Source organism: Spirillospora sp. NPDC000708, from assembly GCF_040299565.1.
In the GTDB taxonomy this organism is placed as follows: domain Bacteria; phylum Actinomycetota; class Actinomycetes; order Streptosporangiales; family Streptosporangiaceae; genus Spirillospora.
On sequence record NZ_JBEPCJ010000005.1, the window covers coordinates 1 to 57,671 of the forward strand.

A 57,671-nucleotide genomic window follows, 5' to 3' on the forward strand; every position below is an offset into this window, starting at 1 on the left:
CCGCGGGCGGCCCGCCCCCCCCCCCCCCCCGCGCCGCCCCCCCGCGCGCCCGCCCCGGGGCCCCCCCCGCCCCGGGCCGGGGCCCGCCGCCCCCCCCCCTCGCCGGGGGCCGGGGGGGGGCGCCCCGCCCGTCCTCACGCCGGGGACGGGCGGGCGCTCGGATCGGCACTCTCCGTGTCGGCCTCTGCTCGGTTTCATCGCCGCGTCCCAACCTCGCGCGCCGGCGTTGGCCGACAGAACAGGTCCGTTCGCGGTGCGTCTCGCGATGCTTGGGCGATGCGTCGACCAGAGGTGCCCGCCGTGACAGAACGCCGTGCCGCGGCGAACCGCGACCTGCGACGGGCCGGGGCTCGGCCCGCGGCCCGCGAACAGGCGCGCGAGGCCGCGTTGATCGCCGACATCGAACGGCTGGTGTACTGCGAATCCCCGTCCGACGATCTGGCCGCGGTCGCCCGCAGCGCGGAGGTGGTCGCCGAGATCGGCGCCCGGCACCTGGAGGCCGAGGCGGAGCGGGTCGTCATCAACGGGCGCACCCATCTCCGCTGGCGGTTCGGCGCCGAACCGCGCGTCCTGCTGATCGGGCACCACGACACGGTGTGGCCGATCGGCTCGCTGGAGACGCACCCGTTCCAGGTCCGCGACGGGGTGCTGCGCGGACCGGGATGCTTCGACATGAAGGCGGGGCTGGCGATGGCGTTCCACGCGTTGGCGGCGCTGGACGACCTGGACGGCGTGACCCTCCTCGTCACCGGTGACGAGGAGCCGGGGTCGCCGTCGTCACGGCGGCTCATCGAGAACGAGGCGCGGCGCTGCGCGGCCGCACTGGTGCTGGAAGCCGCCGGGCCCGGCGGGGCCCTGAAGACCGAGCGCAAGGGCGTGTCGCGCTACGAGGTGCTGGTGCGGGGAAGGGCCGCGCACGCCGGCCTGGAGCCGGAGCGCGGCGTGAACGCGACGGTCGAGGCGGCCCGCCAGATCACGGCCGTGGCGGCGCTGAGCGATCCCGCGCTGGGCACGACCGTCACGCCGACCCGTCTGGAGGCGGGCACCACGGCGAACACCGTTCCCGGATCGGCACGCTTCGACGTCGACGTCCGGGCAGGGGCGGCCGCCGAGCAGCACCGCGTCCACAGGGCGATGCAGGCCCTGCGGCCGGAGCTGCCGGGCGCCGCTGTGGAGGTCAGGGGCGGCCCGAACCGGCCGCCGCTCCCGGCGGCGGCTTCGAAGGACCTGTTCGAGCGGGCGCGCCGGCTCGCGGACGACCTCGGGGTCGGCCCGCTCGCCTCGGTCGCGGTCGGCGGCGCCTCCGACGGGAACCTCACCGCGGGTGTCGGCACGCCCACCCTCGACGGACTGGGGGCGGTCGGCGGCGGCGCGCACGCCGATGACGAGCACCTGGTCGTGGCGGAGTTGCCGAAGCGGACGCGGTTGCTCACCGCGCTGGTCGCCGAACTGCTGGCGGCGGAGAGTCGTCCGTCCGGACGAACCGGGCCCCGCCGTCCGGTGCTCGCGGACCATCCGCGGGACGGCGCCGGCTGCGAGCATGGCCGGCGTGACTGATCTCATCCGCGACCGTCGCGACTCCCCGCCCGTCGACGCGGCGTGCGCCGCGGCCGAGGCCGCCGCGCGAGCCGCGGGCGTCGGCATCCGCCCCCTGGACAGGGTCGGCGAGCTCGAGGCCGTCCGCCGCCTGTACGAGCACATCTGGCGCACGGGAGAGAACAATCCTCCGGTGACGGCCGACCTGCTGCGCGCGATGACGAAGGCGGGCGGCTACGTGAGCGGCGCCTTCGACGACGGGGAGCTGGTGGGAGCCTGCTTCGGCTTCTTCTCCCCGCCGGCGCGCGAGGCCCTGCACAGTCATATCGCCGGGGTGCTGGCGCACACGCAGGGACGCAACGTCGGTTTCGCGCTGAAGCTGCACCAGCGTTCCTGGGCGATGCTGCGCGGCGTCCGCGAGATCTGCTGGACCTACGATCCCCTGGTGCGCCGCAACGCGTACTTCAACATCGCCAAGCTGGCCGCCGATCCGGCCGAGTACCTGGCGAACTTCTACGGTCCGATGGACGACGACATCAACCGCAGCGACGCCACCGACCGGATCCTGGTCCGGTGGCGGCTGGAGGCGCCCGAGGTCGAGGCGGCCTGCGACGGCGGGCCCAGGATGACCGATGCGGGGGCCGCCCGCGCGGCGGGGGCGGCCCTGGCGCTGAGCGCCTCCGCCGCGGGCGGCCCGGTCGTCGGGCACACCGACGCGCGCACCGTGATCGTCGGCGTGCCCCGCGACGTCGAGGCCCTGCGGGTGAGCGACCCGGCCTGCGCCGCGGAGTGGCGCACGGCGGTACGGGAGGTTCTCGGCGGGCTGATCGCGGACGGCGCGCGGGTGCGCGGATTCGACCGGACGGGCTGGTACGTCCTGGACAGGCAGGAGACGGAGTGAAGCTCACCGGAGTCGAGATCCGCACCATCGAGGTACCGCTCGTCTCGCCCTTCCGGACGTCGTTCGGCACGGAGACCGTGCGGCGGGCGCTGCTGCTCCGCGTCGTCACCGACGAGGCCGAGGGATGGGGCGAATGCGGCGCCGGGACGGCGCCCCTGTACTCCTCGGAGTACACGCACGCCTCCGCCGACGTCCTGAGCCGTTTCCTGGTGCCGGCGTTGGCCGGGGTGCCGGACCTGGACGCGCACAAGGTCGCCCCGGCCCTGGCCCCTTACAAGGGCCACCGCATGGCCAAGGCCGCGTTGGAGATGGCGGTCCTGGACGCGGATCTCCGTTCCCGCGGCGTCGCTCTCGGCCACGCCCTCGGCGCCGTCCGCGACACCGTGCCGTGCGGGGTGTCCGTGGGGATCGCGGAGTCGATCCCCGCCCTGCTCGACACGGTCGCCGGATACCTGGACGCGGGCTACCTGCGGATCAAACTGAAGATCGAACCCGGCTGGGACGTCGAGCCGGTCCGCGCCGTGCGCGAACGGTTCGGCGACATCCTGCTGCAGGCCGACGCCAACACCGCCTACCAGCGCGGCGACGCCCGGCACCTGGCCCGGCTCGACCCGTTCGGCCTCCTCCTGCTGGAGCAGCCGCTGGCGGAGGACGACCTCCTCGGACACGCGGACCTCGCCACGCGGATCACCACACCGATCTGCCTCGACGAATCGATCGTCTCGGCCCGCGCCGCCGCCGACGCGATCGCGCTCGGAGCCTGCCGGGTGGTGAACATCAAGCCGGGCCGCGTGGGCGGTTACCTCGAAGCCCGGCGGATCCACGACGTCTGCGCGGCGCACGGCGTCCCGGTCTGGTGCGGCGGCATGCTCGAGACGGGCCTGGGGCGCGCCGCCAACGTCGCGCTCGCCGCGCTGCCCGGGTTCCTCCTGCCCGGCGACACCTCCGCGTCCGACCGCTACTACCGGACCGACATCACGCCGCCGTTCCGCCTCGAGGACGGGCATCTCGCCGTGCCGACCGGACCGGGACTCGGCGTCACCCCGATCCCGGACATCCTGGATGCCGTAACGGTCACGACGAAATGGGTGCCGATCGCCGCAAGGTGATTCCCTTTTGTTCTGTTCGACAGATCGGATAGCGTGATTTCGTCATGCAGAACGAACGGCGACCTCCACGTGCCGCGCTAGCTTCGGGCGCATGCCCGCACCCGTGACCGGCCTCCCGCGAGCCAGCCTCGCGCGCGTCCTGGAGGAGCTCGGAACCACGCTGCTCGACGTGGTCTGCGGCGACATCGACGCCGCCGGCGACATCGGCGGCGTCGTCATCTACGACCCGCTCGACGAGCCGGAGCCGCCGGACAACGCGCTGGTGCTGGGCGTCGGCCTGCATGACCCCGCCGACATCGCGCGGGTGGTGGCCCAGCTCGGGCGGCGCGACGCGGCCGGGCTGGTGGTCCGCGCGCCCGTGGCACCCGACGAACGGCTCGTCGCGGCGGCGCGCGAGTCGGGGGTGGCGGTCCTCGCGTTCGCCCGGGGCGCATCGTGGACGCACCTGGCGGGGATGCTCCGGAGCCTGACCGCCGACAGCGGCCTGCACGACACCGACGCCCGCGCGTTCGGCCGGATCCCGTCCGGCGATCTCTTCGCGGTCGCCAACGCCATCGCCGCGCTGCTCGGCGCGCCCGTCACCATCGAGGACCGCAACTCCCGCCTGCTGGCCTTCTCGAGTCGGCAGGAGGAGGCGGACCTGTCCCGGGTCCAGACGATCCTGGGCCGTCAGGTCCCGGAGCGGTACACCCGCATCCTGGAGGAGCGCGGGGTGTTCCAGGCGATCTACCGCAGCGACGGCCCCGTCTTCGTGGCGCCGCTGCCGAGGACGGGCGACTCGGAGCAACCGCCCGCGCTGCCCCGCGCGGCGATCGCGGTGCGCGCCGGGGACGAGATCCTCGGCACGATCTGGGTGATGGTCCCCGAGCCCCTCAGCGAGGAGCGCGGCCAAGCGCTCTACGAGGCGTCCAAGCTCGTCGCGATGCACATGGTGTGGCACCGCGCCGACGCGGACATGGAGCGGCGGCTGCGGGCGGAGTTGCTGAGCACCGCCCTCGAAGGCGGGCCGCAGTCGCTGGAGGCGGTCCGCCGCCTCGGCCTGAAGGACGAGCGAGCCGTCGTCCTCGCCCTCACCGTCGTCGGTTCGGCCACCGAACACCCCCTGCCCGCCCAGCTGGCCGCCGAGCGGAAGCGGCTCGCCGACGCCTTCGCCATGCACCTGTCCGCCATGCACCCCCGCGCCGCCGCCGCGCTGATCGGCGACGTCTCCTACGGCATCCTCCCCTTTCCGCAGAGCCGGCAGGAGGCCGAGGAGCGCGCGGTCCTGATCGCCACCGAGTTCCTCGCCCGCGTCGGGTCCCGCCTGCGCCCGCTGATCGGGGTGGGACGGCTCGCCCCGGACAGCTCGGCGCTCGCCCGATCGCGGTCGGGGGCCGATCGGGCGCTGCGCGTCCTGCGGTCCGGAGTCGCCGGGCGGCAGGTGGCCCGGCTGGACGACGTCCACGTCGAGGCGCTGCTGCTCGAACTCGCCGATCTCGTCCCACGCGGAGACCTCCCCAGCGGCTCCATCGCGCGCATCGCCGCCTACGACGAGGAGCACCAGACCAGTCTGGTCGACACGCTGCGCGCCTGGCTCGACGCCTTCGGCGACGTCGCAGCGGCTTCCGCCGCGATGTTCGTGCACCCCAACACGTTCCGCTACCGGCTCCGGCGCGCGGCCGAGGTCGGTGGCATCGACCTCAACGACTCGAACGCGCGCCTCTCAGCCATGCTGCAGCTGCGCCTGATGTCCATCAGGTCGGTCCCGGACGACTGAGACGGCCCGCAGGCCGAGCGTCTTGACCAGGAACGCCAACCATTCGGCGTCCTGCGCGACCGCGACGTCATGAGAGGTCGCCGCACCGTGGCCGGCATTGTCGAAGACGTGCAGCAGGATCGGCGCCTCCCCCTCCTGGGCGGCCTGCATCCGTGCGGCGAACTTGCGCGCGTGCCAGGGACGGCACCGCGGGTCGGTCGCCCCGGCCTGGATGTAGACCGCCGGAAAGACACCCGGGCCGACCAGCTCGTACGGCGACAGCCGGAGGAGCCGGCGCACCTCCGCCGGATCGTCCGGGTCCGCCCAGGCCTTGCGGATGACGAAGTCGAGATAGGGGTCGCGGGTGCCGCCGACGAGGTCCAGCAGGGGCTCCCGCGGCAGCACGGCACGCCACAGGTCGGGCCGCGTGGTGACGGCGACCCCGCACATGAGTCCGCCGTCGGATCCGCCGGTCAGCGCGAGCCGGCCGGCGGTCGTGACGCCCTCGGCGATGAGGTGCTCGGCGACCGCGACGAGGTCGGCGTCGCGGACGTGTCGCCGCTCCCGGTGCGCGGCCCGATGCCAGTCCCGGCCGAACTCGCCGCCCCCGCGCAGGTACGCCTGGACGAGGACGCCGCCGGCGGCGACGAAGGCGGCCATGTCGGGCTGGTACTGGGGCAGGAGGGGTACGTTCGCCGCGCCGTACGCGGAGATCAGTGTCGGCGCCGGGCGCGCCGGGTCGCTCCCGGCCGGGCGCACCACGTGGTACGGGACCGCGACGCCGTCGGGCGCGACGGCGCACCCCGCTTCCAGCTCGGCGTCGAGGGTGACCGCCGGGGCCGACAGCGTCTCGAGATCCGCCTCGCCCGGGCGGTGCCGGTAGACGCCCCAGGAGGTCGTCAGCGTGGAGAAGGCGAAGACGAAATCGTTCGCGGGAGCGCCGAGGGCCAGAGCGGTCAGCGGGAAGAAGGGGGCGGCGAGTGCCCCGCGGCCGGGGAGGGGGACCTCTCCGGTGGTGGCGCCCGAGCGATCGATGATCCGGACCTTGGCGAACGTCTGGTCGAACTCGCTGAGGTACAGGTGCTCGCCGACCGGGAAGAGGTACCGCAGCACCGTGTCGCCTTCCGGGACGAGCTCCGTCCACTCCGCCGGGTCGTCGGCGTCCGCCGCGTCGAGCGGGATGGCGACCACCCGCCCGCGAGGGGCGTCGACATCGGTCACGGCGATGTAGTGGTCGCCGACGATGTGGCCGGCGACCGTCCCGGGGCAGGCGGTGACGAAGGGACGCCACGCCGACCCGGGCTCGGACAGGTCGCGAACCGCGACGGGGATGGGGCTGCCCACTCGATGGGCGGCGACGGCCCACCGGCCGTCCGGCGAGATCTGGACGAGCGTGTACTCCCGGGAGCCTTCCCCGACCGGGATCGGCTCCACGGTGGTGTCCGGAGTGCCGAGCCGGTGGAAGAAGACCGCCTGCCGGAACTCCCGCGGTGGGCCGGTGAGGGCGAAGAAGTAGAAGCCGCTGCTGTCGGGCAGCCACGTGACACCGCCGGCCCACGCGCTGTGCAGGACCTGCTCCGGCGCGCCGTCGAGCACCCGCCCCGAGGCGACCTCGATGAGCCGGATGGTGTTGTGCTCGCTGCCGTCGGCGCAGACGCCCAGGGCCAGGACGCGGCCGTCCGGCGCCGGGGCCAGCCAGGACAGGACCGCCGGGTTCTCCTCGCCGCCGAACTCGGCCAGGTCCGTCACCGGCCGTCCGGCGCCGAACGGCCGGTCCGCGACGACGACCAGGGGCGCCGCGCCGTCCGGCGGGGTCACGGCGCGGAACCAGCGGCCGGCCGCGCATCTCGGCAGGGCCGGGCGGGACCCGCCGTGGTACGCATGGACCAGGTCACGGACGGCCTCAGGGTCCTGCCCGTCGTAGATGACGGCGGTGGCGAGTTCGGCCTGCCGCCGCTGCCATCGCCGCACCTCGTCGGTTTCCCGCTCCAGCCAGCGGTACGGGTCCGGCACGCGGACGCCCGCGACGTCCGCGACGACCCCGACCGTACGAGTGGGCGGATAGGAAAGGGTCACGGTGCCTCCGTCTCCTCATGGTGCGCGGACTGCTTTGCGTATGGCCCCGCGGCCGCGCCGAACTCCGCGGCCGCGTCGAACTCCGCGCGGAGCCGCTCGAACGCACCGGGGACCCGGGTGGCCCGGCGGACGTGGATGAACGCGTCGTAGGCGGCCGGGAAGTCGTCGACGGGATCGAGACCGCCGTTGGCGAGCGTGCCGTCGGCGCCGTCGAAGAGCCCGCTCGGCGCACGATGGAGATCCACGACGACCACGGGCGGGCCGATTCGGTCCAGCCGCGCCTCGATGCAGTTCGGCGGCAGGCTCCGCGCTCCAAGGGAGACGTCGCAGTCGAACGGGCGCGGGGAGCGCTGGGTGAACCGGACCTCCGGACCGGAGCCGTAGGTCATCCCGATGACGACGAGGTCGGCTCGCAGGGAGGCGGAGAGCAGGCCCCCCATCATCGGCCGGTCCAGCAACGCCGAACGTCGGACGTGCGCGTTGTGGGCGCTCACGACGATGCGCCGTTCTCGCCGGAGGATCCAGCTCACGGTCTCTGCCATGAACACGTCCCGCGGGTAGGGCCCCGCCGGGGGCGCGTCCAGCTCCTCGACGAACGCCCGGAGCGAATCCGCACACCGGCGCACGACCTCGTCGTCGAGCAGGAGCGCGCGCTCCCCCAGCTCGCGGAGGCCTTCGAGCAACCGGGCGCGGTCGGCGCCGGGCATGGCCTCGAAACGGACCGCCGCCTCCGTCCTGCCTCCCAGCTCGCTCAGGCGAAGGAGCTCCTCGTCACCCGGGAGTCCCGGCATCCGGTCGAGGCAGGCGCGGACCGCCGGCCCGGGTGACGTGGACGAGCCGGGAAGGTCCATCCCGTAGAAGGCGACCTTCGCCGGGCTCGCGGAATTCCAGCGGCGCATCCAGCGCAGCTGCCGCCGCATCGGCTCGCACTCGCCGAACCGGTAGGTGATGCCGTCGCGGGCGACCGCCTCGAGCCGCCCCGGTCCTCCATGGATCCACTCGTCGACGGCCAGCCCCTCGGCGAAACCGGACTCCATCACGAAGCCGGTGAACCCGAGTTCCCGGACGAGGATCCGGAACAGCCGGTGCTTGAGCTCGTAGAACTCGGCGATGCCGTGCGCGCCCTCGCCGATGGCCACCACCCGGGCATCGCCGACCAGGTCACGCACCGTCTCGACGTCATCGAGGTCGACGGCGTCCGGGTCGATCCGGTGGATCGGCCGGGCGAACGCGCCCACGTCGGGGATCACGGGTGCTCCTTGAAGCCGGTGGGGCCGGACTAGCCGTGGAAGTACCACTGCTCCGGCGTGTACAGGAAGCTGAGCAGGGCCTTGAACGACGCCGGCGGACCGGACAGGGTGTCCTTCCACACGACCAGGGTGTGGGGGGTCGGGAGGAAGAGCACGGGCAGGTCCTCGGCGAGGCGGGTCACCTCGGTCGACAGGACCTTCGCGTCCGCTCCGAACGTCGACGCCTCGATCAGCTTGTCCGCCTCGGCGTCCTGGAAGCCGCCCAGGTTGAAGCTGCCCCCCGTGTTGAACACCGTGTTGCTGCTCGGGTACCCGGCCGCGAGGTACAGCGATCCGTTGTCCTGCATCGCCCACTCGTTCTTCTTGGCGGGCGCGAAGGTGTTGCCGTAGTTGGCGTACATGTAGTTGAGCGCCTTGGTCACGATCTTGACCTCGATACCGAGCCTCTTGGCGGCCGACGCGAACGCGACGTCGCGGGCGCCGACATAGGCCGGGGTGTTCGCGGAGGCCAGGGTGAAGCTGATCCTCTGTCCCCGCGGAATGCCGGCGCCGCACTCCCCCGGCCCGGTGCCGGGGCGCACGCAGGTGGTGGATCCGTCCGGCACCACCTTCCAGCCGTTGTCGGTCAGCAGCTTCTCGGCGGCGGCGGGGTCGTGCGGATAGGGCGGGTCGTCACCGAAACGGGGCGGGTAGGGGGAGTCGCTGCCCGCCGTGCTGTAGTTCAGGGAGCCGGCACCGTTGTAGATGCCCCTGCTGGCGATGTAGCCCCGCTGGTCGATCAGGCGCTGCAGGGCCTGCCGGACGTACGCCTGCGAGATGACCTTGCCGAAGTTGTCGACGGTGTTCTTGAAGTTGATGGTCAGCGAGTCGAACCTGGCGGGCGCGGGGGCGCCGTAGACGTTGTACCCCTTCGCCTTCAGCGCGGGAATCTGGGCGATGAAGCCGGAGTCCAGCGTGCCGACGGTCAGGTTGCCGGCTTTGAACTGGTTGAGCACCGCGGCGGCCGAGGTGAACGCCTTGAAGTCGATCCGGTCGAGCCGCGACGTGCCCGGGCCGCTGTAGGACTTGTTGGGGACCAGAGAGAACGAACCGGTCGTCGAGTCGAAGCTCTTGAGACGGTACGGGCCGTTGACCACCTGCCAGAGCGGGTTGCTCGCGAACGTCGACTGGGACCCGGACTCCTTCGTGAGGTACTTGTAGATCGCCGCCGCGTTCTTCGGCTTCGTGTAGTCCAGGTGCGGCCCCCCGGCACGGGCGATGTTCCACTGGGTGGAGGGCATCACGTACAGCAGCGTCAGCATGGAGAGCAGGTACGACGGGTTGTACGCGGTCTTCAGTTCGAGAGTGAGCGTGTCCGGTGTGGCGGCTTTGGCGGTGACTCCGTCGGGGAACTGGCCCGGGGTGTAGAAGCTCCAGTTGGCCGGGCTCTCCGCGAGCGCGGCCTTGAGCAGGGCGAGGGAGAAGACGACGTCCCCGGCCGTGACCGGCGCGCCGTCGGACCACTTGTAGTCCTTCATCTTGATGGTCACGGTCTTGCGGTCGGGGCTGTAGGCGGGGTCCTCGGCCAGGCTCGACCCGGCGTCCACGATCTTGTCGCCCTGTCCGCTGGGCCGGTAGAGGGAACGCCACATCAGCCCGCGGCCGATGACGGTCCCGTTGGCGGACGCCGGCGGGTAGGGATAGATGAAATTGGGGCTGAGGCCAGGGGTCAACGCGACCGTGACCGTCCCGCCGTTCTTGGGGTTGCCCGCTTGTTTCGGCAGGGTGTCATAGCTGCGGGCGGCGTCCTTCGTCGCGCTGCCCGCACCGCTGCACGCCGTTACGAGCACGGCGACCAGGGTGAACGCTACGAAGATGCGTCCTCGCTGCTTGCCGGACACTTGCGTCATTGATGGCTCCCTGCATATGGGATGGAGATGCGCCGAGGAAGAGGCAAAGGGGGGGTGCGGGGCCGAGCCTCCGCGATGTGGGTCGACGATGCCTCACCGGCATCCGGCGCTGGTTCGGTGGACCCGACGATTTCCGGCGTCCGCATCCGTCACGCCGCACAGGTCGGGCGGCGTCCGTCCCTCAGTCGGCCCGTCTCCCGACCGCGTCCCGGAGCGCGTCCGCGAGCAGGTTGAGCGCCAGCACCGTGAGGATGATGCAGCCGCCGACGGGGTAGATCAGCCACCAGTAGCCGGCGGAGATGTAGGTGACGCCGCTGGCGAGCTGGCTGCCCCAGTCCGCGGTGGGGTACGTCAGGCCGAAGCCCAGGAATCCCAGGGCGGCGACGACGAGGATCGCGTCGGCGACCTGGAAGGTGATGTTGACGATGATCACGCCGAGCGCGTTCGGGACGAGATGCGTGAGGACGAGCCGCCGGCGGGACGACCCCATCACCCGCGCGGCCAGCACGAACTCCCGTACCCGCAGCGTCAGCACTTCACCACGGACCAGCCGGGCGGAGACGAGCCAGGAGAACCCGCCGATGACGAGGCTGAGCGACAGGGCGTTCGCATGGAACCGCGCCGACAGGATCAGGACGAAGAACAGGAAGGGCACCGAGAGCATGACGTCGACCAGGCGCATCAGGACCCCGTCGACCACTCCCCCCGCGAGTCCGGCGACGGCGCCGTAGACGGTGCCGATCGTGGTCGCGAAGAGCGCGGCGAGGAGCCCGATCTGCAGGGACACCTGGCCGCCCTCCATCAGCCGTCCCAGCACGTCGAACCCGTTCGTGTCCGTCCCGAGCGGGTGTCCCGGGCCAGGGGGCAGGGCCGCGTTGAGCGGGTCCACGGCGGTCTGGTCGGTGCGGTAGAGCAGCGGGCCGAGGACGCAGGTCCCGGCGAGGAGGACCAGGAGCAGGCCGCCGGTGAGACCGAGCGGGTTCCGCCGCAGGCGGCGCAGCACCGACCGCGCCGCGGGATGTCCCGCCTTCGTGACCTCGGGCTCGGCCTCTGCCGCGGCGTCCGTCGCGGTGGTCATGTCGTCCACACGTCGTGAGGTCATTTTCTCAGCTCGATTCGGCGGTCGGCGACCGCGACCACGAGGTCGGCGACGAAGTTGCCGGCCACGGTCAGGACGCCACCGATGAGGGTGTAGGCGAGGAGCACCGGGTAGTCCTCGCGTTGCAGGCTGTTGAGGAACAGCAATCCCAGGCCGGGATAGTTGAAGAGCGACTCGACGATCAGGTTCCCCGCCAGGAGCGTGGGGACGAGCGTGCCGACCAGAGTGATCAGCGGCAGGCAGGCGTTGCGCAGCAGGTGGCGTACCAGGATCAGTCGCTCCGGAAGTCCCTTGGCTCGCGCGACCCTGATGTAGTCCTGGCCGAGTTGGTCAAGGGCGGACGAGCGCTGGTACTGGGAGAAGATCGCGACGCTGGTGGCGGCGAGCGTGATGACGGGAAGCGCCATGGCCCGCGGATCGGTGAAGATCACCCATGGCGAGTGCGACTGGGACGCCTCGGCCGGGAAGACCGGCAGGGACTGGCTGAAGACGGCGATCAGTATCAATCCCAGCAGGAACGACGGCGTCGCGTAGAGCACGTACGACGCCGCCGTGGCGACCCGGTCGATGACGGTGTTGCGCTTCACCGCCTGCAGGATGCCGAGCGGGACGGCGATCAGGAGCGCCAGGACCAGGCCGGCCGATGACAGCATCGCGCTGCGGCCGGCGTTGCGTTGCAACAGCGTGCCCACATCCGCGTTCAGCTTGTAGGACCTCCCCAGGTCCGCGTGCGCGAGCTGGTCGAGGTACCTGACGTACTGCACGACGACCGGGCGGTCGAACCCGTGTGACCGGTTGAAGTCCGCCACCGCCTCGGGCGAGGCGCGCTGCCCCAGGACGACGCGCCCCGGGCTGTCGGAGACGAGGTGCAGGAGGAAGAACACCACCGCGGAGATCCCCAGCAGGACGAGAAGCGAGATCGCCACGCGCCGGACCACGTACCAAGTCATCTGTGCGAATCCCCTCTCCGCGAGATATGCGCGCGTGTCCCTGCCGGTGCGTACCTGGAACGTGTCATCGCGTCGTCGGCTCCGCTGACTGCTCGGGCTGCAACGGGTAGTGGCAGGCGACCTGGTGGGTGTCGGTGACCGGCGTCAAGGCGGGCTCCGTCTCGGCGCACAGATCGGTCGCCAGCGCGCACCGGGTGCGGAACCGGCAGCCGCTGGGCGGATCGATGGAACTCGGCAGCTCGCCTCGCACCCGCGCACCCGCCCGGGGACGCCGCTCCTCCGGGTGCGCCTCCGGGACCGCCGCGAGCAGCCCCGCGGTGTAGGGATGCGCGGCGGCGCCGTACACCTCCTCGGTGGTGCCCGTCTCGACCAGCTTGCCCAGGTACATGACACCGACCCGGTCCGCCAGGTACCGCACGACCGCGAGGTCGTGTGAGATCACCACGCTGCTGAGCCCCCGTTCGAGCTGGACGCGGCGCATCAGGTTGAGGACCTGGGAGCGGATGGAGACGTCCAGCGCGCTGACCGGTTCGTCGGCGACCAGCACCTTCGGGTCCAGGGCGAGCGCGCGGGCCAGGCCCACGCGCTGCCGTTGCCCTCCGGAGAGCTCGTGGGGGTAGCGTTCCATGACGCTCGCGGGCAGGCCCACGTCCCGCAGCAGCTCGCGGGCGCGAGCGGTCCTCTGGGCGCGCCTGCCGACGCCCTGGATCGCCAGGGGCTCGCGCAGGATCGTGCCGATGCGCATCCGGGGATCGAGAGAGGCGTTCGAGTCCTGGAACATCATCTGCAGCCGAGTGCGGCGCGGCCCGAGCGCGCGTGCGCTCAGCCCGGTGACCGGCTCGCCATCGAAGATCACCTCGCCGGATGTCGGCCGGTCCAGGGCCACGAGCATCCTGCCCAGGGAGGACTTGCCGCAGCCCGACTCCCCGACGAGCCCGAACGTCTCGCCGGCCGCCACTTCGAAGCTCACGCCGGAAACCGCCTTCACGGTACGGCGCCCGCCGAAGAGACCCGCACCGCCCGCCGGGTACTCGCGCTCGAGGTCGACGGCGCGCAGCCGCGGCACCGCTCCTCGGTCGGCGTGGATCGCCGGCACGGCGGCGAACCGCGCGCGGACCGCCGCCGTCGGGCCGGTGGGCGGATGCCAGCACGCATGGGCATGGCCGTCCTCATCCGCCGTCGGCGCCGGGTGCTCCTCACGGCACCGATCCGTCGCGGCGTCACAGCGCGGCGCGAAGGGGCAGCCGGCCTGCGCCACGGTCAGGTCCGGCGGCGCGCCCGGGATGCTGAAGAGCTCCTCGCGCCGGTCGTGGGTCAGCGACGGGATCGAGGACAGCAGCGCGTGCGTATAGCGGTGCCGCGTCCGGCCGAAGAGCACGGAAGTCGGCCCGGACTCGGCCAGGCGACCGGCGTACATCACCCCGACGCGGTCGGCATGCCGGGCGATCACCCCCATGTCGTGCGTGATGAGGATCATCGACATGCCCAGCCGGGACTTCAGGTCGTCGAGGAGGTCGAGGATCTCCGCCTGGATCGTGACGTCGAGCGCCGTGGTCGGCTCGTCGGCGATGACGACCCGCGGCTCGCACACCAGCGCCATCGCGATCATCACGCGTTGCCGCATGCCTCCCGAGAGCCGGTGCGGGTGGTCGTCCATCCGCTCGGCCGGCCGCGGCAGCCCGACCAGGGCGAGCATCTCCTCGGCGATCCGGCGCGCGGCCCGCCTCGACGCGCCGTGGTGCAGACGCACCGGTTCGGCGACCTGCTCACCGATCCGCCGAGTCGGGTTCAACGCCGTCATCGAGTCCTGGAACACCATCGCGATGTCGTTGCCGCGAACGGCCCGGTACCGCGCGGCGGGAAGCCCGACGAGCTCCTCGCCGCCGAGGTCGATCGATCCGCCGGTCACCCGGCCCCCGGCCGGCAGCATGCCCATGATCGCGAGACCGGTCATGGACTTGCCGGACCCGGTCTCACCGACGATCCCCAGGGTCTCACCGCGGTCCAGTACCAGGCCGACGTCCGAGACCGGGCGGACGACCCGTTCGCCTCGGCGGATCTCGACCGACAGATCGCGGATCGTCAGTACCCGGCCGCCGTTCCCGGGCCCGCGCGCGTTCTCGGAACCATCGGCCGTACGCGCGGCAGCGCTCTCCTTAGCCACCCGACGATAGTGGGCCGCGGGCCCCTGGTGGCGTTCGTCGTGCGCTTCGAACCTTCAGGACCGCGTTCGTCCGGCCGCACGAAGTGATCATCTGAGGTCAGGGCGGCGGGAAGCATACGAAACCGCCCGAGCCGCGCACACCGAAACGCGCACTCCGCGCGCGGGGCGCGGCTCAGGCGGTGGCGAGGGCGGCGGGCCGGCCGAGTTCGGTTCGGAGCAGTCGCCGCACGTTCTCGCCGAGGACCGCGACGATGTCGTCCTCCGGCCAGCCACGACGCCGCATCGCCTCGGTCACCAGCGGCAACCCCGCCGGCCCCTCCAAACCGGGCAGGTACGCGTCGGCGGGCACCCCCTCGACAAAGGCGCGTTCGCAGCACGCAGGAGTGGTGTCGGCGAGCACCTCCTTGATGAAGTCGGGGCCGAGGCCGACATGCTCGACACCGGCCACGCCGGCGACGTGCTCGAGGTGGTCGATCAACCGGTCGATCGAGTGGTCGTTTTCGTGGAGGTACGGAGCGAAGAAGTTGACGCACACGATGCCACCGCCTGCGGCGATGCCATCGATCTGTTCGTCCGTGAGGTTCCGGTGGTGGTCCCGGAGCGCCCGCGCGGAGGAGTGCGTCGCGATCACGGGCCGCGACGCCAGCTCCAGGACGTGCTCGACGCCGGCGGCACCGAGGTGGCTGACGTCGAAGAGCATGCCGATGCGTTCCATCTCGGCCAAGGCCGCGACCCCGGCGCGGGTGAGCCGGCCACCGGTCCGGTCCTCCCCGCTGCCGTCGGCCAGTGCGGTGCGGCCGAAGTGCGCCAGGGACGCGATCCTGACGCCCAGCCGGAACAGCGTCTCCAGCAACTCCACGTCCTCGCCCACGCCGGGAGCGCTCTCCAGCGCCAGGATCAGGGCGATCCGGTCCTCCGCGTGAACGCCGTCGACCTGCGCACCATCGCGGCACAGACCGACGGCGTCGGGATTGCCGGCCGCGAGCCGGTGCGCCGCCTCGATCATGCGCAGCGTCCGGCGCAGTGCGCCCTCGGGGCGGTACGGGTCCTCGACGAACACCGGAAGCGTCAGCAGGTTCACCCCGCCGGCCCGCAGCTGTGGCAGCCAGCGCTCTCGGAAGAACGCGGCCCAGCGGTCGACCGGCCGGGCGACCACCGCGCACAGCAGGTCGTTGTGCATGTCGGCGACGAAAGCGCGCCGGTGCAGGCCGTTCACGGGGACACGCGCCTGTCGGCGCGGCCGGTGTGCAGGTACAGCGCGCGTCCCTCTCCGTCGTCACCGAGGAACGCGAACGGCGCACGGACGCCGCGCTCGGGCTCGACCGGCAGCAACGCGTCGCCGCGCCAGGCGACCAGCTCGGTACGGTACGGCGCGTCGCCCAGCTCGGCGGTGATTCCGGTGGGAGTGCGCTCCAGCCAGAGCCGCCCGTTCGCGTCCCGGCTCACCGCGGTCTCGCACGTGCTCGACTTGTAGGTGCCGACGTACCTGGACGGGTTCGGCGAAGGCGCGGCCGGGTCGGGCATGGGCTGCGCCGGCGGTTCGACACCGCCGAGCTCGTGGAGCACACGGCCCGCGATCTCGGCCTGCACCGGCTTCGGCGAGCCGCCGTTGGTGACGATCGCCACCGCCACGTCGCGTCCCGGGACCGCGCGCAGGAACGCCGACTGGCCGATGGTGTTGCCGTCGTGGCCGAAGACCGTGCCGCCCGGGAGATCGAAGAGCTCCCATCCCAAGCCCCAGCCGGTGCCCTGGCCGATGTCGGGCAGTTCGACCTGCGGCTGCCGCATGGCCCTGACGCTCGCCGGGCTCAGCACGGAGCCGCCGTCGGGGCCGAGCCCGCCGGCGAGGTGCATGCGGGTGAAGGCCAGCAGGTCTCGAGGGCTCATCGCCAGCATCGACCCGGCCGGCGCGTTCGAGCGCGCCAGCGCCCACACGCTGGAGGGGCCGGGCCGGGCACCCGGTGTCCGCTCGATGTGCCCCACCGCCGTGCGGTGAACGATCGCCTCGTACGGATCGTTCGCGGCGTGAACCAGGCCCAGCGGCGTGAACAGGTGCGTCCTCATGCAGGCGTCGAAGGGCTTTCCCCGTACGACCTCGACGATCCGGCCCAGCACGCAGTAGGCGGCGTTGTTGTAGGAGAACATCTCGCCGGGCTCGAACAGCTGCGGCACCTGGTGCAGGACGCCCAGGTACTTCTCGAGGCAGTCGTCGCCCTTGCCCGTGTCGGTGAAGACGTCCCCCTCGAAACCCGCGACGTGGCACATCAGGTGCCGCACGGTGACCCGCTCCGCCGCCCGCTCGTCGCCGATCCGGAACCCGGGCAGGTACGTCCGCACCGGAGCGTCGAGGTCCAGCATCCCGTCGTCGACCAGCTGCATGGCCAGCGTCGCGGTCAGCACCTTCGTGATCGAACCGATCTGGAAGAGGGAGTCGACCGTGGCCTCGACGCCCGTGACCGTGTTCAGTACCCCGGCCGCGGCGTCGACCGTCTCGCCGTCGGCGCAGACCGCCACCGCCGCCCCGGGCACCCGGTTCTCGGCGAGCAGGTCCGGCAACCGATGTCGCAGCCACGCGCCGATCTCAGCCAGCTCCGGCACTGGTGTCCTCCTCGCTCGACTCCGGACGAGCGTAGGGCTGGAGGGAACCGCGCTTTTCGTCCGTTGCCACCGCGAACGGCCCGCCGGTTCGTGGGTCCGACCAAGCCCTTCCGAGCCGGGAACAGAACGATGGCCCGGCAAGCAGCTCGGTCTTGAGGGTGGCATTCGGTGGCAGACAGCCGTGCGCATTCGTGTGACACTCGCTTCGGGCTCGGGTCCTCGCGTGCGCCGGTCGCTTCGTGCTCCTAGAGGGAGGGTGTCGTGCCGCGGTGGGTGAAGGTCACGATCGCCACGGTTCTCCCCCTGGCCGCCGGGGCTCTGGCCTGGTGGATGTGCGCGATGGTCGGTGTCGACCCGAACGCCGCCGGAATCGTGGTGAGTCTGGTCGTGCTGGTGCCCGGGACGCCTCTGGTCATCTGGGCCGGTCAAACGGAGGCTTCTCCCGCTCAACGGCCTCGCCCGGTGCCCGCCGCCATCGGCGGCATCCCACGCGAGCCCAGGGCGTTCCAGCCGCGTCCTGATCTCCTGGCACGGATCGAGGAGGTGTTCCGCGAGGGAGGGGCCGCTGCGGTCTGCGCTCTGGTCGGGGCGAGGGGCGTTGGAAAGACCCAGGTCGCCGCAGCGTATGCCAGGGACCGCGCCGACCGAGGAGTCCCCGTCGCCTGGCTGCACGCCGAAACCGTGGGGCAGCTGACCGCATCGCTGCACCTGATGGGAGCCGAGCTCGGGCTCCGGAGCGCAGCCGACGACTCCTCGGCGGTTGTCCGCAAGCTCAGGGCCTGGCTGGAGGACCGGCAGGAGTCCTACCTGGTGGTGCTGGACAACGCCGACGACCCCGACGTGCTGGCCCCCTTTCTGCCCGCCCGGGGCGGCGCTCGGGTGCTGATCACGACGAATGACCTCGCCTTTGAGCGGATCGCGGCACCGCTGCCGGTCACCCGGTTCACCGCCGGTGAGGCCCGCCGGTACCTGCACGATCGGGTAGGTGCGATCGGCGACGAGGAGCTGATCGGTGAGCTCATCGACGAGCTGGACCGGCTCCCGCTGGCACTGTCGATCGCCGCGGCCGCGCTCGTCGGCCCGCCGCGCGTCGGCTACGCCGCCTACCTGACACAGGTCCGCTCCACCCCGGTGGAGGTCCTGCTGGATCGGCCGAGGGGCGAGCCGTATCCGCGCGGTGTCGGGCAGGCGATCACGCTGGCGCTGGACGGCGTCGGTCCACAGGCCCGCAGGCTCCTCGGCGAACTGGCGGTGTTCTCGACGTCGGGGGTGAGCCAGGAGATTCTGGGACCGGAGGCCACCGGTCCACTGGCCGAACTGGGCGCGGTGTCGCTGGTGGCCTTTTCCCAGGATGGATCGACCGTGCTGGTGCACCGCCTGGTACGCCGGGTGGTTCGGGACGAGGCCGCCCGTGACGGTGCCCTGGCGTCGCTGATCGAGGCCGCCGCGCTGCGGTTGGTGTTCGTCGAGCGGATCGCCGACGAGGACACCGGCCGGAGACTCCCCACGATCCTCGCGGTGGACGAGCACGCCACCGCCCTGTGGGAGGCCTTGAAACCGCTTCTGGACGAGGACGCCGCACGAGCCCGCGCCGCCGCCAGAACACTGTTCAAGATCCGCCATGCGACCGCGGAGCACCTCCTCTACCTCAATGACGGCACCCGAGCCATCCCGGTCGCTCAGGCCGTCGTGGAAGGACGAGAGCAGGTCCTCGGCCCTGACCACCCCGAGACCCTGGACGCCACCTACACGCTGTCGCACGCTTACGAGTTCGCAGGGCAGGCGGTCGCGGCCGTGGACCTGTTCGCGGATCTGGTCGCCCGGTGGTCCCGGGGGCGAGGACGCGGCCGAGACGTTGCGGGCCCGGGCCGGGCTGGCTTCGGCGCTCACCACGGCCGGCCACGCGGATGAGGCGGTCGGGCTTCTGGAGAACGTGGTCGCCGCCCAGTCGCGGATACTCGGCAGCGACGATCCCCATCTTCTCGGCTCGCGGTTCTTCCTCGCGTTCGCGCTGGTGGAGGCCGGTCAGCCGGACCGGGCGGCGGAGCTGTTCGAGGCGCTCGTCGCCGATAGGGCCGGACTGCTGGGACCCGACCATCCTGAGGCGCTCGTCGACGAGCAACGGCTGGCGTGGGCCTACCATCACGCGGGACGGTTCGAGGAGGCCATCGCTGTGTACGAGCATGTCCAACCGCGCCAGGAACGTGTCATCGGGGCCGACCACCCTGACGCCTTGATAACCGTGCACGGTCTGGCGTCCGCCTACGAAGCCGTCGGGCGGATCGCAGAGGCGCTTACCCGCTACGAGCACGCCGCACATCGGTTGGCGACCGTACTCGGGCCCGACCAGCCCCTGACCCTCAGCGCCGCCCGCGACTTGGAGCGGGCCCGCCGACTCGCCGCCCCCGGCTGACGGCCGTTCCCTCCGTCATCGGCAGTGCCATCGCCATCGCGACGTCTTGTTGTCGCACCGAGCGTTGCCCCCGTCCGGTGCGCGGGGACGCCGGACCGTAACGACCTCGGCCGCCGGGACCCGCAGGCGCGCGGGCCTTGGGGACCGTTCTTGTGTCCGGCTCCGGTCCGTCGCGGCGTGCTCGGCTCAGCCGCCGCGACGGTTCAGCGGCCGGTGATCGGGTGGGCTTGCGCGGTCGGCTTGCGCGCCAAGCGGCGCGCGATCCGGGAAACAGGACCTAGGTGTGTGCCGAAGTGGCGAGCTGGTCGGCGTAGATGCGGGCGTCGATCGCGTCCAGCATGGCGAGTTCGGCGTTGTTGAACGCCCATTCGGCGAAGTCTGCGGCGTTGGCGGCATCGGTCTCGGCCCAGTCCGCTTCGTGGGCGGCGAGCTTGGCGTCCCGCTGGCGGTTGCGCTCGTTGGTCTTGGCTCTGATGTCGTCCATCTTGGCGTCGGCGTCGGCCTTCAGCTGAGCCCATTTGCTCTGCGCGTCGGCGGTGGCCTGATCGGTCTTCCGACGCGTATCGCCGCTGGTCCGGGCGAGATCTGTCTGGATCTGGTCGATGCGCTCGGACAGCTGCTGACGGGACTCGCCTGTGGCGGCCTGCACCTCCGACTTCGCGGCCGCGATGCGCTGCTGCATCGTCTCCAGTCGTTCCTGGAAGTCCATGACTGCCCCTCCATCGTGTCGATGCTGCTCAAGGCTGCTTGAGGCTGCTTTGAGCTGTCGTCTTGCAGGTGGATCGCATGAACCGCTGGCACCTGGTGCCGGCGGCGGCCAGCCGGCCGCGCCCACTTACAGCATCGAGGCGGCAGGGGGAGCTCACTAGCCCCATCCGGCCCCGTATCGGGCAAAATCCCGCCCTTGGTCAGCTTTACCGGGTGAAGGGCGGGCGGCGTGCCTGGGCGGGATTCCCTGCCGGCGGAAAGCGCCCTGCCGGTGAGGCACCCGGATGGCGGGAGGAGATCCGCACGCGCAGCGCAGCCGGTCGGGTCGCGAACCTCAGCGGCGGGTTCAACTCCACCGCCTCGCCGTCGATGCCCGCATGGACCGGTGCAGGGGCACTGACGTCCACGTAGGGCGCACTCCAGGCGCGTCCTGCCGGGCGCGGGCCGCTCTCCGGAGCGTCCAGAACCACAATGCCCAGCCGGGCGCTGTCGAGCGCGGGCCGGGTGCCCGGCGCCGGCGGGTGATCCAGCGCATAGGGGTTGTTGGACACCAGCACCACAGCCGGCCGAGCATGCAGTTGCCCGGCGTCGTCGACCAGTTGCAGCCGGGGTGCCGGCCCGCCCGGGCCGAGCACTTGCTCGGCGGTCTCCACGAGGGTGCGCACCTTGGCATCACGATAGGCCGCTCGCCGGACCGCCTCACCGTAGATCCCGAGTGAGACGTTGTTAAGGAACGGGCGGTCGTTCACCTGCGCCATATCGATCCGGCGCTCCACGCCGTCGGTGAAGGCGTCCAGCGCACCGAGCACATCGCGCCGGTCCACGCCCAAGTCGAGGGCGAAATGGTTGCGGGTCCCGGCCGGGACGCACACGAACGGCAACCCATGCGCGGCGGCGGCCGCCGCCACGACCGAAAGAGACCCGTCGCCACCGGCCATCCCCAGCACGTCCGCACCGCTTGCCACCGCCTCCCGCACCAGCGCCGCCAAGCTCTGCCCGGGCGACAGGATGACAGCCTCGATGCCCCGCTCCCGGGCCCGCTCGGCGACCCCGGCACGGGCCGCCACGCCATCCCCCGATCGCGGGTTGACCAGCAACACCGGCCGCCGAGGCGGGTCTGAAGGCCACCACCCATAGCGCGCCGGCCTCTCCTTGGACGGGCTCATTCCGCCTCCCTGTCGGCCTGCTGTGGTCTGCCACCCAAGTCCTGCCCGCCGCCGCGGTGGTAACCGGCCATCGGTGGAGTGGAAAGAACGGAGCACCTGGGATGGACTCGACGCGGACCCTCTCGTCGAAACCTGTCAACCCGTGGTAAATGCACGTGCAACGCCGCTAGGCCGCAACCTCGGACGCCGCCCAGCGGGCCCTTTTGAAGCCGCTACCCCACCGGATCGGACCGCGCGCGTGGCCTGGCTCTACCTGACGGCCGAGAACGAGAGCCACACCAGGCCCTGCAGGGCATCAAGGGGATGGGTCCCCAGACGCCTCATCGCGTTCGGGCAACGACACACCCCTGACACGATCCGGCAACGTTCGGTCGAGATCTCGTCGCCGCCTGTAAGGACCATGGCAGCATCAGACCCAGGCAGCCGGTCCAGGCGTCGTCGCTCACTGCTTCACCTACTGCGAACCCTTCGCCGCGTACCTTCCCGACCGGAACAGCGTCTTCATGACAAGTACCCTCGGATCGGCGTGAGGGCGCGGCGTTGCGCGAGCCCGCGTAGGGCGGTTATCAGAGGGGCGCGCGGGTAATGCGCGGGGATGTTCTTTGACGGGTTCGAGCTGGATCGAATCGATGTCGGGGAAGTGACGCTGCGGGTGCGGCATGGCGGTTCCGGGCCGCCGGTGCTGCTGTTGCACGGGCATCCCCGTACGCATGCCACCTGGCACAAGGTCGCGCCCCGTCTCGCCGAGCGGTTCAGCGTCGTGTGCCCGGACCTGCGGGGCTACGGGGAGTCGTCCAAGCCGCCTACCGACGCCGAGCATGCGCCGTACTCCAAGCGCGCGATGGCCAGCGACGTGGTGGGCCTGATGCGTGAGCTCGGCCACACGGAGTTCGCGGTGGCCGGTCACGACCGGGGCGCGCTCGTGGCGTTCCGGACCGCGATGGACCATCCGACGGCCGTCACCGGCCTGGTGGCCATGGACGGGTTGCCGGTGGTCGAGCACCTGGAGCGCTGCGACGCCCGTTTCGCGGCGGCCTGGTGGCACTGGTGGTTCTTCGCCCAGACCGACAAGCCCGCCGAGCGGGTCATCAACGCCGACCCCGACGCCTGGTACACCGCGGCCGACGAGCACATGGCGCCCGAGGCGTGGGCCGACTACCAGAACGCGATCCACGACCCGGAGACGGTGCGCGGGATGCTGGAGGACTACCGGGCCGGGGTGGGCATCGACCGGCGGCTCGACGAGGAGGACCGGAGCGCCGGACGCCGCGTCCGGTGCCCCACGCTGGTGCTGTGGTCGGCGAAGGACGACCTGGAGGACCTCTACGGCGACCCGGTGCGGATCTGGCGGGGCTGGGCGGACGATGTGCGCGGCCACGCCATCGACTCCGGGCACCACATGGCCGAGGAGGCGCCCGCCGCAGTGGCCGACGCGATCGCCGGCTTCCTCGGAGGCGCCGCCGGCTCAGAAGGTGTCTTCGAACCTTTTCCGGATCCTTGAAGGGATCGAAGAGACCTTCTTATATGCAGGCTGCGTTGATGGCGTCGCTCACGCTGCTGATGTGGTCCGCGCCCTCGTGTCTGGGCGGCAGTAGGGCGGTCAGGTAGGCGAAGACGAGCCGCCGGGTCGGGTCGGCCCAGGCGATGCAGCAGTTGCTGCCGTTATGGCCGAACGTGCGTGGACTGCTCAGCCTGCCCATCGGTGGGCTGCGGCGGGCGCCTGACCTGGGTCCGCCGAGTTGGAAGCCCTGTGACCACCGAATCGGTAGGTTGAGCAGCCGATCCGTCTCGCCCTCGCTCGACGGCAGGGTGGCTTGCGCGATCGTCGACGGGTCGACGACGCGCACGCCGTCCAATTCGCCGCCCTGGAGCAGCGCCTGGTAGAACCGTGCGAGGTCCCGGGCCGTGGTGGATATCCCCGCCGCGGGGTCCACCGCCCGCCGTGCCGCGGGCCGATTGAGGCCGACCCGCACGATCCGATCCACCGGGGAGCTGGCACGTACCGGGACGTGCCGATACCACAGATGATCGGGCAGGCCGAGATAGGTGTCGTGCAGGCCGAGCGGCCGAAGCAACCCGGCGGTGAGGGCGTCTGACACCGGGATGCCGCCGACTCGACGGACGAGTTTCCCCGAGAATGACACCGTAACTGATGACGTGGTAAGCGGGGACCTGCCCGGGCGGCCACCGGGGCCGAGCCCGCTCGACATGGCGTACCGCCCGCTCCCAGCTCATCATCGCGAGCGCGTCACCGAGCATGCTGCTGGACAGGGGAACACCCGCGCGGTGCTGCAGCACCTGCCGGATGGTGATGCGATCCTTGCCATGCTGGCCGAACCGCGGCCAATACGCGGCCACGGCGTCGTCCAGGTTCAGCGCGCCCCGCTCGGCGAGCTGGTGCACCAGGAGCGCGACGAACGGCTTGCTGGCCGAAAAGATCCAGAACAGCGAGTCAGACCGACATGCAACCGAGCGATCGAGCACTACCCGGCCGTCGCGAAGGACGCAGATCTGGGCGGCCGCCCGCCGCGCCGCAACCAGCTCCAACGCGCGAGCAAGGCCGGCGCTGTCGACGCCGACCTGCTCCGGCGGACACTCCGTCCAGTCGACCACGCCCGCCTCGACCTGCCCGTCACCGACACACGCCCAGAGATCGCAAAGCTACCCCATCCGGACCGGACAACCGCACGCTCATCATCGTCACTCTGCGCAGCCACAAATCGCCCGGGGTGCGATTCTTTTTTGAAGAACCTGGATGATCTAGGTTTTCGAGAAGGCGCCTTCAATCCCTTCAACGATCACCGAAAAGGCGCGAAGACACCTTCTTACATCGACAAACGTTGCCGCCAGGCCTTGTTTAAGTGCCTTTAGGGACCAAAAGCCCCCTAAGAGCTCTCCAGTACCTGCAGGCCGATCACGCCAATGACGATCAGAGCGAGGAATGCCAGCCGGGCCGGCGACGTGCTCTCGCCGAACGCGACCATACCGGCGAGCGCGACGCCGAGGGCCCCGAGGCCGACGAACACCGCATACGCCGTCCCGACCGGCAGCGTCCGAAGCGACAGCGACAGCACGACGACGCTGAGCAGCGCCACCGAGAGTCCGATGACGGTCGGCCACAGGCGCGTCAGGCCGTCCGAGTACTTCAGCGCCGTCGCCCACACCAATTCCGTCGCCCCCGCGATCAGCAAGAAGACCCAGGCCATCAGGCCGCGTACCCCCCGTCCACGGCGATCGCCGCACCGCTGACATGGTCCTCGCCCGGGCCCGTCAGATCCGTCGCCATCCCAGCTCCTCGCCACTAATCGGAGAAAATTCCGCTTAGGGAGCTTAACCGGAGATTTCTCCGGATATCAACCCGTTACGCTGGTGAGCCGTGCCGAGAGGGGGCTGGATGCGGGAGCTGCCCGTGGTCGGGCGTCCGCCCGCCGAGCGCGCGGACGCCGCGCACAACCGCCGCCGCATCCTGCGCGCCGCCGCGGAGGTGATCGCCACCCGTGGTGCCGAGGCCGTCTCCATGGACGAGGTCGCGCGGGCCGCAGGGGTCGGCGTCGGCACGGTCTACCGCCGGTTCGGCGACCGGGCCCGCCTCGTCTACGCCGTGATCGACGACCGCGAGCGCGACTTCCAGGCCGCCTTCATCACGGGCCCTCCGCCGCTCGGCCCGGGCGCCGCGCCCTCCCAGCGCGTCCGCGCCTTCCTGCACGCCCTGGCCGACCGCACCGAGGCCCAGGCCGACCTGCTGCTGATGGCCGAGTCCGACCCGCCCGACGCCCGCTTCCGCGACGGCTCGTACGGCCTCTACCACCGGCACCTGGCGATGCTGCTCCGCGAGATCCGCCCGGACGCCGACGCCGCCTACCTGGCCGACGCCCTCCTCGCCCCCCTCGCCGCGAACCTGTTCCTTCACCAGCGCCGGATGCGCGGCATGCCGCTCGACCGGATCAAGGCGGGCCTGGACGCCCTCGCCGCAAGCCTCACCGCACGGCCCGACGCCGCGCCCGCCGACCGCCCCGGTTGATCATCCTTCGGTGCGCCCCCGACGTGAAGGCGCCGGGGAAAGCGCCGGATGTGCGGCGAGTCCGGCCTGCCGCCGATGGCACACAGCCCACGGTGAGCGCCACCGCGATCGCCACGAGGAGACGGAGCCGGGCCAAGGGCCTCGATGGGGGTCCGGCGGCAGGTTCTCGCCGATAGAGGAGGAGACCGGCGACTTCAGCATGCGGATGAACACGCTGCCGCACTACGTCGTGTTCGACACCCTGGGAAAGCCGGTCCGGGGCGACACCACGGTGATCGGCCGCACCGCCGCCGAGACCGAGCTGAAGGACCGGGACGGGCGGGTCCTCCGGTTCGGCTGCGGCCCGGTGGCGCGCACGCTCGTGGACCACGGCCTGCCCATAACGCGACTCGCCACAAGTCAGTGCGTTCGCCGGACGCGGCGGGCGAGCAGGGCCAGCAGGAGGGCGGGCGCGACGAACACGGCCGCGCGGAGCGTGGTGAGGTCGGCGAGCGCGCCGAGGACGAGCGGAGCCGTACCGATCGCGACCCCGGACGCAAGCGCACAGCGGGCGGAGGCGCGTGCGGGCTGGGACGGCCACGCCGCGAGCGCCTGTCCCAGGATGACCGGGTACAGCAGCGCCACGCCGAGGCCCACAACGAGCAGCCCGGCAACGGCGAAGGGCGCCGGCGCCGTCCACAGCACGGCGAATCCGGCGAGGCCGACGCCGGCCGCCGCCGCGACGAGCCGGTCCGGGCGGCCGCGCGCCAGCCGGACGAGCGGCGCGGCGGCCGCCCGCGCGAGCGCCATGCCGAGCACGAAGGCGGTGGAGAACATGGCGGCGGTGCCCGCGGACAGGCTCTTCACCGAGCCGAGGAAGTCGGCGGCCCAGAACATCATGCAGAACTCGGTGCCCACCGCGAGCACGAGGTCGAGCCACCGGCTGCGGAACGTGCGGGGCGCCCGGTCCGCCGCGGGCGGCACTGCCACGGCCGCCGGGGGCGCCACGGTCAGCCGGGTGATCAGGAGGACGGCGGCCACGGCGAGCGGCGGCACCACGAACGCCGGCCGCCAGCCCGGTCCGTGCGCGACGGCGGCGCCGATCGCCAGCGGCGCGAGGACGGAGGCGGTGCTCGCCACCGCGTTCGCTTCTCCGATCGGTACCGTTCCATCCCCGCCGTGTAGGGCGCGCAGCGCGGCCGGGATCAGCTGGACGAGCCCCGCGCCGCCGAGCCCGAGGACCAGCGCGCCGAGCCCGGCGCCGAGCCGCCCGCCGCCGGCGGCCATGATGGCGGCGCCGGCGACGAGCGCGGTCAGCGCGGCGGGCGGCGCGTACCGTCCGAGCCGTCCGGCGAGCCGGTGCCCGACCAGGCCGACGATGACGAGCCCGAGGGCGAAAGCGGACGGGTAGAGCGCCACCTCGCCGCGCGGCAGCCCGCGCTCCTCACGGAGCTGCGGCAGGATCGCGCCGAGCGCGGTGAGCATGTAGCCCAGGCACCCGAGCGCCCCGTAGAGGCCGAGCGTTCCGCGGGTCCGGCGAAGGGCGCCGGCGGGGCCGGTCAGGGTCCGGGTCTCGGAGGCCATGCTTCACCTCAGCTCCCGAGGATTATCCTCGTCACACGAGGATAATCCTGTCCGGCAAGGATGTCACCATGCGACCGAGCACCGCCGCCGCGCGGGCCGGCACCGCGCACTCGGCCCGCGCCCTGCGCAGCCAGGGAGCGCTCGCCGTCCTGCGCCACGTCCACGCGCACCCGTCGGCGACGCGCGCGGACACCGCCCGCGCACTGCACCTGAGCAGCGGCTCCGCCACCGAGATCACCGCCCGGCTCAAGGCCGCGCGCCTCATCGACGAGCGCGCCCCCGAGCGCACCGGCGGCCGGGGCCGGCCCTCTCCCGCGCTCACCGCCCACCCGGAAGGCCCGCTGGTGTGCGTGGCCGACATCGGCCATGAGCACTGGCGGGTGGCGTGTGCGGAACTCGGCGGCCGGATCGTGCACGAGGACGGCGGGCGGCATTCCGGCTCCCCGGACGTGCTGGACGTCCTCGCCGACCGGATCGAGACCGCCCGGGCCGCGTACGGGTCCCGGATCCGCGCGGTCTCGGCCTGCGTCGCCGGAACCGTCAGCGGCACGCGGGTGGTGCAGGCGTCCGGCATGGGATGGCGGGACGTCGACCTCGAACCGCTCAGGACGCCCGGGACCCTCCTGCTCGTGGGCAACGACGCCTCGCTGTCCGGGCTCGCCGAGGCCCGGCGCGGCGCGGGCGCCGGGACGCGGGTCGTGCTGCACCTGACCATCGAGGTGGGCGTCGGCGGCATCCTCGTCGTCGACGGCGGCCCGGTCGACGGCGCGACCGGCGCGGGCGGGGAGTTCGGTCATGTCCCGTTCGGCGACCCCGGCGTGGAGTGCCCGTGCGGCGCGCGCGGCTGCTGGGACATGGCGGTGGACGGGCGGGCGATGGCCCGCGCCCTGCACCGGCCACCGCCCCCGGACCCGCGCACCGCGGCCGGGGAGATCATCGCGTCCGCGGCGTCCGACCCCGCCGCGGCCGACGCGGTGGCCGGCGCCGCGCGCGCCTTCGGACGAGGCGTCGCCGCGCTCGTCAACGCGCTCGACCCCGGCCTGGTCACGCTGTCCGGCCTGGCGGTCGACCTCCGCGCGGCCGCGCCCGAGGCGCTCGCCGAGGCGTACACCTCAGGGCTGATGCGCTACCGCCGGGCCGCGCCCCCACCCGTCCTGCCCTCGGTGCTCGGCCCGAACGGGCCCCTCACCGGCGCCGCCGACGCCGCCTTCGACATGCTGCTCACGGAGGAGGGGTTGGACGCCTGGACGCGCCTGCCCGCCTGACGCCGCCCCGCGGCCGATGTCACCGGCGTGGCCGTACAGCCCGGCATCGATGAGGAGCCGCGCCGCTCGACGATCTGCGAGTTCGCCGGTACCCGCGCCCAGGTGGGTGATCGATCGCGGGCCGCCGCTGCTTACCGCGCACGCTCAGTGCGGTCGTCGTACTCCCCACGGGCGATGATGACTTCCTCGATGTGCCGCACCGACCATTCCGTGAGCGCCTTCAGCGGTTCCCGCAGCGTCTCACCGAGGGCGGTCAGTTCATACTCCACGTGCGGCGGCACCTCCGGGTAGACGGTCCGGCTGACCAGCCCGTCGCGTTCGAGGGTGCGCAGCGTCTGGGTGAGCATCTTCTCGCTCACGCCCGCGAGCGCCTGCCGGAGACGGCTGAACCGGCAGGCCCCGTTCCGGCCGAGCTCGCCCAGCACGAGGACCGCCCACTTGCTGCCGATCTGGTCGAGCAGGTCCCGCGACGGGCAGCCGCGCTCGTACGGATCGAATGACGGTATGGGCCCGGTCACGTTCTCGACAGCCGCCATACGGACTCACCTCAATGCTTTCGCTTGGGTAAGTACCCTACCCGAAAGTGGCTACTTCCCGAAAGAGAGTGTGCAGGTCACTCTGGGTTCCATCCCGCCGCGGACGATCCGCGACAGGCGCGAGGCACGCGCGGGAGGAAGGAAGGCTCATCATGTCGATCGTCGTCACCGGAGCCACCGGCCGGCTGGGCAGGCTCACCGTCGAGGCGCTGCTGCGGCGGGGGATCCCGGCCGCGGACGTCATCGCGACCGGCCGGGACATCTCCGGGATCAAGGACCTGGCCGACCGGGGCGTCACGGCACGCCGCGCCGACTTCGCGGACACCGACAGCCTGGCCGAGGCCTTCGCGGGGGCGGACAGACTGCTGCTGATCTCGGCCTCGGTCCCCGTGGACGAACGGGTCGCCAACCACCGCCGCGTGATAGACGCCGCAGTGGCCGCGGGCGTGTCGCTGATGGCGTACACGAGCACGACGCACGCGGACACGGCCGCCACCATCATCGGTGCCACGCACGGCGAGACCGAGAAGTACCTGCGGGACCGCGGAATCCCCAGCGTGCTGCTGCGCAACGGCTGGTACCTGGAGAACTACACCGCCCAACTGCCGCAGATCCTGCAGAACGGCGCCGTCATCGGCGCCGCGGGTGAGGGGCGGATCAGCGCCGCGTCCCGCGCCGACTACGCCGAGGCCGCGGCGGTCGTCCTCACCACCGAAGGCCACACCGGCGCCGTGTACGAGCTCGGCGGCGACGAATCCTTCACGCTGACCGAACTCGCCGCCGCGATCTCCTCTGCGGCCGGGAAGGAGATCGCCTACGCCCACCTCCCGGTGACCGAGTTCGCCCGGGCGCTGGCCGCCGCGGGCCTACCCGCCGAGCTCGCAGAGGTCCTCGCCGACGCCGACCTCGGCATGAGCCGCGGCGAGATGTACACCGATTCCGGCGACCTGCGCCGCCTGATCGGCCGACGGCCCGTGACCCTGGCCGAGGCACTCGTCCCCGCCGTCCAGGCCGCGATCGGCACAGCCGAGCAACGATCGACGGGCTGACGGGGTCAGCGTGCCCGAGGCCCGGTTCACCGCTTCTGGCCGGCTCGGGGGGGCGGCGGCGGGCGGACGGGTTTGCGACCAGCCCGCCCAGCAGCCGATTCATTCGCCGCATGGTGCGGTACCGGACGAGCCGTTGATCGCGATGCTTGAATCCGGACGCGGGGCGATGCGGTGGACCAGCGAGGGCGGGCGGTCCCAGCAGACCGAGCGGGCGCCGGAGTTCGCCCTCGTGGGCGAGATCGCCGGCCATGTCGACCACCGACGATCACGACATGGAGGACCGGGACGCTTCAACGTCTTCGCGCGTGCCGCCGGACCACGATGATCCGCGCGACCACGAGCACGACCAGCAGCACCACGACCCCAATCGCGATCAAGACCTTGTGAAGAGTCGTAATGTGAGCGGCCAGTTCACTGGCCAACGCTTCCATCATGAGCGGCATCATTCCCGCCGATAAGTGCTTCTACCTCGACACTCCTACTACTTGGACGTTGACGAGATTTGAAGAAACGCTTATTCGACTGCAATATTTCTCGGTGCAGATTGATGCAATCTTGTCGAACACAGGAGTTTCGTCGCTGTTCTGCCGCGCCGCGTCAGATCCTTCGCGTGCGCTCTCCAGGAACCGGGCCGATCTCGTCGGCCCGGCGGCCGCCCCTATGGGACGACACAGGCGGTCTTTACCGTCATTTGCGCTGGTCAAGTGGATGTCTCGGTAAGTGCCGGGTAGCTGTGCGCCCAAGAGCACGTCTTGCCTGGGTCGGGTGTCCTGTGAGCAGGACCAAGCATCGGCTGCGCTCCCTGCGCTTCCGCAGCGCCATGGCATCACCCGGCCCGCTGGGGGCGGAGACCCGGACAAGTCGGCGAGGAGCCCTATGCCACCGACGGAGCACGTCAAAGGGAAGCTGCGCAGCCAGGCCTGGTGGGACGATGCGGCCAACCCGGAGATGACGGCCCTGTACCTCGAGCGCTTTCTCAACTTCGGCCTCACCGCCACGGAGCTCCAGTCGGGGCGGCCGATCATCGGTATCGCTCAGACCGGCAACGACCTGGTCCCCTGCAACCGGCACCATCTCGACCTGGCCGACCGGGTCAGGGACGGCATCCGCGACGGCGGCGGCATCCCGTTCGAGTTCCCTGTCCATCCCCTTCAGGAGACGGGCAAGCGCCCCACCGCGGCGCTGGACCGCAATCTCGCCTATCTCGGGCTGGTCGAGGTGCTCTACGGATATCCGTTGGACGGAGTGGTCCTGACGACGGGCTGCGACAAGACGACACCCGCGTGCCTGATGGCGGCGGCGACGGTGAATCTCCCGGCGATCGTCCTGTCCGGGGGGCCGATGCTCAACGGCTACCACAACGGTATGCGGACGGGCTCGGGGCTGGTGATCTGGCGGTCGAAGCGGCTGCTGGCCAGCGGGGAGATCGATTATGCGGAGTACATGTCGCGCGTGTGCGCGTCCGCGCCCAGCATCGGGCACTGCAACACGATGGGCACCGCGCTGTCGATGAACAGCCTGGCCGAGGCGTTGGGAATGTCGCTGCCCGGTTGCGCCGCGATTCCGGCCCCCTATCGCGAACGGGCGCAGATGGCCTACGACACGGGCCGCCGAGCCGTGGCCCTGGTGCACGAGGATGTGACGCCGCGCCGGATCATGACGATGCGGGCCTTCGAGAACGCGATCGTGGTCGCCTCGGCCATCGCCGCCTCGACCAACGTGCCCATCCACATCAACGCGATCGCGCGGCATGCCGGGGTGGCCCTGTCCAATCAGGACTGGCAGCGGGCCGGAGCCGACGTCCCGGTCCTGGCGAACACCGCACCGGCCGGAGAGTACCTCGGCGAGGACTTCTACCACGCCGGCGGCGTCCCCGGCGTGATGCGATCGCTGCTGGCGGCGGGCCGTCTGCACGGTGAGGAGATGACGGTCTCCGGCCACACCGTCGCTGAGAACCTCGCCGACGTCCCACCCGCCGACCCTGCGGTCATCCGCCCCTTCGACGACCCCGTCTCACCGCGGGGCGGCCTTCTCGTCATGTCCGGGAACCTGTTCGACTCCGCGGTCATGAAGACCTCGGTCATCACCGACGACTTCCGGGCCCGCTACCTCCCCGGCCCCGGACGGCCCCAGACGGTCGACCTTCGCGCCATCGTCTTCGACGGACCGGAGGACTACCACGCCCGCATCGAAGATCCCGAGCTGAACATCGACGACCGCTGCATCCTCGTCATCCGCTACACGGGCCCCGTCGGCTACCCCGGCTCGGCCGAGGTCGTCAACATGGAGCTGCCGTCGGCGGTGGCCCGGCGAGGCGTCACCTCGCTCCCCGCGCTCGGCGACGGCCGGCAGAGCGGCACCTCGGACGCCCCGTCCATCCTCAACGCCAGCCCCGAGGCCGCGATCGGCGGCAACCTCGCCATCTTGCGCACCGGCGACCGGATCCGCATCGACCTGGACAACGCACGCGTCGACGTCCTGTTGCCGGAGGAGGATATCGAGGCGCGGAGGGCCGAACACGTACCGCCGGCCTTCGAGAACCAGACACCGTGGCAGGAGATGTACCGCTCCACGGTGGGGCAGTTGGACAGCGGGGGCTGTCTGGAACTCGCGGTGGCCTACCAGAACCTCACCGAGACCAAGGGGATTCCGCGTGACTCGCACTGACTCCAACGGCACCGTCCTGATCGCCGATTACGACTTCGGTGACGTGGACATCGAGCGCGCCATCATCGAGGACGCCGGATTCCGGCTCGTCGCCGCACAGTGCAAGAGCGAGGACGAGGTGATCGAGAGGGGCCGGGACGCCGACGGCGTCCTGACCCAGTACGCGCGGGTCGGCTCCCGCGCCATCGACGCCCTCACCCGTTGCCGGGTGATCGCTCGCTACGGAACGGGTGTCGACATCGTGGACGTCGACGCCGCGACCCGGCGGAGCGTCCAGGTCACCAACGCGCCGAACGAGTGGTGCGCCGAAGAGGTCGCCGATCACGCCGTCGCGCTCTGGCTCGCCGCCGCCCGAAAGATCTGCACGTACGACCGGGCGACACGGCAGGGCGAATGGCACTGGAAGACCGGCGAGCCGATCTGGCGGCTGCGGGGACGGGTGCTCGGGCTGCTGTCCTTCGGTGCCATCGCGCGCCTCATCGCCGAACGCGCGCAGGCGTTCGGCGTCGAGGTCTGGGCATGCGACCCGTTCATCGACGAGGCCGAGATCCGCTCCCGCCGCGTGCGGCCGGTGTCCTTCGACGAGCTCGTGGAGGGCGCCGACTACCTGGTGGTCCAATCGCCGCTCACCCCGCAGACGCACCACACCTTCGACCGTGCGACGCTCCGCAGGATGAAGCCGACCGCCGTCCTCGTCAACACCGCACGCGGGCCCATCGTGGAGGACGCTGCGCTCCACCAGGCCCTGACCGAGGGTTGGATCGCCGGCGCCGCGCTGGACGACCTCGAAGAGGAACCCGCGAAGCAACGCGACTGGCGCCCGCGCAACGCCCTCCTCGAACTGCCCAACGTGATCATCACCCCCCATGCCGCCTACTACTCCGAGGAGGCCGTCAGGACGGTGCGGCGCATCGCCGCCGAAGAGGCCGTACGGGTCCTGACCGGGCGGCCCGCGCGCTTCCCCGTCAACAACGTGATGGCCGGCTCCCACCCGTGAGGCCCTCGGACCGGACCGGGAGCGCCCCGGCCGGACGTGAAGACCTGGTGGGCCAGAACCTCGCAAAGTTCGTACAACTCGCGCGTGGGCACCACCGTCGCGGACATCGGAAGTGGTGATGAGAACCGTCGCGTTCGACGACGCGAACAGCGCCACGGCGGTGCGATCCCTTTGGCGGCGAGGCGGCACGTGTCCCCGAGGAGGAGTTCGCCATGCTCGATCCGGATCCGCCGTTCCGGCCGGTCCGCCGCCGGGACGGCTACCAGCGGCTGGAGGATCTGGGCCTGATCGGGGACGGCACGACGGCGGCGCTCGTCGGTTCGGACGGCTGGATCACATGGCTGTGCCTGCCCCGATTCGACAGCGATCCGCTGCTGTGCGGCCTGCTGGATCACGAACGCGGCGGCCATTTCGCTCTCACGGTGGACGGTCTCCGTGAGGCCCGCCAATATTACGAACCCGACACCGCGGTGCTGGTGACCGAGATGCGCGGCCCGACCGGCCTGGTCAGGATCACCGATGCGCTCGGCCTCCGCGCGGACGCCGACCTGTCGGACGACGCGGGCGGAAGCCGGGGCGAGCTCATCCGGTCCGCCGTCGTCCTGGACGGGACCGTCCGCCTGCGGGCGGAGCTGCGGCCCTGGGGCGGTGCACAGACCCGGGCGCTCGCCAGCGGCCTGGAGATACAGGCGCCCAGACGGCGGGACCTGCGGCTGCACCTGCGCGCCAACCGGCCGCTGACCGGCCTCGACACCGTGCACGACCTGGAACAGGGCGATCGTCTCGCCGTGACGCTGTCCTGGGGCCGCGTCCACCGCCACCACCGGTTCGAACCCGACGCGGTGCTGCGTGACACCACCGAGGCATGGCGCCGCTGGATGCGGAACTTCGGTTATGCCGGTCCGCAGGAGCCGCTGGTCCGGCGTGCCGCGATCACGTTGAAGCTGTGCGACGACTGGACCAACGGCTCGCTGGTGGCGGCGCCGACGTCCTCGCTGCCCGCGCCGATCGGCGGGGTCCGCAACTGGGACTACCGCTACGCCTGGATCCGGGACGCGGCCTTCACCGTGTTCGCGTTCCGCCGCGTCGGATTCGGCTACGAGGCCGACGCCTTCCTCGGCTGGGTCCTGGACGCCTTCGAGGGCACCTCGCGGCCCCGGATCATGTACACCCTCGGCGGGGAACCCGTCCCCGAGGAGGTCCAGGATCCGGGTCTGGAAGGCTACCGGCGGTCCGCTCCCGTGCGGTGGGGCAACGGCGCCGCAGACCAGCGCCAGCACGACATCTACGGCGAGGTCCTGGACTGCGCCGACCAGTGGCTCCGCGCCGGCGGCGATCTGCAACCCGCCCTGTGGTCCCGCCTGGCCGAGCTGGCCCGGACCGCGCAGACCGCGTGGCGCCAGCCGGACCAGGGCATCTGGGAGGTGCGGAGCGAGGGCCGGGTCTTCACCTACTCGGCCGCGATGTGCCAGGTGGCCCTGGACCGGGCCGCGTCCATCGGCGAGCGGCTCGGCCTGCCCGGACCGCTCGCCGCCTGGCGCGACGCGGCCGACGAGCTGCGCCGGCGGATCCTGGAACGGGCCTGGGACGAGGACGCGCGGAGCCTGAGCGAACACCTCGACGGTGGCGGAGGGCTGGACGCCAGCCTGCTCGCCCTCCCCCTGCGGAAGGTCGTCCCGGCCGATCACCCACGGATGACCGCCACGACCGCGGCGGTCGCCGAACGCCTGTCCGCCGGCGGCGGCCTGCTGTACCGCTACCTGCACGACCGGTCGCCCGACGGCCTCGCCGGCGACGAGGGCGCCTTCCTGCTGTGCAGCTTCTGGCTGGTCGAGAACCTCGCGCTGCAGGGCCGGACCGAGCAGGCCGAGGACCTGTACGCCTCGCTGTGCTCCCGCGCCAGTCCGCTCGGGTTGCTGCCCGAGCAGATCGACCCGTCGACGGGCACGTTCATGGGCAACTTCCCCCAGGCGTTCAGCCACATCGGGGTCATCGCCGCCGGCGTCACACTCGCCCGGGCGAGGGAAGGGCGGACAGGGTGATCGAACGACTCGTCGTCTTCGGCGCCACCGGCGACCTCAACGCCCGCTACCTCCTGCCCGGTCTGGCCGCCCTGCGCGCGGCCGGGCACCTCGGCGACGGATTCCAGCTCGTCTGCGCCGATAGGAAGGAATGGGACGACGAAGGCTTCCGCGGCTGGGCGGCCGAGCAGCTCGACCGGCACGCGGGGTCCTCCCCCGCCGACGCCAGGCGCTGGGTCGCCGGAGCCACCCGCTTCCGCCGAGCCGACGCCACCGACCCCGCCGACCTCGCCTCCCTCATCGCCGGTGACCGGCCCGTCGCGCTCTACTTCGCCCTTCCCCCGGCGGTGTTCCCCGGCGCCGTCACCGCCTTGCGCGGCGCGGGTCTCCCTGCGGGCAGCCGGATCGTCCTGGAGAAGCCCTTCGGCGAGAACCTGGCCGACGCGCAGGAGCTGAACCGGCTGCTGGCCGAGGTCGTCCCCGAGCAGGCGGTGTTCCGCGTCGACCACTTCCTGGCCATGACCACCGTCCAGAACCTGCTCGGCAGCCGCCTGGCCAACCGCGTGCTCGAACCCCTCTGGAACAGCGCGCACATCGCCGAAATAGAGATCGTGTGGGACGAGTCGCTCGCCCTCGAAGGCCGAGCGGGCTACTACGACGGAGTCGGGGCGCTCAAGGACATGGTGCAGAACCACCTCCTCCAGGTGCTGTGCCTGGTGGCCATGGAGCCCCCGCTCAGCCTGAGCGAGCGCGACCTGCGCGACCGGAAGATCGATGTACTGCGCTCCGTGCGGCCGCTCACCGACGAGGACGTCCTGCGCCGCACTCGCCGGGCCCGGTATCTCGCCGGTCGCATCGGTGACCGCAGGGTTCTCGCCTACGTCGACGAGGACGGCGTGGATCCGCAGGGGCACACCGAGACCTTCGCCGAGGTGGAACTGCAGCTGGAAAGCTGGCGCTGGTCCGGCACCACCTTCCGGCTCCGCACCGGCAAGGCGCTCAAGACCGACCGCAAGGAGGTCGCGGTCCGCTTCCGCCCCGTCCCCCACCTGCCCTTCGGCCATAGCGGGGAGGCCGTGCCCAACGTGCTCCGCTTCGGGCTCGACCCGGAGAGCGTGACCCTGGCGCTCACCGGAATCGGCCCCGGTCCGCAGACCCTCACTCCTCTCACCATGACCGCCCAGATGGAGCCAGCCGACCTGCCCGCCTACGGCCGGCTGCTCCTGGACGTCCTGCGAGGCGACGCCGCCCTGTCCATCCGGGGCGACGAAGCCGAAGAGTCATGGCGGGTCCTCGCCCCGGTCATGTCCGCCTGGTCCAACGATCTCGTGCCCCTCGAGGAGTATCCGGCCGGGTCCTGCGGACCCGCCCCCAGGGACCAGTAGGCGCGGAACGCATCCGGCCCGGATCGACGGTGGCGATCAACCCGCGAACTCGCGTACCGGCCTGCCCTTCACGCCCACCATCGCCCGGAACAACGCCCCGGCAGGCGAAGCGTCGCCCGGAGGAAGCCCCTCACGAGAAGTAGTGACGAACAGCTCGTCCAAGCCCGGACCACCGAAGGCGCACGCGGTGACTCCCCGCACCGGCACCTCGACCACCTCGTCCAAGATGCCGCCTGGCGTGTACCGGCGCACGGCCCCGCCCTGATTCAACGCGACCCACACCCCGCCCTCCGCGTCCACGGTCAGGCCGTCCGGAGCACCGTCCTCGGGAGGGATCGACGCGAACGTCCGTCCCCCGCTCAACCCCTCGGCCCCGTCGAAGTCGAATACCGCGACCTTTTGCGTGGCCGTGTCGACGTAATACGCCAAGCGTCCATCCGGGCTCCAGTCCAGCCCGTTCGAAATCGTCACGCCATCCAGCACCACCACCGCGGCACCACTTGGGTCGAGCCTGTAGAGGGCACCCGCACCCGGCGTCTTGCCGTAGGCCATGGACCCACAGTAGAAACGGCCCTCCGGATCGCAGCCCCCCTCGTTCATGCGAACGCCCTCATCGCCCCACAGTTCCGGCAGGGTCGTTAGCGTGCCGTCGACGTCCTCGAGCGCGAATCCCCGTTCCACCGCGATGACCGCACCGCCGTCACGCCGGGGACGCAGCGCGGCGGCGACGCCACCGACATGCCGCCGGCCGACCGTTCCATCGGCCCCCAGCGACATCACATCACCGGCCAGCATGTCCACCCACCGCAGCCCTCCCCAGCGGGATGACCAGACCGGCCCCTCCCCGTGAAAGGTCACCGGATCAGTGATCTGTTCAGCACACGGCAAACCCTTGCACCTCCAACCGCCCGGCGCACCAAAAAATCGACCCAATTCAACCGTACAACCGATCCCGTACCCCGAGCTGCACAGCAAGAAAGCCACCTAGAAACAAAGGCATGCCATGCGACACCAAAACAACAAACGGCCTCCTGACTTTGCGAGAGCTTCACTGCTGAGCGGTCACAGCCGGTGAACCGCATCCAGTTCGCGACCAGCCCTCCCAGGCTGGAAACGGCTCACTGAACGACTGAAGCGCACCGGTTCGAGGAAGTCCGCGATCCGTTGGGCCACTCACTCCCGTGCAGGGCATCTCCCCGGCGCCCCTCCCGACCGACTCGCGTGATCGGCGAAGACGGTTCACACAGAGTCACTAGGGTGAAGGAGATTTACTGAACACAGTCAGGGTGAGGCAAGACCCGTGCCCCAGATCCGCCCCCAGAAGCCGCACCACACTTGCACAGAGCACCTCGAAGGGACCGTAACCTGCGGCAACACCTCCGCAGGAACTTGTGACCTCCTCGGCCGGGGCGGGATACGCGAAGATGCATGCTCTCGGTGAGAGCATGCATCTGAGCTGGGATTATGTGGGCGATACTGGATTCGAACCAGTGACCTCTTCGGTGTGAACACGACCGATCATGCCTTGGCTATACGGCTGTCATCAAAACAATAGCCCCGCCTTTTGCTGCGACTCAGCGTGGTGGCGTGAGGCCCCCGACGATCGCGGTCAAGCGGTCCAGGGCGGTGTCGACCTGGTCGAGCGGGAATCCACCCATCGGCGTGGCCCGGGTCCATGTTATGGCCGACACTCTCGAGATCCGCCACGACCAAGCGGGCTGACTGAGTATAAGAGAAGTTATATCGCGCAATACTCCTGCCGCCCAGGATGGTTGATCGGAATGGACGTAAAAGCGCTCGTCCACATACGCGTCGCCGACCGCGATGGTCGGCAGCGTAGGTGACGCCGGCGTACGAGGCGTCACCTGTAGGCGCGGCAGTGGGGTCGGCAAGTCCAGCAACGCGGCGACCCAGTAGCGCGAGTTCTCCCGCCCACGACGGCCGAAACTGTCATCGAGGATCTCCTGCTCGCGTGTGTACACGAAGACGGTTGCGGACCGGCCACGGTAGGCGCCCCGCATCACATCCGAGAGCCGATGTCGAAGACGGCCGAGTACGGGGTAGGGAAACGCATCGCGGGACCGTTCAGCCATGTGAAACGGCTCGCCGCGTAGTTGCTCGACAAGCCCGTCCTCCCCCTTGCCTGAGACGTTGAAACTCCAGCCGCGCTTCGCTGCGAACGCCCGAGTCGTACGGTATCTGGCGCCGAAGCCCTCCATGAACACCTCATTCATTTCCACATGCGCCCAGCCGTCGGCGATCCGCTCGGCCAGTGGGCCTTCATTATCCCAGTTCAGGGTCTGACCTGCCGGTTTCCGAGTGGGATCATCCTGTGGTCGGGCAGGCTGGGCTGCCATGGTGTGGTCGCTGTTGTACGACCTGACGCGCAACTCGCTGGGCGTGATGCCGCTTCGGCTCCGTGGGGATACGGCCAAGGACAACGAGATCCCGGCGTTACGTCACCAGCTTGCGGTGTTCCAGACGCGGGCGTCTACCTCGTCTGGGCGGGCGCTGATGGACACCATGTCCCGGATGACGCCGCGGCCGGTGCGCTGTTTGGCGCATGTGGGCTGCCGCATGGGGCGGCCGGCCCGCAACTGCCTGGTCAACGTCCAACCGAAGCCGTGTCGGCGGCGCGGGTCGAACAGCGACAGACAGATCGCCTCGTGTGAGATCTGCAGGTCGAGGTCGTCAGGAAGGCTGCGACGCAGCCATCCGGAGATCTGTTCAGGAGACCAGCGCAGGGTGAGCTTGTCTTCCACGATCGCGCACGGCTTCGGGCTGCGAGTCGGTTTGGGCATTTTGGGCGGCGGGCGCGCTGGTAGGCGGCCTGATCGGCGGTGTCGGCGGCCAACGTCCACGACAGTCAGGCACTCAAGCCGCTGCTGATGGCGGTGCCGGCGATTCGATCGCGCCGTGGGTCGCGTCGGCGGTGGCCGGCGAAGATGCGCGCCGACAAGGTGTACCACTCCGCCGAGCACCGCACCTGGCTGCGGCGACGCGGAATCGTGCCGCGCATCGCGCGGCCCGGCATCGAGTCCGGTGAACGCCTGGGCCGACACCGCTGGGTGATCGAACGGACGCTGGCCTGGCTGTCCGGCTACCGGCGCCTGAGCGTCCGCAACGAACGCCACGGCCACCTGTTCAATGCCTTCCTCGTCCTGGCCGTCGCCATCACCTGCTACAAGAAGCTCGCCGAACAGCCCACATGAGACACGCTCCTATTTCAAGAAGCGGACTGGATGACGACAACGATAGGTCGTGACGCCGCCGGGTGTGGTCGCTGGGCTCTTTTCAAACCCCTAGAGGCTGAGCGCGATCCGATATCTGTTGTAGATCGCTCGGTGCCCCGTGTCGTTCGGGTGGAATCCGTCGGTGGTGTATCCGCCGAATGCCGGATCTCCCGTCGGGTTGCGGTTCGGGGCGTGGTCGAACAAATCGGTGAAGGGGACGTACATGCCATCGTGCTTGTGCGCCTGCTCCGCGATCAGCGCGTCGTAGTGCGCGACGCGCTCGCAGTCGGTCCATGTTCCTCCATCGCTCGGCATCCACGCCCCTCCGACCACCAGCACCGCGTCCGGCGCGGCGGCGCGAACGCGGTCCAGCGCAGAGGCGCAGTCGAAGTCGAAGGCGTCGTACTCCTGCACCTCCCGGACGTTGTTGGTGCCCAGCATCACGAACGTCAGGTCCTCGCCGCCGCTGACATTGGAGACCGAGGTGAAGACGGTATTGCCATTGGCATTGTGGGTGTGGTCGTAACTGCCGTAGACGACCGGGCCGACCGACTCGAGGTGGGCCCGCATGAGATACCGCCAGGAGTTCTCCAGCGTGCTGGCGAAGGATCCCCGGTAGCCGACGGAGTCGCCGAGGAAGTTGACTCGTAGCGTTCCACTATCGGGCCAGGTGATTTTTCCTACCTGGGTCATTTTTCGGTCCCCTCTGGGTTTCGGCTCCGCGTTAACGCCGGCCTGCGCTAGTGGAGTAGGCGCAAAGCGTTGCCGCTGTACACCTTTTCCAGCACGTCGTCGGGTAGGTCGAGTGCGGATATGGCCCAGCGTCCCTGGGGCGGAATCTCCTCGTCGGGGGCGTAGGGAAAGTGCTCGTCGGCGGTCTCCAGGAAGCGGTAGTGCGTGGGGTACGAGGACGCCGAGAGCGGGAAGGCGTCGGTGCCGAACAGGACGCGGTCGGGGTGGCGGGTGAACAGTGTCCGGGCCGCGCGGGGACGGCGGCCGAGTTCGGCGAGCCTGCCGGCGATGTCGATGTGGAAGTTCGGATGCTCGTCCAGCATGCGTGAGACCCATCGGAGGTCCTCGGCGTAGCAGCCGACGTGCGCGCCGATGAAGACGGTGCGCGGGTGGGCGGCGACGAGGCCTTCCAGGGCGACCATGAGTCGTTGGAAGGACGGGATTCCGGGGCGGTCGAAGTGCCAGTCCGGATGGGCCAGCAGTTCTTCGAGCCGCTCGTTGTGCCGGTCGGCGGGGTGGAAGAACGCCACCGGATCGGCGGTGTGGATCAGCACGGGCAGGCCGAGTTCGCCGGCTGCGGCGAAGACGGGGGCGAGGCGCGGATCGTCCGGCAGGACCAGGCGACCGTCGGGTCCGGTGTGGTGCAGGCCGAGCGTCTTCCAGACCTTGAGGCCGCGGGCGCCGCGCGCGTGCGAGTCTTCGAGGCTGCCCACCAGCCGGTCGACGCCGTCGCGCTCGCGGAGCAGGCCCCAGTCGAGCTGGCAGAACGTGAGGAACCGGCCCGGGTGGGCGCGGTCGTAGCGGTCGAGGTTGGCCGACAGATCCTCCCCCCACATGCCGTCGAGGTTCACGATGGCGGCCACGTCGTGCTCGTCCATGAGCGCGAGCAGCCGGCCCACGTCCGGCGCCATCCATCCGCCGTCTCCGGTGAGCCAGCGGCCGAGGTGGTTGTGGACGTCGACGCATCGGTACCGCGGCCGCGGGACATGGCTCCCGGGGATGGCGACGCTCGGGCGCGGCGCATAGTCGGACAGCCGCAGATCGTGGAGATCGGGCATGGCCGCCTCAACGGCCTTCGCGCAGGGGGCGGGTCCATTCGGAGACCTTCGCCTGCCAGGCGTCGTCCTCCTCGGGACGCCCGGCCACGCCGGGGCGGCGCTGCCAGGGCAGCGGTCCCCCTTCGGGACGGTACTCCACGCCGAGTGCGGCGAGGCGGTCCAGGTGGGCGTCGAGGCGCCGCCGGAACCCGGCCGGGTCCCGGTCCTCGGTGCTCCACACGGTCTCGGCGAAGGCGGCGAGCCGGGGGAAGGCCATGTAGTCCAGCTGCCGAGGGGAGTCGATCAGTTCGGTCCACAGGCAGCACTGGGCGCCGAGGATGTGGCGGGCCGCCCGGTCTCCCGCGAGCGCGGGCGGGATCGGTTCGAAGGCGTAGACGTCGTCGACGGTGAGGACGGTGCCGAACGGCACTGGTTCCTGGTCGCCGGGCGCCTGACGGTAGTCCAGGTAGACGGAGGTGTTGGGGCAGGGGACGACGTCGTGTCCGCTCTTGGCGGCGACCACGGTGCCGTGGTCGTCCCGCCACGAGGTGATGACGGTGTGCTCGGGCGCGCCCCTCCCCTCCAGGATCTCGTCCCAGCCGACCGTGCGTCGTCCGTGGGCGGCGAGGTGGCCCGCGATCCGGCCGATGATCCAGCTCTGCAGGTCGGCCTCGTCGCGCAGGCCGAGCTCGCGGATCCGGCGCTGCGCGGCCGGGCTCGCCCGCCACTGGTCCTTGCGGCATTCGTCGCCGCCGATGCTGATGTACGGGCTCGGGAACAGCTCCACGACCTCGTCCAGGACGTTCTGGAAGAACGCGATCGTGTGCTCCTCGGCGTTGAGGACGTTCGGGCCGACGCCCCAGGTCGTGGCAACGTCGAGGGGGGTGTCGAGGTTGCCGAGCTCGGGGTGGGCGGCGATCGCCGCCTGGGTGTGGCCGGGAAGGTCGATCTCCGGGACGACGGTGATGTGCCGCCGGGCGGCGTAGGCGACGATCTCGCGGACGTCGTCCTGGCTGTAGTAGCCGCCGTGGGGGCGCCCGTCGCCGGGACCGTTCCATCCGATCTGGCTCTCCCGGCGCCACGCACCGACTCCGGTCAGCCGCGGGTAGCGCCTGATCTCCAGCCGCCAGCCCTGGTCGTCGGTGAGGTGCAGGTGGAGGAAGTTCAGCTTGTGCAGGGCCATCAGGTCGATGAAGCGCAGCAGATCCGCTTTGGGGAGGAAGTTCCGGGCGACGTCGAGGAGGCAGCCGCGCCAGGAGAAGCGCGGCCGGTCCTCGATCCGGACGTGGGGCAGCGGGAGGCTCCGGCCGGCGGCGGCCTTCCGGTACGCCTCGGGCGGGAGGAGCTGCCGGAGGGTCTGCGCGCCGTAGAACGCGCCGGCGGCGTCGGCGGCCTCGATGAGCGCGCCGCCGTCCTCGACGCTCAGCCGGTACGCCTCGGGCGGCATCTCCCGGACCGCGAGCGTGATCCCGCCGGGCCGCGGCCCAGGCGGCAGCTCGCCGCCGGTGACCGGGCTCAGCTCGCCGCGCAGCCAGGCGGCGATCTCGGCGAGCGCGGGGGCGGCGGTCAGGGTGGTGTGCCGGTCGAGGACGAGCCGGCCTGGGCGGGTGTCGAGACGTACCGGTTTCGGGATGACCATCGAATGCCCCCGTCAGTCGCAGGTGATCTTCGCGTCGGCGAAGTCGGTGTGGTCGAAATAGGCGTTGTCGCCGCCGTTGGTGGCGACCAGGCGGATGTACCTGGCCCCCTTGACGGACGCGGTGACCTTCCGAGGCGGGCTGTCGCCGGTGAGGACGCCGGTACGGGCGGCCAGCTCCCCGTCGGCCCACACCTGGAAGTCCGCCGAGCCGCGGACGGTTCCGGGCGCGTCGACCTCGTCGTCGATCCCGGCGAAGAACTCGACGGTCGTGCAGCGTCCGGCCGTGTAGTAGCCGATCTCGGCGGGGGCCTGCGCGCCGAGCCCCTTGGCGTACCGGACGCCGCCGATCGTGAGGGGCCGCCCGTCGCCGGCGGCGGCGTCGCCGCCGCTCATGTCCTTCTCGACCGGGCCGAGGTGGTTCACCATCGTCGCCCACGGCACGTCGCTGAGGTGGCTCGTACCGGAGCCGGGCGCGGTCGCCACATGGACGACCGCGCTCCCGTCGAGTCCGTCCTTCCAACGGTCGGAGGTGACCTTCCCGGTCAGGGGATAGTCCCGCTGCGCGGCTCCGGACGGCGGGGTGACCGACCATCGGGTGGTGAACGTCGCGCCCGGGGCCAGCCTCCCGGCCGTGGACGGGGTGACCGCCGTCGCCTTCCAGCCGTCGGGCACGGTCAGCGAGACGGCGACGTTCCGTACCGGTGCGGTGCCCCCGGTGTTGGTCACCCGCGTCAGCAGGGAGCCGTCCTTGCCGGGCTCGACGGTGGTGGGCCGGGTCTCTCCGAGGACGGCGGCGGGGTCGATCTCGTAGGTCGGCAGCGGCGCGGCCGGATCCCGTCGCGTGCTGACGCGGTACATGACGGTGCCGTGCGCGGGCACCGCCGCGGAGATGTCCCCGCTGGTGCTCCACACGGCCCCGGTCCAGAGATCTTCCACGCGGTACCGGGACGCGGCGGGCAGTTTCAGCTCGCTCGCGGTGGTGGAGATCGTCTTCTCCCGGTCGCTCTCGTTGTAGAGGGCGACGGCGGTGTCACCGCCTGCCAGCGGCCGGGACAGGACGTGGTACCAGCCGTCGGTGCGGGCGAAGGCGGCGGCACGGCCGAGCGTGTCCTGATCGACCGCGACCACCCGGGGTTCGGCGACGATCGCGGCGGGCGCGTTGTCCGGAGCCGCCTGCAGGATCAGCGGGGCGGCGGCCATCGCCCACAGGCTGACCTGCGTGCGGTACTCGGTGCCGGTCATGCCGCCGAGTCCCGCCTGCAGCAGGTCCGGGTCGGCATGGCTGCGCGGGCCGGCGTACTGCAGGCGCAGCATCGCGGTCTCCCAGATGCCGAGCATGCCGGCGTAGGAGTCTGAAATCGGCTTGGTGACGAGGTTGGTCCGCCAGGTGGTGGCCAACTGCCCGCCCCACAGCCACGGGACGCTGTTGCCGTCCTCGTTGTTCATGGCGAACGCGATCCCATCGCCGAGCGCCTCCCGCATGCGCGGGTAGAGCTTCTGGGCGATGGCCTGGGAGTTCTGCCCGGGGAAGTCGGCGGTCGGGATCGAGCAGTAGTCGTACTTGACGTAGTCGACGCCCCATTGCTCGACGAGCGCGCCGTCGTCGGCCTCATGTCCGTAGGAGCCGGGACCGCCGCCGACGCACGTCTTGGTGCCCGCGGAGAGGTTGAGGCCGAACTTCAGGCCCGCGGCGTGGACGGCGTCGACCAGCGCCTTCATCCCGTCGGGGAAGCGGCCGGGGTCGGCGGCCAGCCGTCCGGAGGAGTCGCGCTTCCCGGCCTCCCAGCAGTCGTCGATGATCACGTACCGGTAGCCGGCGGCTTTGAGCGCCGCCAGGCCGGTGGCCGCCCGGCGCACCGAGGCGTCGGCGACCGAGCAGCCGAGGGCCCGGCTGCTCCAGCCCATCGGCGGAGTGTCGATGGCGGGCGGCGCCGCCGAGCGGGCCATCGCGCCGGACTGCGGCACGGTGGACATGGCGAGGAGCACCGCCGCGAGGGCGGCGGTCACGCGTCTGCGCATGATCGTCCTGTCAGGCCGGGTGGAGGCTCGGGTCGCCCGGCTCGATGGCGAACGAGCCGGAGGTGTAGGCGAGCGCGTAGGGCTGGGTCACGACGGGAAGCGACCGGAAGTCGACCTTCATCTCCCGTCCGGAGATGACGCTGCGGACATAGCCCCGCCGGCCGTTGAAGAACTTGACGTGCGGGTTCTCGGCGAGCAGCTGCCCGGTGTTCGGGTATTCGTCCAGGCCGTTGCCCGCGGACGTGACCGACGTGCTCACGAGTTCGACCGCCACGGACTCGGACTCGGGGTCCTGGTAGTCGCGCTTGACCTCGCCCGCCCAGTGCGAATGCACGTCACCGGTGAGGACGACCCCGTTGCGCTTGTTGTCGCCGATCGCCGCGGCCACGCGGTCGCGGCTGGCGGTGTAGCCGTCCCAGCCCTCGTTGGAGTAGCCCTTCGCCTCGCCGTTCGTCCAGTCCATCTCCATGAGGAAGACCTGCTGGACCAGCAGGTCCCAGGTGGCGCCGGACTCTTTCAGCTGACCGGCGAGCCAGGCCTCCTGCTCCTGGCCGAGGATGGTGCGGTTCGGAGCGAGGCGTTCGGTGCAGTCGGCGCCGATCGTCCCGGACTTGCCGTCGTTGCAGGCGTACAGGTCGCGGTACTGGCGAGTGTCGAGCATGTGAAGGTTGGCGACCGATCCCCACCGCACCGTCCGGTACAGATGGAGCGCCGCGCCGACGGGCTTCTGCGCGCGGCGCAGCGGCATGTTCTCGTAGAACGCCTGGAACGCGGCGGCCCGTCTGGGCAGGAACGGCGGGGCGGGCTGTTCGGGCACGTCGCCCGCCCAGGCGTTCTCTACGTCGTGGTCGTCGAAGACGGTGACCCACGGCGCGATCGCGTGCGCGAGCTGCAGCTCCGGGTCGGTCTTGTGCTGGGTGTGCCGCAGCCGGTAGCCGGCGAGGTCGAAGCACTCGCCGCCCGCCTGGTCCCGCACCGGGTATTTGTAGTCGCCGTACTCGTAGATGTAGTCGCCTAGGAAGGCGATGAGGTCCGGGTGGTCCTCCGCCATCCTCCGGTAGGCCGTGAACCAGCCGACCTGGTAGTCGGCGCAGGAGGTGAAGGAGAGGTTGAGGTCGCGGCCGCTCGTGCCGGGCGCCGGCGCGGTGAGCGTCCGCCCGACCGGGGACACCTGTCCCCCGGCCTTGAAGCGGTAGAAGTACTCGGCGCCGGGCCGCAGGCCGTCGAGTTCGACGTGCACGCTGTGCGCGGACTCGGGGCGCGCGACCTGCGTGCCCCGCCGGACGACCGTGCGGAAGCGCACGTCCTCGGCGACCTGCCATTCGACGGGGACGGGCCGGTGCGGCATGCCGCCGAGGCCGTCGGGGGCGAGCGGGTCGGTGGCGAGGCGGGTCCACAGGACGACGCCGTCTGGGGACGGTTCGCCGGAGGCGACACCGAGCCGGAACACCTCGCCCAGCGGGGCGCGCCGGGCCGCCGCGCGCACGGGTGGGACACCCAGTGCGGCGGCGATGCCCAGGCTCGCGCCCCCGGCGAGAAGGGAACGCCGGGTGATCATGGGGCTCCTCGACTACTTGACCAGCGCGTCGCCGTCGCGGACGGCCTGGTCGGCGGCCTGCTGCGGGGTGAGCTTGCCGAGGTACATGTCGTTGAAGGTCTGGTTGAGCTTGTTCTCGAACGCGGTGAAGCCGGTCGTGACGGGCAGGTTGAACGTGGCGCCCCGCGACTCCTCGAGGAAGGGCGAGACGTCCAGGCCCTTCTGCTTCCAGTAGTCGAGGTAGCCCTGGGAGAGGCCGTTCAGCGCGGGGAAGACGTAGCCGCCGTCCGCCATGATCTTCTGTGCCTCGGGCCCGGAGAGGAAGCGGGCCAGTTTCATCGCGGCCTCCATGTGGGCGCTTCTGGAGTAGACGGCCTCGGAGAGCCCGTTGATGTTCACGACGCGTCCGGCGGGGCCCGCCGGCATCGGCGCGATGCCGATCGTGAAGTTCGCGCCGGGGGCGACGAACGGCAGGAGCGCGTTGTTGGCGGGGAACATCGCCACCCGGCCCTGCTTGAACATCTCGTTGATCTTGTCGCTGGGCGGGTTGGTCTGCGCGGCCGGCGGCGCCACGTGGTACTTGTTCACCAGGTCGACGCCGAACTGCAGGGCCTGCACCGAGGCGGCGTCGTTGAAGGCGTACTTGCCGAACGGCTTGTCGACCAGCTTGCCGCCGTTGGAGCTGACCCAGTTCATCCACTGGGTCTGGTAGTGGTTCCAGGACGCGAAGCCGTACTGCTTCACCTTGCCGGCGTCGAATCCCGCCTGGTCGGGATGCCTGCCCTTGTCGTCGACCGTCAGCTTGCGGGCCGTCTCCAGCAGGGTCCCCGAGCCGTCGGGCGTCCAGGTGAGCTTGTCCGGCATCGTGACGCCGGCCTTCTTGAACAGGTCCTCGTTGTAGAGGAGGCCGACGATGCCGAAGTCCTTCGGCACGCCGTACAGCTTGCCCTTGTAGGTGTAGGACTGCACGACGTTCGCGTTGTACTTGGTGGTGTCGAGCTTGAGGGCGTCCAGGTCGGCCAGGATCCCCTTGGTGACGAACTCGGGGAACTGCGAGGTCTGCATCCAGAAGACGTCCGGTGCCGTGCCCGCGACCGCGTCGGCGGTCATCTTGGTCCAGTACTGGTCGTACGGAAGCAGCTCGATCTTCACGTGGACGCTGGGGTCGGCCTTCTCGAAGGCGGCCATCACCTTCTGGTAGCCGGCCTTCTGCTGGTCGTCCCAGAGGCGGTAGGTGAGCGTGACGGAGCCGCCGGAGCCGCCGGAGCCGCCGCAGGCCGTCGCGGTGGACAGGAGTGCGGCGCCGAGCACGGCCGCGATCGTGCGGATTCGGGGGGATGTCATTGCGGCTGACCTCTTCTACTTGAGGCCGGTGAGGACCACCGAGCGGACGATGTATCTCTGGAAGGCGACGAACACCGCGACCATGGGCACCAGGGCGATCAGGGCGGCGGCGGTCATCTGGTTGGGGTCGACCCCGATGGAGCCCTTCAGCCCGGCGATCCCCACGGTGACGACCCTGGTGTCGTCACCGCTGGTGATGATCAGCGGCCACATGAAGTTGTTCCAGGACGAGATGACGGTGATGATCGCGAGGGTGCCGAGGGCGGGGCGCGACAGCGGCAGGACGATGCGCAGCAGGATGGTGAGCGGCCCGGCGCCGTCGATGCGCGCCGCGTCCTCCAGCCCTGCGGGCAGGGCGCGGAAGAACTGCCGCATCAGGAAGATCCCGTACGGCGTGCCGAGCAGGTACGGCGCGAGCAGCCCCCACCAGGTGTTGACCAGGTGCAGCTCGCGCATGATCAGGAAGAGCGGGATCATGGTGACCGCGCTGGGCACCATCATCGTGGCCACGTACAGCCAGAACAGCACGTCACGGCCGCGGAAGCGCAGCCGCGCGAACGCGTAGGCGGCGAAGGTGGTGAACACCAGCTGCCCGGCGGTCAGCGCGGCCGTCATCAGCAGCGTGTTGCCGAGGTAGCCGGCGAAGCCCGAGTGCAGCACCCGGTCGAGGTTGGCGAAGGTGGGCGGCAGCCCGGGCTCCCACGGCTCGGTGCCGCTGAGCTGCCGCGGCGTCTTCAGCGCGGTCAGCGCGACCAGGAGGTAGGGGAAGACGGAGACGAAGGCGCCGACGACCAGCGCGGCGTAGAGCGCGGTGCGCTTGACCATGGTCCCTCCTCAGCTCAGGTCGTAGGTGGTGCGCTTGGCGAAGAACCGGACCTGGGCGAGCGTCACCGCGAGGATGAGCAGGAACAGCAGCGCGGCCAGCGTCGAGGCGTACCCGAAGTCGAACCGGCGGAAGGCCGTCTCGAAGATCCTGAAGTTGAGCACCTCCGTACTGCCGCTCGGCCCGCCGTCGGTCATCGCGTAGACCGTGTCGAAGATCTGGAACGCTCCGACCAGGTTCGTCACGGTGACGAAGAACGTCGTCGGGTTCAGCAGCGGCAGGGTGATCTGGAAGAACCGCTGGACCGGGCTCGCGCCGTCGGTGGCCGCCGCGTCGTACAGCTCCTGCGGGATCCCCTGCAGCCCGGCCAGGAAGAACAGCATGGTGTAGCCGCTGTACTGCCACACGTTGACGAGCGCGACCGACGGCAGCGCCCACGACGGGTCGGTCAGCCAGTCCGGCCCGCTCACCCCGGCGACGCCGAGCAGCTTGTTCAGCGCGCCGTCCCGCGGGTCGAAGATCCACGTCCACACCAGGCCCATCACGATCGGCGTGGCCATCCACGGCACGACGAACAGCGCGCGGTAGAACGCCACGCCCTTGACCCGCTGGTTGAGCAGCAGCGCCAGCAGCAGGCCCAGGACGGTCTGCGCCGGGATGCTCAACAGGACGAACAGGACGGTCACCCATACCGAGTGCCACGTCTCGCCGTCCCCGGCGAGCCGCCGGTAGTTCGCCAGGCCGGCGAAGGACGGGCTGGAGAGCAGCTCCCAGTGGAACAGGCTCAGCCCGAGCACGATCAGCAGGGGCAGCAGCAGGAAGGCGAACACGCCGAACAGGCTCGGAGCGACGAACAGGTAGGCGTACCAGTTCGTGCGCCACAGGCGGCGGCGCGGGCGGGCACCGGCTCCACGCGCGGCCGGCCGGCCACGGGCCGGCTCCTCGGGCGTGCCTGCGGCCGGGGCTGCCACGGCGGCTCGGCCGCGCTCGGCGCCGTCCGCCGAGTCGGCCCGTCCCGGCAGGTGGTCGGCGCTGCTCGTCACGACGGCTCCGTCCGGGTCGGCACCATGAGCCGCCGGGTCGTCTCCAGGCCCCACGCGTCCAGCGCGGCGATCGGGTCGCCGGATCCGCGCAGCCCGCCGCCGGCCTCGATGTGCTCGGCCCACTCCTCGCGCGCCTCGACCTCCGGCCGGGCCATGATGCAGTCGGGGTCGTTCACCCACCAGCGGGCGTGCAGGAACTCGCGCGCGGCTCCCGTGAGCCGGGCGCCGAGCTGCGACGGCTGGCTGAGGTCGCCCGCCTTCGGCAGCACCCGGGGCGCGGTGTCCGGGCTGACGCGCATGATGTCGGCCAGGCCGATGCTCGGCAGCAGGGGCGCACCGCAGGCGTGCAGCGCGGCGTCCGGGCCGATGGCCGTGCGGATCAGTTCGAGACCGCGCCGGTAGGCGGCGATCGGGCCGATGTCCTCGTGCCGGCGCCCGGGCAGCGCCCCCGCGTAGAGGTAGTCGAGCTTGAAGTGGCTCAGGCCCAGCGCCCGGAACCGCGTGAAGACCTCGGCCAGGTGCGCGGCGGCGTCGGGGTGCGTGACGTCCAGGACGGCGAGGTCCTGGTCCCACATCACGCCGGCGTGCGCGCCGCCGACGAGCCAGTCCGGATGGTCCCGGAAGGTTCGGCTGCGCCGGCCGACGAGGAAGGGCGCCACCCAGATGCCCGCACGCCGACCCGACTCCAGGACGGCGCCGACGGACCGTTCCAGCGACCCGAACCCGGGGCGGAGGTCCAGCCAGTCGCCGATCTCGGCCTCGTAGCCGTCGTCGATGAGGAACATGTCGGCCTCGATGCCATGCCGTTCGGCCAGGGCGAGATTGTCGAGGATGTCGGCGTCGGTGACCTTGTCCCAGTACCCGTACCAGGAGCACCACATGGGCGGCACGGCCGGGATTCGATCGGGGGCGTGGCTTGCGGCGACGCCGTCCGCCCACCACCGCAGCGCGGCGTCCAGGCCGCCGCCGACCTCATGGCGCGTGACGGGCCCGTCGGCGGACACGACCAGCCGGCCGTCCGCCCTACGAGCCCGGATCGAGGGCACCTCCCCCGGACCCGGGCCCGAGAAGACCGACACCGGGCCGTCGTCACCGGGATCGACCGCCAGCAGGCCCTCGCCCTGGAACGCCCCGGCCGGAACGGGCGTCTCCGGGCGGTAGCAGATGGTCTGCACGTTGTCGTCCGCGGGACGCGGCGGCGTCTCGCCGAGCCGGTAGGCGCCGGTCGGGCTCCATGACTGCCAGCCGAACTCGAAAACCCGCGTCCGGGGCGAGAGACCGGTGATCTCTCCGACATCGGTGAACGGCATCGGATGCTCTCACTTCCAGGAGAGTTACAGAGGAGACCATCATTAGTACACTGGCCGAAGGTGGATGGCAATGGGCGCTTTGCGCTGGACCTGGCCTCCACCTAGGCTGGCCGGGTAGGCCGGTGACCGCCCCACCCTCTGTTTTTGAAGGGGACCTTCTGATGTCGACGATGCCGCCGATGGGTGGCGACCTGTCCCGGTTGCGGCAGCTCAACGCGCTGACCGTGATCAAGACACTGCGCGGGGCCGAGGCGGCGACCTTGTCCGCGCTGGCCGAGCGCACCGGACTGTCGCGGCCCTCCACCAAGGAGGTCATCGACGAACTGAGCGCCATGGGATGGGTGGAGGAGGTCCCCCCGGCGCCCGGCACGATGGGCCGACCCGCCCGGCGCTACCGGTTCCGCGCCGACGGCGGGCACCTCATGGGCCTCGACATCGGCGCCTACCACATCCGCGCCGCCCTCGCCGACCTCGACGGCAACGTCCTCGCCGAGACGCGCCGCCCGGCGCACCCCGCCGCGCCGCTCGAGGACCGGCTCGCGGCGATAGAGCAGGCCGCCGCCGCCTGCCTCGCCCTGGGCGGCCTGACGATCGCCGACCTGTGGACGGTGGCGGTCGGCACCACCGGGCTCGTCGGCCCCGACGGCCGGGTCATCATGTCCGCGTCGATCCCGGCCTGGCGCGACCTCGACCTCGAGGGACTGCTCGGCGAGAGGTTCCCCTGCCGGGTGCTGGTCGAGAACGACAGCCGGCTCGCCGCCCTGGCCGAGACCAGGCGCGGCGTGGCCCGCGACGCCAAGGACGTGGTCTTCCTGCACATCGGGCGGCGCATGGGCACCGGCCTGATCATCGACGGCCGGCTCCATCGCGGCTTCGGGGCGGCCGCGGGCGAGATCGTCATGCTTCCCGAGGCGGGCTGGCGAGACGGACCGGTGGACCTCAACAACGCCGCGATCGTCCCCGACGGCCTACCGCCCGAGGACGCCGCCGGATTCACCCTCGCGGCCGCGCGCGACGGCGACCCCACCGCCCTCGACGCCGTCGCGCGCTTCTCCGACAAGCTCGCGATCGGCACCGCCGCGGCGGTGCTCCTCCTCGACCCTGAGATCGTGGTGCTCGGCGGAGGCTTCTCCCGCTCCGCCGACGTCCTGCTGCCGCCCCTGCGCTCCCGCCTCGAACGAGTCTGCCTGCGCATGCCGAGGCTCAGCGGATCCACCCTCGGCGACGAGTGCGTCGTGCTCGGCGCCATCGACTACGCGATCGAGCACCTCGACCAGCTCTTCTTCGCCCCCGACGCCCCAGCCCTGCGCCCGCCGGTCCGTCCCGCGCCCTCGCCTGCGAGCCTCGGCCCCGCGTGAACCTCGAACTGTCTCCCGCCGCTCATAACCGGATAGGGCGACAAGCTGGAACCTGCCGAGCCCGCACCGCGGCATTTCATCCGCCCTCAACTCCGCTTCGAACTATGCAAGCCCCAGAGCCGGCCTCGTTCGCCCGTACTTTTCTCGTGTGTCGTCTACCAGCGAGGAGCAGCTCGGACGGCTGACCCTGAACCGGATCCGACCAATCATCAAATCCGGCATCCTTCGATCGAGCGCATTTCCCCGACGGCCTTACCCTCCGCGGCGGGGCGCGGAGGGTAAGGGACGGGCGCCCTGACCAGGTGTCAGGCCAGGCCGAGTCTGGGCCGGACCCAAGCGGCCAGCCTGCGGATCGCGTCATCGGCCTCCGGCGCGCGTCCCGCGGCCATCTGGAAGGTGTGCTGCTCCCCTGGGAAGACGTTCGGCCCGAACGTCGACACCGGCCCTGCGGGCGTTCTCCTCCAACTGAAGGCTCCCACCGAGCACTGCGAGCGCCCCGACGACCTCCTTGAAGAAGAAGGCCTCCGCTTCGCTGCAGATCCGTCTCCTCCCAGTCCACCGGTCCATCAAGGATGATGACGGCCGCGGGCCGGGCTCGGGATGGGTCGACGGGAGCGAACCCCGCCCCCACCCCGAATCCGCGCTGCTCGTCGTGGGTCTGTCGGCTAGGGGACTGCTCACCGGGCTGCTGCCGCGGCCCGTCGCGTGGATCGGGCTGGTGATCGCCCCGGCCTGTATGGCCAGGACGCTGACGCTGGTGGGCTCCGGGGTTCACCTTCCCCGTCCCCGTCGTCCGCTTCGGCGGCCCGCTGTGGCTGATCACCGCGGCCGCGTTGCAGCCGCCCACCCGGCACGAGGCGCGATCCTGGGGGGCGAGTCGGCGTGACCGGCTACCGCTGGGAGGCGCGGCCGGACGAGGTCGCGCGGGCGAGGGCGGCGACGACGCTCGCGCACGCGTGCTCGACGGCCGCGATCCCCTTCTCCAGCGTGGAGTCGCGCTCGGACACGGCCGCGACCAGGAACAGCCGGCCGGCGTCGCGGATCAGGCCGATGCTGTTGACCGTCCAGCGCCCGTCGTGGATCTCGCGGGGCAGCCAGCCGTTCTTGAGCGCGACCTGCGCCCCGTCCCCGGCCGCGGCGCTCACCCCCCACGCCTGCTCCGGCGTCACGTCCGCCATCAGTTTCCGCAGGTAGCGGCGGCCGGAGGCGTGCAGGGCGGAGCGGTCAGAGGTGAGCGCGGCCAGCAGCCGGACCTGGTCGGCGGCGCCGGTCGTGGTCGCTCCCCACGCCCCGCCCCCGCCGGGGATCGTGTCGCGCAGGCCGAGCCTGCGGTTGGCCGACGCCAGCCCGGACGCCCCGCCGATCTCGTTCCACAGCGCGCTGGCCGCGTCGTTGTCGCTGATCCGGATCGCCTTCTCGGCGAGCGTCCGCTCCGATGCGGTCAGGGCGCGCTTCTCCCGCTGGGCGCGCAGCAGCAGGGCGATGACGATGTCGACCTTGACGATGCTGGCGGTCGCCGTCCGCAGGTCGCCGTTGTAGGTGAAGCCGAGGCCCGTGGTGACCTCCCGCACTGACACCGACAGGTCGCCGGGCATGTCGCGGAGGTAGCGGTCGAGCGCGCGGGTGAGGGACGCGCGCTCCGACCGGCCGAACGCCGGAGACCTGGACGGTGCGGGCATCGGGCTTATGGTGGGCGGTGGGGTCGCCGCGCGGGGCGGGACTGTCTCCCGGACAACGACCGATGAGCCTGCCGCCAATAGGACGGCGGCACCGGCGAGCACCGCCATCAGAAGCGCGATCGGCCTCATGACGGCGGGGACGGAACGTCGGAATCCATGATCGCGAGTGTTCCGAGCCGGCCGTTACCCTGCCGTTAACAGATTTGCATGCCACGGCTCGCTCACGTTCGGGCTGACCGCGCACGCTGAGCATTCCGGCTCCACGCTTCGACCACGCCATTGCGGGACGAAGACGCTTCGGGAGTCGGTGAGTTCGGCGGGGAATCCGATCACGACCAGCTCACGGTAGGGGTCTGCGGCAACTTGATTGCCTCCGCCGGCAACCCGGCGACCGCGCCGCGGCCCAGGCTGAGAGGCCGGTCGGCAGCAGGTGGCCGGATCCGGTGCCCCGTGGTGCCGTTCGCCCTTCTTGGCCGCGGCGCGGCGACCGCGAGGTACGGTCACGACATCGGTCCCGACGACTGCGACGAGTGGCCGTGCCGCCATAGGGGCCGCGCGGCCGCTGGAACGGCGATGTCGCCGGATTTGTCGCGAGCCGACGGGCTTTGTGTGGCGAGTGGGGCCGGATCTGATCGGTATTCACCTGTCCAAGTGGTGCTTTCCGACATATTGGGGTTATGCGGATCGGGGTGCTCATCGGCGGGATCTTGCTCGCGGTGGGGTGGGCAGCGGGCAATTTGATCTATGGCGCGGCGGGGCGGGCGTTCGGGCTTCCGGTGGGGGACGCCTGGCATCCGGCAGTCGTGACCGCGCTGGCCGACTGCCGGGCCGCCATCGTGCTCCTGGACCAGCGGGCCCTGGAATCGTCCTGGGTGCGGCGAGAGGTCACGATCTTGATGTGCCACGTCGTCGGCGCGCCTGTACTGGGAGAGCTTCGCCAACTTCCGGGACAGGGTGACCGCGCCATCCGGGCCGTCGGTCTACCCGCGCGACATGACCCGCCCGTCGAGGCGGGAGGCCGAGCTGCGGTTCACCGACCTGCGCTGGTTCGAGGAGCTGCCGCACGGTGGCCACTTCGCCGCGCTGGAGCAGCCGGAGTCGCTGGTCAAGCAGGTGCGCGGATTCTTCCACCTGTTCCGCTGACTGTAAGTGCCACCCCGGGCGCCACGGTTCGCGCCAGCCGCTGAGAGGAGACGGCGCCCAGGTCATCCCTGAGGTCCAGCAGGGTCCGGGCGGCGTGATCGGGCTGGCGGCGCAGGAGCTGGACGTGGTCCAGCTCCTGCACCGATCAGAGCCCGGTGCGGCGCTCGTGCGAGCGGCGAGCGATGACGGAGGCGGCGTAGTGTTACCACGGCGCGAGCACCGGGAAGCAGACGCGACCACCGCCGACCGCCGATGTGTCGTCAACCGCTGCAGAACCGGTGGAGGCGTTCCTGGACCCCGGGAGGGCGGGGCGTTCAGGTGCCCGGCGTGCTCTGGCGTACTGCCGTGACCGCCGCCAGGACCAGTTCTTCCAGGGGCTCGGCGCCGTCGCTTCGGGTCCATGCCTCGCCGGCGACGTCCAGGCAGGCGAGCACGCAGGCGACGATCGCGGCGGCGCGCAGGTCGTGCTCGTCGCCGGGCGCGCGGCCGAGGCGGCGGCGGATCTCGGGGGTGAGCAGTTCCTGCCAGTGCAGGTGCTTTTCGATACTGCGGGCGCGCAGCGACGGTGTCCCGTAGAGCATCTTAGAGATCTTCAGCGTGGTCGCCTCGTCTCGGCCGGGGCGCGGGGCGTCACGCAGCGCGTTGAGCAGGGCTGTCCAGGCGTCCTCGTGGTCGGGCCGAGCGAGCAGCCGTTCGCGGATCCGTTCGCCCTGGGCGGCCAGGTCGCCCAAGACGATGTCCTCCTTGGTGCCGAAGTAGCGGAAGAAGGAGCGGCGGGAGATGCCGGCCGCGGCGGCGATGTCGTCGATGGTGGTCGCCTCAAAGCCGCGCTCCAGAAACAGCTCCATCGCGATGCGGGCGACCTCGGCGTGGACGGCCTGGCGGGTACGCGCCCACAGCTTGTCCTCGATGGGATCCGGCATTCTCACATCCTAACGCCCAAGTGACTGTTTGACACTCAGTGCCAGGCGGACCTACGGTGCCAATGTCCCTGCAACGAACCTCTCGGAGGAGTCATGACACCTGTCGACTACCGCGGCCAGACCACCCTCATCACCGGCGCCAGCTCGGGCATCGGCGCCGAGTTCGCCCGGCGGCTCGCTGCCCGCGGCTCCGACGTGGTGCTCGCCGCCCGGCGCCTGGACCGGCTGGAGCGGCTCGCCGACGAACTCGCGACGGCCCACGGCGTCACCGCCACCCCGATCGCCGTGGACCTGGCCCAGCCCGGCGCCGCGAACGAACTCGACGCCGCCCTGACCGGGCGGGGCCTGGCGGTGACCAGCTTGGTGAACAACGCCGGGTTCGCCACCAACACCGCGTTCCACCGGACCGACCCGCAGCGGCTGGCCGCCGAGATCGCCGTCAACGTCACCAGCCTGACCGAACTGAGCCGAGTGTTCATCGAACGGCTGCGGGCCCGTCCCGGCGGCGTGCTGGTCAACGTCGCCAGCATGGCCGCCTACCAGGCCACCCCGACCATGGCCGTCTACGGCGCGACCAAGGCGTTTGTGCTGAGCCTCACCGAGGCGCTGTGGTACGAGTCGCGCGGCAGCGGGCTGCGCGTGCTGGCGCTGTCGCCGGGCGCGACCGAGACCGAGTTCTTCGACGTCGCCGGGGACCGGGCCGACGGCGGCACCGGGCGCATGCACCCGGAGCAGGTCGTCGAGACCGCCCTG

At 71.2% G+C, this 57,671-nt stretch carries 47 protein-coding genes and 1 pseudogene (1 of these 48 running past the window's edge); 18 read left to right on the top strand and 30 right to left on the bottom strand.

Annotated elements, in window-relative coordinates; translation table 11 throughout:
* The first annotated feature begins 300 nt into the window (after positions 1-300).
* The 4 genes from ABT299_RS05495 to ABT299_RS05510 all read left to right on the top strand — a co-directional run bounded on the left by ABT299_RS05495 (position 301) and on the right by ABT299_RS05510 (position 5,302).
* Positions 301-1,557: a M20 family metallopeptidase gene (locus ABT299_RS05495; RefSeq protein ID WP_500249866.1), complete on the top strand. Its 1,257-nt coding sequence runs from the start codon at positions 301-303 to the stop codon at positions 1,555-1,557.
* Positions 1,550-2,437 (top strand): GNAT family N-acetyltransferase, encoded by an 888-nt coding sequence (locus ABT299_RS05500; protein WP_500249867.1) that lies wholly within the window; start codon positions 1,550-1,552, stop codon positions 2,435-2,437. Before ABT299_RS05495 ends, ABT299_RS05500 begins: the two co-directional genes overlap by 8 nt.
* On the top strand, positions 2,434-3,546 hold the full coding sequence (gene menC, locus ABT299_RS05505) for an o-succinylbenzoate synthase (protein ID WP_500249868.1): 1,113 nt from the start codon (positions 2,434-2,436) through the stop codon (positions 3,544-3,546). Before ABT299_RS05500 ends, menC begins: the two co-directional genes overlap by 4 nt.
* A gap of 91 nt (positions 3,547-3,637) precedes the next feature.
* Complete coding sequence (locus ABT299_RS05510) at positions 3,638-5,302, top strand: PucR family transcriptional regulator (RefSeq protein ID WP_387024949.1); 1,665 nt, start codon at positions 3,638-3,640, stop codon at positions 5,300-5,302.
* On the opposite strand, the gene ABT299_RS05515 is transcribed toward ABT299_RS05510, so the two are convergent.
* The 8 genes from ABT299_RS05515 to ABT299_RS05550 all read right to left on the bottom strand — a co-directional run bounded on the left by ABT299_RS05515 (position 5,249) and on the right by ABT299_RS05550 (position 17,307).
* Entirely contained in the window at positions 5,249-7,357 is a 2,109-nt protein-coding gene (locus ABT299_RS05515; RefSeq protein ID WP_500249869.1) for a prolyl oligopeptidase family serine peptidase, read from the bottom strand. The two genes, ABT299_RS05510 and ABT299_RS05515, sit on opposite strands and share 54 nt — an antisense overlap.
* Positions 7,354-8,607: an erythromycin esterase family protein gene (locus ABT299_RS05520; RefSeq protein ID WP_500249870.1), complete on the bottom strand. Its 1,254-nt coding sequence runs from the start codon at positions 8,605-8,607 to the stop codon at positions 7,354-7,356. Before ABT299_RS05520 ends, ABT299_RS05515 begins: the two co-directional genes overlap by 4 nt.
* Before the next feature lie 29 nt (positions 8,608-8,636).
* Positions 8,637-10,496 (bottom strand): ABC transporter substrate-binding protein, encoded by a 1,860-nt coding sequence (locus ABT299_RS05525; protein ID WP_500249871.1) that lies wholly within the window; start codon positions 10,494-10,496, stop codon positions 8,637-8,639.
* Positions 10,497-10,677: 181 nt separating this feature from the next.
* Positions 10,678-11,598: an ABC transporter permease gene (locus ABT299_RS05530; RefSeq protein WP_500249872.1), complete on the bottom strand. Its 921-nt coding sequence runs from the start codon at positions 11,596-11,598 to the stop codon at positions 10,678-10,680.
* Positions 11,595-12,545 (bottom strand): ABC transporter permease, encoded by a 951-nt coding sequence (locus tag ABT299_RS05535; protein ID WP_387024939.1) that lies wholly within the window; start codon positions 12,543-12,545, stop codon positions 11,595-11,597. Before ABT299_RS05535 ends, ABT299_RS05530 begins: the two co-directional genes overlap by 4 nt.
* A gap of 64 nt (positions 12,546-12,609) precedes the next feature.
* Positions 12,610-14,709, bottom strand: coding sequence for a dipeptide ABC transporter ATP-binding protein (locus ABT299_RS05540; RefSeq protein ID WP_500249873.1), 2,100 nt, complete (start codon positions 14,707-14,709; stop codon positions 12,610-12,612).
* Between the two features lie 172 nt (positions 14,710-14,881).
* Positions 14,882-15,925: a dipeptidase gene (locus ABT299_RS05545; RefSeq protein WP_500249874.1), complete on the bottom strand. Its 1,044-nt coding sequence runs from the start codon at positions 15,923-15,925 to the stop codon at positions 14,882-14,884.
* On the bottom strand, positions 15,922-17,307 hold the full coding sequence (locus ABT299_RS05550) for a serine hydrolase domain-containing protein (RefSeq protein ID WP_500249875.1): 1,386 nt from the start codon (positions 17,305-17,307) through the stop codon (positions 15,922-15,924). The genes ABT299_RS05545 and ABT299_RS05550 overlap by 4 nt, the downstream gene beginning before the upstream one ends.
* Positions 17,308-17,580: 273 nt before the next feature.
* Between ABT299_RS05550 and ABT299_RS05555 the strand changes: the two genes are divergently transcribed.
* On the top strand, positions 17,581-19,218 hold the full coding sequence (locus ABT299_RS05555) for a tetratricopeptide repeat protein (protein ID WP_500249876.1): 1,638 nt from the start codon (positions 17,581-17,583) through the stop codon (positions 19,216-19,218).
* A gap of 22 nt (positions 19,219-19,240) precedes the next feature.
* Positions 19,241-19,720, top strand: a complete 480-nt coding sequence (locus tag ABT299_RS05560) for a tetratricopeptide repeat protein (RefSeq protein ID WP_500250034.1) — start codon at positions 19,241-19,243, stop codon at positions 19,718-19,720.
* A gap of 277 nt (positions 19,721-19,997) precedes the next feature.
* Here the strand turns inward: ABT299_RS05560 and ABT299_RS05565 are convergent, their stop codons facing one another.
* Together ABT299_RS05565 and ABT299_RS05570 are read right to left on the bottom strand one after the other, a co-directional pair.
* Positions 19,998-20,429 (bottom strand): hypothetical protein, encoded by a 432-nt coding sequence (locus ABT299_RS05565; protein ID WP_500249877.1) that lies wholly within the window; start codon positions 20,427-20,429, stop codon positions 19,998-20,000.
* 205 nt (positions 20,430-20,634) lie between these two features.
* Positions 20,635-21,594: a diacylglycerol/lipid kinase family protein gene (locus ABT299_RS05570; protein WP_500249878.1), complete on the bottom strand. Its 960-nt coding sequence runs from the start codon at positions 21,592-21,594 to the stop codon at positions 20,635-20,637.
* 595 nt (positions 21,595-22,189) lie between these two features.
* Here ABT299_RS05570 and ABT299_RS05575 point away from each other — a divergent pair.
* Positions 22,190-23,095 (top strand): alpha/beta fold hydrolase, encoded by a 906-nt coding sequence (locus ABT299_RS05575; RefSeq protein ID WP_500249879.1) that lies wholly within the window; start codon positions 22,190-22,192, stop codon positions 23,093-23,095.
* Positions 23,096-23,114: 19 nt separating this feature from the next.
* Here ABT299_RS05575 and ABT299_RS05580 read toward each other — a convergent pair whose 3' ends face one another.
* The 3 genes and pseudogenes from ABT299_RS05580 to ABT299_RS05590 all read right to left on the bottom strand — a co-directional run bounded on the left by ABT299_RS05580 (position 23,115) and on the right by ABT299_RS05590 (position 24,800).
* Positions 23,115-23,804 carry a serine hydrolase domain-containing protein gene (locus ABT299_RS05580; protein ID WP_500249880.1) on the bottom strand — a complete coding sequence of 230 codons (690 nt, stop codon included), beginning with the start codon at positions 23,802-23,804 and terminating at the stop codon, positions 23,115-23,117.
* Positions 23,782-24,207, bottom strand: a pseudogene (locus tag ABT299_RS05585) (serine hydrolase domain-containing protein); the annotation flags it as partial. The pseudogene ABT299_RS05585 and the gene ABT299_RS05580, both read right to left, overlap by 23 nt.
* Positions 24,208-24,479: 272 nt before the next feature.
* Positions 24,480-24,800: a DMT family transporter gene (locus ABT299_RS05590; RefSeq protein ID WP_190853830.1), complete on the bottom strand. Its 321-nt coding sequence runs from the start codon at positions 24,798-24,800 to the stop codon at positions 24,480-24,482.
* A 188-nt stretch (positions 24,801-24,988) separates the two neighbouring features.
* Between ABT299_RS05590 and ABT299_RS05595 the strand changes: the two genes are divergently transcribed.
* Positions 24,989-25,615, top strand: coding sequence for a TetR/AcrR family transcriptional regulator (locus ABT299_RS05595; protein ID WP_190853827.1), 627 nt, complete (start codon positions 24,989-24,991; stop codon positions 25,613-25,615).
* 399 nt (positions 25,616-26,014) lie between these two features.
* Here the strand turns inward: ABT299_RS05595 and ABT299_RS05600 are convergent, their stop codons facing one another.
* A complete protein-coding gene (locus ABT299_RS05600; RefSeq protein WP_500249881.1) occupies positions 26,015-27,178 on the bottom strand; it encodes an MFS transporter in 1,164 nt (387 codons plus the stop codon).
* Between the two features lie 68 nt (positions 27,179-27,246).
* Between ABT299_RS05600 and ABT299_RS05605 the strand changes: the two genes are divergently transcribed.
* Complete coding sequence (locus ABT299_RS05605; protein WP_500249882.1) at positions 27,247-28,443, top strand: ROK family transcriptional regulator; 1,197 nt, start codon at positions 27,247-27,249, stop codon at positions 28,441-28,443.
* Positions 28,444-28,574: 131 nt separating this feature from the next.
* On the opposite strand, the gene ABT299_RS05610 is transcribed toward ABT299_RS05605, so the two are convergent.
* Complete coding sequence (locus ABT299_RS05610) at positions 28,575-28,979, bottom strand: winged helix-turn-helix transcriptional regulator (RefSeq protein WP_500249883.1); 405 nt, start codon at positions 28,977-28,979, stop codon at positions 28,575-28,577.
* Positions 28,980-29,131: 152 nt separating this feature from the next.
* Here ABT299_RS05610 and ABT299_RS05615 point away from each other — a divergent pair, with 152 nt between their 5' ends.
* On the top strand, positions 29,132-30,028 hold the full coding sequence (locus ABT299_RS05615; protein WP_500249884.1) for an SDR family oxidoreductase: 897 nt from the start codon (positions 29,132-29,134) through the stop codon (positions 30,026-30,028).
* Positions 30,029-30,318: 290 nt separating this feature from the next.
* On the opposite strand, the gene ABT299_RS05620 is transcribed toward ABT299_RS05615, so the two are convergent.
* Positions 30,319-30,462 carry a hypothetical protein gene (locus ABT299_RS05620; protein ID WP_190853816.1) on the bottom strand — a complete coding sequence of 48 codons (144 nt, stop codon included), beginning with the start codon at positions 30,460-30,462 and terminating at the stop codon, positions 30,319-30,321.
* A gap of 442 nt (positions 30,463-30,904) precedes the next feature.
* Here ABT299_RS05620 and ABT299_RS05625 point away from each other — a divergent pair, with 442 nt between their 5' ends.
* From ABT299_RS05625 to ABT299_RS05640, 4 genes are all read left to right on the top strand, one after another.
* Positions 30,905-32,695, top strand: coding sequence for an IlvD/Edd family dehydratase (locus ABT299_RS05625; protein ID WP_500249885.1), 1,791 nt, complete (start codon positions 30,905-30,907; stop codon positions 32,693-32,695).
* Positions 32,682-33,692, top strand: coding sequence for a C-terminal binding protein (locus ABT299_RS05630; protein ID WP_500249886.1), 1,011 nt, complete (start codon positions 32,682-32,684; stop codon positions 33,690-33,692). The genes ABT299_RS05625 and ABT299_RS05630 overlap by 14 nt, the downstream gene beginning before the upstream one ends.
* Positions 33,693-33,904: 212 nt before the next feature.
* On the top strand, positions 33,905-35,734 hold the full coding sequence (locus ABT299_RS05635) for a glycoside hydrolase family 15 protein (protein WP_500249887.1): 1,830 nt from the start codon (positions 33,905-33,907) through the stop codon (positions 35,732-35,734).
* Positions 35,731-37,098: a glucose-6-phosphate dehydrogenase gene (locus ABT299_RS05640; RefSeq protein WP_500249888.1), complete on the top strand. Its 1,368-nt coding sequence runs from the start codon at positions 35,731-35,733 to the stop codon at positions 37,096-37,098. Before ABT299_RS05635 ends, ABT299_RS05640 begins: the two co-directional genes overlap by 4 nt.
* A 36-nt stretch (positions 37,099-37,134) precedes the next feature.
* Here the strand turns inward: ABT299_RS05640 and ABT299_RS05645 are convergent, their stop codons facing one another.
* The 3 genes from ABT299_RS05645 to ABT299_RS05655 form a co-directional block, all read right to left on the bottom strand.
* Positions 37,135-37,956 (bottom strand): SMP-30/gluconolactonase/LRE family protein, encoded by an 822-nt coding sequence (locus ABT299_RS05645; RefSeq protein WP_500249889.1) that lies wholly within the window; start codon positions 37,954-37,956, stop codon positions 37,135-37,137.
* Positions 37,957-38,672: 716 nt separating this feature from the next.
* Positions 38,673-39,455, bottom strand: coding sequence for a hypothetical protein (locus tag ABT299_RS05650; RefSeq protein WP_500249890.1), 783 nt, complete (start codon positions 39,453-39,455; stop codon positions 38,673-38,675).
* A 102-nt stretch (positions 39,456-39,557) separates the two neighbouring features.
* On the bottom strand, positions 39,558-39,860 hold the full coding sequence (locus ABT299_RS05655) for a hypothetical protein (protein WP_500249891.1): 303 nt from the start codon (positions 39,858-39,860) through the stop codon (positions 39,558-39,560).
* A gap of 78 nt (positions 39,861-39,938) precedes the next feature.
* Here ABT299_RS05655 and ABT299_RS05660 point away from each other — a divergent pair, with 78 nt between their 5' ends.
* Positions 39,939-40,310, top strand: coding sequence for a transposase (locus tag ABT299_RS05660; protein ID WP_500249892.1), 372 nt, complete (start codon positions 39,939-39,941; stop codon positions 40,308-40,310).
* Positions 40,311-40,400: 90 nt separating this feature from the next.
* On the opposite strand, the gene ABT299_RS05665 is transcribed toward ABT299_RS05660, so the two are convergent.
* From ABT299_RS05665 to ABT299_RS05705, 9 genes are read right to left on the bottom strand one after another with little or no spacing between them, the layout of a single operon-like run.
* On the bottom strand, positions 40,401-41,024 hold the full coding sequence (locus ABT299_RS05665; RefSeq protein ID WP_500249893.1) for an SGNH/GDSL hydrolase family protein: 624 nt from the start codon (positions 41,022-41,024) through the stop codon (positions 40,401-40,403).
* Between the two features lie 47 nt (positions 41,025-41,071).
* A complete protein-coding gene (locus ABT299_RS05670) occupies positions 41,072-42,121 on the bottom strand; it encodes an amidohydrolase family protein (protein ID WP_500249894.1) in 1,050 nt (349 codons plus the stop codon).
* A gap of 7 nt (positions 42,122-42,128) precedes the next feature.
* Complete coding sequence (locus ABT299_RS05675) at positions 42,129-43,739, bottom strand: beta-N-acetylhexosaminidase (protein ID WP_500249895.1); 1,611 nt, start codon at positions 43,737-43,739, stop codon at positions 42,129-42,131.
* Between the two features lie 12 nt (positions 43,740-43,751).
* Positions 43,752-45,758 (bottom strand): NPCBM/NEW2 domain-containing protein, encoded by a 2,007-nt coding sequence (locus ABT299_RS05680; RefSeq protein WP_500249896.1) that lies wholly within the window; start codon positions 45,756-45,758, stop codon positions 43,752-43,754.
* Between the two features lie 10 nt (positions 45,759-45,768).
* Complete coding sequence (locus tag ABT299_RS05685; RefSeq protein ID WP_500249897.1) at positions 45,769-47,316, bottom strand: alkaline phosphatase D family protein; 1,548 nt, start codon at positions 47,314-47,316, stop codon at positions 45,769-45,771.
* A 12-nt stretch (positions 47,317-47,328) separates the two neighbouring features.
* A complete protein-coding gene (locus ABT299_RS05690) occupies positions 47,329-48,639 on the bottom strand; it encodes an ABC transporter substrate-binding protein (RefSeq protein ID WP_500249898.1) in 1,311 nt (436 codons plus the stop codon).
* A 15-nt stretch (positions 48,640-48,654) separates the two neighbouring features.
* The gene (locus tag ABT299_RS05695; protein ID WP_500249899.1) at positions 48,655-49,464 is read right to left on the bottom strand and encodes a carbohydrate ABC transporter permease; all 810 of its coding nucleotides are present in this window, start codon (positions 49,462-49,464) and stop codon (positions 48,655-48,657) included.
* A 9-nt stretch (positions 49,465-49,473) separates the two neighbouring features.
* Positions 49,474-50,505, bottom strand: coding sequence for a carbohydrate ABC transporter permease (locus ABT299_RS05700; protein WP_500249900.1), 1,032 nt, complete (start codon positions 50,503-50,505; stop codon positions 49,474-49,476).
* Positions 50,502-51,815 carry a glycoside hydrolase family 36 protein gene (locus tag ABT299_RS05705; RefSeq protein ID WP_500249901.1) on the bottom strand — a complete coding sequence of 438 codons (1,314 nt, stop codon included), beginning with the start codon at positions 51,813-51,815 and terminating at the stop codon, positions 50,502-50,504. The genes ABT299_RS05700 and ABT299_RS05705 overlap by 4 nt, the downstream gene beginning before the upstream one ends.
* Positions 51,816-51,976: 161 nt before the next feature.
* On the opposite strand from ABT299_RS05705, the gene ABT299_RS05710 reads away from it, so the two are divergent.
* Entirely contained in the window at positions 51,977-53,173 is a 1,197-nt protein-coding gene (locus ABT299_RS05710; protein WP_500249902.1) for an ROK family transcriptional regulator, read from the top strand.
* A gap of 890 nt (positions 53,174-54,063) precedes the next feature.
* Here ABT299_RS05710 and ABT299_RS05715 read toward each other — a convergent pair.
* Positions 54,064-54,852, bottom strand: coding sequence for a serine hydrolase (locus ABT299_RS05715; protein WP_500249903.1), 789 nt, complete (start codon positions 54,850-54,852; stop codon positions 54,064-54,066).
* 993 nt (positions 54,853-55,845) lie between these two features.
* Here ABT299_RS05715 and ABT299_RS05720 point away from each other — a divergent pair.
* Positions 55,846-55,995: a hypothetical protein gene (locus ABT299_RS05720; protein WP_500249904.1), complete on the top strand. Its 150-nt coding sequence runs from the start codon at positions 55,846-55,848 to the stop codon at positions 55,993-55,995.
* 314 nt (positions 55,996-56,309) lie between these two features.
* Here the strand turns inward: ABT299_RS05720 and ABT299_RS05725 are convergent, their stop codons facing one another.
* On the bottom strand, positions 56,310-56,918 hold the full coding sequence (locus ABT299_RS05725; protein WP_500249905.1) for a TetR family transcriptional regulator: 609 nt from the start codon (positions 56,916-56,918) through the stop codon (positions 56,310-56,312).
* A 93-nt stretch (positions 56,919-57,011) separates the two neighbouring features.
* On the opposite strand from ABT299_RS05725, the gene ABT299_RS05730 reads away from it, so the two are divergent.
* Positions 57,012-57,671 carry the 5' portion of an SDR family NAD(P)-dependent oxidoreductase gene (locus ABT299_RS05730; RefSeq protein WP_500249906.1) on the top strand. Its footprint extends 147 nt past the window's final position, so the window shows 660 of its 807 coding nt (coding positions 1-660); it begins with the start codon at positions 57,012-57,014; its stop codon lies beyond the right edge, outside the window.

Bases quoted from the DNA above. Each gene is read 5' to 3' on its own strand.
- ABT299_RS05510 (WP_387024949.1), top strand. From the start codon at position 3,638: ATGCCCGCACCCGTGACCGGCCTCCCGCGAGCCAGCCTCGCGCGCGTC.
- ABT299_RS05525 (WP_500249871.1), bottom strand. From the start codon at position 10,496: ATGACGCAAGTGTCCGGCAAGCAGCGAGGACGCATCTTCGTAGCGTTC.
- ABT299_RS05530 (WP_500249872.1), bottom strand. From the start codon at position 11,598: ATGACCTCACGACGTGTGGACGACATGACCACCGCGACGGACGCCGCG.
- ABT299_RS05535 (WP_387024939.1), bottom strand. From the start codon at position 12,545: ATGACTTGGTACGTGGTCCGGCGCGTGGCGATCTCGCTTCTCGTCCTG.
- ABT299_RS05565 (WP_500249877.1), bottom strand. From the start codon at position 20,429: ATGGACTTCCAGGAACGACTGGAGACGATGCAGCAGCGCATCGCGGCC.
- ABT299_RS05570 (WP_500249878.1), bottom strand. From the start codon at position 21,594: ATGAGCCCGTCCAAGGAGAGGCCGGCGCGCTATGGGTGGTGGCCTTCA.
- ABT299_RS05575 (WP_500249879.1), top strand. From the start codon at position 22,190: ATGTTCTTTGACGGGTTCGAGCTGGATCGAATCGATGTCGGGGAAGTG.
- ABT299_RS05580 (WP_500249880.1), bottom strand. From the start codon at position 23,804: ATGTCGAGCGGGCTCGGCCCCGGTGGCCGCCCGGGCAGGTCCCCGCTT.
- ABT299_RS05590 (WP_190853830.1), bottom strand. From the start codon at position 24,800: ATGGCCTGGGTCTTCTTGCTGATCGCGGGGGCGACGGAATTGGTGTGG.
- ABT299_RS05595 (WP_190853827.1), top strand. From the start codon at position 24,989: ATGCGGGAGCTGCCCGTGGTCGGGCGTCCGCCCGCCGAGCGCGCGGAC.
- ABT299_RS05600 (WP_500249881.1), bottom strand. From the start codon at position 27,178: ATGGCCTCCGAGACCCGGACCCTGACCGGCCCCGCCGGCGCCCTTCGC.
- ABT299_RS05605 (WP_500249882.1), top strand. From the start codon at position 27,247: ATGCGACCGAGCACCGCCGCCGCGCGGGCCGGCACCGCGCACTCGGCC.
- ABT299_RS05610 (WP_500249883.1), bottom strand. From the start codon at position 28,979: ATGGCGGCTGTCGAGAACGTGACCGGGCCCATACCGTCATTCGATCCG.
- ABT299_RS05615 (WP_500249884.1), top strand. From the start codon at position 29,132: ATGTCGATCGTCGTCACCGGAGCCACCGGCCGGCTGGGCAGGCTCACC.
- ABT299_RS05620 (WP_190853816.1), bottom strand. From the start codon at position 30,462: ATGATGGAAGCGTTGGCCAGTGAACTGGCCGCTCACATTACGACTCTT.
- ABT299_RS05625 (WP_500249885.1), top strand. From the start codon at position 30,905: ATGCCACCGACGGAGCACGTCAAAGGGAAGCTGCGCAGCCAGGCCTGG.
- ABT299_RS05635 (WP_500249887.1), top strand. From the start codon at position 33,905: ATGCTCGATCCGGATCCGCCGTTCCGGCCGGTCCGCCGCCGGGACGGC.
- ABT299_RS05650 (WP_500249890.1), bottom strand. From the start codon at position 39,455: ATGGCAGCCCAGCCTGCCCGACCACAGGATGATCCCACTCGGAAACCG.
- ABT299_RS05665 (WP_500249893.1), bottom strand. From the start codon at position 41,024: ATGACCCAGGTAGGAAAAATCACCTGGCCCGATAGTGGAACGCTACGA.
- ABT299_RS05670 (WP_500249894.1), bottom strand. From the start codon at position 42,121: ATGCCCGATCTCCACGATCTGCGGCTGTCCGACTATGCGCCGCGCCCG.
- ABT299_RS05675 (WP_500249895.1), bottom strand. From the start codon at position 43,739: ATGGTCATCCCGAAACCGGTACGTCTCGACACCCGCCCAGGCCGGCTC.
- ABT299_RS05680 (WP_500249896.1), bottom strand. From the start codon at position 45,758: ATGCGCAGACGCGTGACCGCCGCCCTCGCGGCGGTGCTCCTCGCCATG.
- ABT299_RS05685 (WP_500249897.1), bottom strand. From the start codon at position 47,316: ATGATCACCCGGCGTTCCCTTCTCGCCGGGGGCGCGAGCCTGGGCATC.
- ABT299_RS05690 (WP_500249898.1), bottom strand. From the start codon at position 48,639: ATGACATCCCCCCGAATCCGCACGATCGCGGCCGTGCTCGGCGCCGCA.
- ABT299_RS05695 (WP_500249899.1), bottom strand. From the start codon at position 49,464: ATGGTCAAGCGCACCGCGCTCTACGCCGCGCTGGTCGTCGGCGCCTTC.
- ABT299_RS05705 (WP_500249901.1), bottom strand. From the start codon at position 51,815: ATGCCGTTCACCGATGTCGGAGAGATCACCGGTCTCTCGCCCCGGACG.
- ABT299_RS05710 (WP_500249902.1), top strand. From the start codon at position 51,977: ATGTCGACGATGCCGCCGATGGGTGGCGACCTGTCCCGGTTGCGGCAG.
- ABT299_RS05715 (WP_500249903.1), bottom strand. From the start codon at position 54,852: ATGCCCGCACCGTCCAGGTCTCCGGCGTTCGGCCGGTCGGAGCGCGCG.
- ABT299_RS05720 (WP_500249904.1), top strand. From the start codon at position 55,846: ATGACCCGCCCGTCGAGGCGGGAGGCCGAGCTGCGGTTCACCGACCTG.
- ABT299_RS05725 (WP_500249905.1), bottom strand. From the start codon at position 56,918: ATGCCGGATCCCATCGAGGACAAGCTGTGGGCGCGTACCCGCCAGGCC.